We start from the raw sequence: 57,671 nt of genomic DNA, 5'->3' as shown, positions 1-57,671 counted from the left end.
ACCAATAATGCACCAGCACTCGCCACGATTAACTTGCCAACTTAGGCCTTGCGCTAAGACGCGCGCGCCGACTTGTAGAACCAAATCCTGAGTCGATAACAAGGCCGAGAAATTGACGCTAGAGGTGTTGTTCATATTAACGCCTCCGCAACTGGTGGAGTTGGAACAAAAATACTGGCACGCCTATCATCGCCGTGATGACACCAACCGGCAATTGATGCGGCGCAGCGATGGTTCTTGCCAAGGTGTCTGCGACCACTAAAAAAGCGCCGCCACCTAGGCTCGCCAGAGGTATCAACAATCGATGATCTGGCCCAAATTTGAAACGACACGCATGTGGAATGATAAGACCAACAAAACCTATGCTGCCTGCGGTACTGACTGCACTCGCGGTGAGCAAGGCAGCGCATATAAACAAAAGCCGACGGAGCTGCCCCACATTTACACCCAAGGCACGTGCGTTATCGGCATGCATTGCAGCGATATTGATCGCCCTCGCTTTCGATAACATCAAAGCCGCGACGCCTATCCAAATCGCCCAAGAAAGATAGCGCGGTTGGGTATTCGATAAGTCACCTATCATCCAGAACACCATGCCACGAAGACTATGATCAGGCGCAATCGACAACAGCAAAGTGACAATGGCACCGCAACCAGAAGCCACAATCACACCCGTAAGTAGCAACAATGGCGTGCTACCTTCCGCACTGCCCGCACCGCGAAAATCACGATAAGCCAAACCGAACAGGAGTGCAGCCACACACATGGCGCCTGCAAAAGCCGATATATCGACCAAGACACCCGCACCAACAAACAGAATGGTCGCCAAAGCGCCAACCGAGGCGCCGCCCGACAAGCCCAAAACATAAGGGTCGGCCAACGGGTTGCGCAGTAGCGCTTGCATTAAAACACCGGCTAAAGCCAAGGTTGCACCCGTCACGAAAGCGCTCAAGGCACGGAACAAGCGTAGATCCAAAACACTACTAGCAAGGCTTTCACGCTGACCATGCACGAGCTCGTTTAGTGCAGAAAACAACTCGGGAAAAGATAAACTGACTGAGCCTGTAACACAGGCGAACAGCAGACTCATGAGGGAAAGCACCGCCATTGCGATCAGCAAGACGAGTGCTCTTTGCGCTGTCATGACTTGTGGCATAGTCTGGGTGCTTTCCTAAAAATGAGCCTTCAACGGAAGCTCAGTTACTACAGGCCTAGTTAAAGCCGTGATTCAAACCAATATAGACGTTGGAGCCAGGCGTATTGTAATTACGCGCCAATTCGTATTTCTTATCAGCGACGTTATTCCAGCGCGCGAGTACGTTCCAATTTTTTGCAAACTGGTAGTTCGCCACTAAATTAAGCACGCCAAAACCACCCAAGCGATTTTTATTGGCTTGATCATCAAAACGTTCGCTGGACAACACATTTTCTAGGCTAAAGGTCCAATCTTGCCAACGATAATCGGCACCTAAAGTCGCATGTTGTTTAGAACGACGCGCTAGACGTTTACCTGTCAAATCATCTTTTGGATCTTGTATATCGAGCGTTGCACGTAAGATCAATTGATCGAATTTTGTCGAAGCACTAAATGTGAAGCCAGACAAGGTCGCTTTATTGATGTTGTAAGCACAGCCGTATTTATGTGTACTTTGCTGAACAGGGCAGGGATTGGCAGTCGCAAGCAAATCAGTGATTTTATTCTCATAGTAAACAGCACTGAACATCGTGACATTATCGTCCCACAACAAACCGATCTCTTTATTTTTGCCCAGCTCAGGACGGTTAATATCGAGACCATAGCCTGGGTAATACAGTTCATTAAAACTTGGTGCACGGAAGCTCGTGCCATAACTAATATTCGCACGCAGATTTTCTGTTAAGCGATAACCGTAAGCCAAATTGTAAGTATTATGCGAGCCGAATTGAGAACTACGATCACGACGGACACTGGCTGTTGCCAAATGCGCGTCTTGTTTTAAAGTGTAAGCTGCCGCATACGAAGTCGTGTCACGTTCACCGCCCACACCTGCCGTAGTAGTCTTCACGTCTTCTTCGCGCTTCTCGACGATCAATTGCAACACATCGCGACCGAAGGCCACATTGTTTTGCCAATTCCAGCCGCGTTGTAGCGTCTCTGCATTGCTTTTACCATAAGACGCGTCAGAAAATACACGATCATTTCCGCGAGAATATTGCAAACTCGTACTCCAATCTGCACTTACTTTTCCCTTGATGAAAGCAGCCGTGTTGTCCATTTTTTGTTGGCTGCGATCGTCATAACTCGCACCAGCATCGAAACGTACATCGAGCGTACTCTGCAAGAAATTGACACCTGCAGTCCAATTCGGATCAAGCTTCCATGCCAGATTCCCGCTGAAGCTCTTTTGCGTATATCCATCTTTATCTGGGTTGTAAGTAAAAGCACCAGACGCTGGCTTGGAAGCACTAAAACCATCACTGTTCTCACGCGCTGCATTTAAAGCATACTGAAAACCGCTCTGATCGGCTCCAAAAATTCCCGCAGATAATTTACGCAAATGATCTGTGCCGGCGCCAAAGCTAACGTTAGCACTTGTACCCTTACTCGATTTCTTCGTGAACAATTGAATCACGCCGCCCATCGCATCCGCGCCATACAAGCTAGATAATGGACCATACACAATCTCAATACGCTCGATTTGCGCCAGAGGAATCGTGCTCCAAGTTGCACCACCTGTGGTCGAAGCACCAATTCGAACGCCATCGATATACACCACGCTTTGCGCATTGCCTGCACCGCGTACGAAAATGGACGATACCGAACCTGCCCCGCCGGTACGCGAAATCTCGATACCGCGTTGTTGCTGTAAGAGGTCTACGATACTGGTCGCGCCAGATTTAGCGATGTCTTCTGCCGTAATCACGACGTTATCAGCCAGCACGTCTTTGGCGACCTGTGCTTGGCGGCCAGCGGTGATAATCACGCGTTCGGTCGTCTCGTTATCGTTGTCGTTGAAGTTAATGGAATTTGCAGAAGCAGGAAATGCGGCAGCCACCGCAGCAGCGGTTGCGAATAATTTGAAGATAGGTTTCATACACACTTTGAATAAATAAGTCACAAGCAACCGAGATCCCCGTTGGGTGCTTGAATACAAAATGCGGAAAAGGAAAAAGCAATGCAGCAGAAAACTGGCACACACTCGAACATCCCCGTTCGCGGCACTTCACTTATTTTGGCCGGTATCCGGGCTGACAAGCATCACCATCTGACCTTCCCATGCATACAGCACAGTGGTATTGAAGGATGGCTGGCAAGAAGAACTTCTTGCGCTTGTTCACCGTTGCGGGGGCAGCACACTTAAGCAAATAAATTCGCTCTATGTTTCCCGTTTAACCGCCAACATGACTATGTCGGCGAGCACCAAAACTTCGCTATTCTACCGCGATGAGAGAGTAAGAACAAGGAAAGCGTGTCAGGAAGCGGGTCACTTCGCCTACCCGGGTACGAATTAAGGGTCGAGGCGACTGGTCATCGACACCCAAGCAGCAACCAAATCGCGATGCAATTCGGAGAGCTCGATAAATTGCACGCCAATACGGAAAAAGTCACCACTCAAAATACAGTGCATCACTTTTACTTTGCACGGCACTTTATACATATTGGCGATTTGATCAATATGCGGAATCTCCAACATCATTTGGTGATCACGGTTCATCACCGCAGGTTGTGGGCATTGAAACAAGATACCGGAATCTGAAATATTGATCACTTTGATCGGCAAAATGCTGCCGTCGGCCGCTCGAAAAGCGCCGCGCCAAGTGACATTGATTCGGGGGCTACGTCTTAATTCCACACTCAGCCTATCATTTGCAAAATAGAGTTCACGCCCAGAAAATTTACCTAGGGCAATATATTGCATTAAGTTACCATGACTCTCGCACCTAGGGCAAAAAACATGGCAAAAAGATCATCGCTAAGTGCTAGAGCTTCCCAAATTACAACACTTCGGTCGTTGAATAAGACAAGGGGTGAAGCAATTCACCCCTTGTTAACTTCAGTGCATGCGCCGACAGGACTAGCTGTTCTTCCATTTGTTATAACCAATACCCACGATCAATGACGCTACCGCCAACTCGCACATTAGGATTAAGGTTGACTGTGTTGCAACATGATTAAATCCAAACAAATCTATCATTGGAATACTTTTTGCCTGACTAGCGACATACAGCCAGAACAAGAATAAAGATAGGAAAGGTCGAGCACTACGTGTGATTCTTCCTGCTGCACAAGCCATCGCAGAAGCTGCCACAAAACCTGTCAACAACATCAACACGACAAAGCCTTCTGCGCTTAACAAACGTAATATAGCGACCCCACCAAACATCATTGCTAACAGCATGCAAGCACTCAACTGGCGCAGGTAACGTCGCTCGACTCCGCCGCTGACGGCGGCTGTCATGCTTTCAATGCCTGCCTGATAATCTCGTGTGCTGATATCTACAATCAAGACTCCCCATGCCATCACGATAAAGGGCACGACTGAAAATAAACCTTTATCGTCACTGAACAAAGCAAAACCATTTAGCACGACCAGGCACAAGATAAACACTGGTGCAGAAATCAAAGTCAGCGCTGTATCGGCTACAACTTGTCCGAAAAAATTTGGCATACGATTCGCAACACTCATCAGCGGCTGAACAAAGCGCGCTAAAGGGCGACTCCATTGATTCAAAATTTCAATTGGCGTACGGCGTTTGCGAGACTGCGATTGTTTCACACGATCTGGAGAGAAGCGATGAAACAAAGGGAATGCCAGCAACAAGGGCAATAGCGCAAACAAGGCTGTCGCCACGCGTAAAACAGTCAATTTCACTGACCACAAGGATGCGGATAAAACGATAGGCGCTAAAGCCGGATCGAAATTACTGCCGCCGAGCGAGAAATTTTTCGTGCCTAATTGACCCTGCAGATTTGCAACCGTCGTCACCAGTCCGCAAAAATCAAAAATAAACCATGCCGAGCTCTCCCCTTTTCCCAACTCCATTACTTTCGAAATCAAACTCAATTGGGCTATCCACAAAATAAAGAATAAAAGATCACCAAGCTTACCCATCAAAAAGGGAACGCTATCAAACAGTAGGGCCAAACTCACGACATAAAAAGCAAGTGGAATAAACACAAGGCTATAGGTTTGTAGGTACACCCAGAAATCAATTCCTGGCTCACCACGCACCATCTGCAGAGCAATGACTGACAGCATGCCAGCAAATATCAACAACAAAAAATACAAAACCCCGCCGATCCAACGGCTAGAGAGGAATACTGCATTACTCACTGGGCTCGCTGCGATCAGACTACCGATGCCAGTACGAATATCATCTGCGACCCTGCCTCGCACCAAGAAAAAACCGACAAACAACATGATCATACTGAGCAAGCTCGAACTTCCTAGCGCTAAAGCCGAACTGGTGTACAACACGCGTGCTCGATCTATAACAATCATCGCGTAGCCTGAAGCGGGGTCAGATATGATGTTCCAGCACATAGCCGCCATCAAGAACACAGCGATTAAACTGGTCCAACGACGTGCACGTAAACGTATTTCGGTCAGGATCAAAATCTGCATCGTATTCCAATGTTGCTGCCAACCAGCAGTGGGCGTATGTCTGACTACGTCGCCGGCACCGAGACTTAGTGAAACCATCTTCGCCTTAGACATTTTCGGCCTCCTGCAAAGAATAACGTTGCGCCATCAAAGCATCTTCTAAACTAGGCTCAGTCAAACTCGCATTACTCACTGGCGCAAACGGATGAGCGACGCGCAATTGGTAGAGATCGCCTTGCCGTTGCGCTTGCAAGACCTGCGTACGGATTTTAAGTTGCTCATACTCCTCGGCGGAAACTTGCGCCGACCACACCTGTCCGCGCGCCTGAGTAATCATGTTTTCAGGTGTATCGAAACCAATTAAACGCCCCTTACGCATAATCGCCAATTCACTGGCGATGCTTTCAACATCAGAAACGATATGCGTCGACATAATCACCAGTTTCTCTTGCCCCAAATCGCCTAATAAATTACGAAAACGCAAGCGCTCTTCAGGGTCAAGACCCGCCGTCGGCTCATCAACGATGAGGATATCGGGGTCATTAAGCAAGGCCTGCGCAATACCCAAACGTCTTCGCATACCTCCGGAAAATAAAGCAGCGTTGCGTTTTGCATGCTCTGCCAAATTGACCAACTCTAGGAGATAACGAATACGTTCAGGGTCACGCACTCCTTTCAAACCAGCAAAATACTGCATCAACTCAAGTGCACTTAAATTTGGATAGACACCAAAATCTTGCGGCAGGAAACCCAAGCGAGTACGCATGGCGTCAGGGTGTTTAACGATATCGACACCTTGAAAAATGATCTGCCCACTGCTTGGTTTACTCAAAGTGGCAATCATCTGCATCAATGTCGTTTTCCCCGCCCCGTTATGTCCAATAAGGCCAACAACTCCGCGCTTCAAACTCATACTGACATCGTCAACTGCACGCATCTGCGGGCCAAATTGTTTTACAACACTCTTGATCTCTAACATCGCTCACTCCTTGAGTAGTCGCAGGACTAGGTCCTTACGCTTGAAAATAAATTCGATGATGAGAGAGTAAAGAAGTTGATGTTGATCTGCCTTCTGTTTGAGATAGAGCGCACAATTTGAGGAATGAAGCGGAATAATCGGTCATTAGTGAACAAACTGACGAACATCAATTCGACTTTCATCGCGTTTTTTTATTAGCTTTACTGCCACAAACACATCGTTATGCAACAGTTTAAAAGCATCAGATAGTCTCTAAGCGCACAGTTGTTCCAGAATGTGGTTGAATCATATTACACATCTTCGTTCGCACTATTTCATGCATAAAATGCGCCATAAAGCAGATAATGAAAGTGCAGTCATGCGCCGCCTTATCACGCCATGGCTGCCGTTGCTATTGTTAGTCGGTGTTGTGATCGCCACAGAATTGCTCTTATTCGAGGAGGTACAGCGACAAAAGAGTCTGACTAAACAAAACCTCATTAGCCATGCAGGCGAAATCCGAGCACTGCTTGAATCGGAGCTCAATTCAAGCATTCATCTCGCAACTGGGATGGTGTCTTATATTCAAGCGAAGAATGGCCACTATGAAAAGGACGAAATTCAAGTTTGGATGCACAACTTGCAGAAGTCCGAAACCAATATCCGAAACATAGCGATCGCACCAGGAAACCGCATTCATTTAGTCGCACCGCTACAAGGTAACGAATCTGTTATTGGTTTGTATTACCCTGATAACCCTGCGCAATGGCCCGCTGTTCAAAAAATTATCCAGAGTAAAACGGCTGCTTTGGCAGGTCCCTTTGAATTAAAGCAAGGTGGACTAGGCTTAGCCTATCGAGTGCCGGTCTTTATTAACAACAACGAATATTGGGGATTGGTGAGCACCGTCCTCGATGTCAAATCTGTCTTTTCGAAAGTCACGAAACGAGCATCTGAGCTAAAGATGAATATCGGGCTACAAGATCTTGAAGCAAGCACGTCTGATGCAAATTTGAGCTCGAGTAAAATAATTTGGTCGTCAGGTAAAACTGAATTTGACGACAGCGTAGCGCTCAATATCGACGTTCCAGGACGCAATCTGAAGCTATTATCCCAATACTCAGAATACGAAACCTCAGCTTGGCTCACTTGGGGTATTCGCTTGATTGGTTGGACGATAGGCGCTCTACTTTCTTTTCTTTTGGCGCGCATCATTCGCTCATACCGCCTACAATCAATCGCTGCAATTGCCCTCAATGAAAGTCGCGAGCAATTCATGCGAGCATTCACTACAGCACCACAAGGCATGGCCCTACTTTCGATCAAAGGAAGATGGCTCAATATCAACCCTACTCTGCTTGCGATTCTTGGATATACCGAAGAAGAAATGCATGACATCAGTAGTGATAGCTTAGCACCCGAATTACATGTCGAGCATCTACTCAAACACTGGAGACATCAGGACAACAATAGCCTACAGTACGAAATTGCCTTACAAAGAAAAGATGAAAGCTATGTCACCTGCCTAATTAGCATCGCACTGATTGAAGGACGAAAGCTAGAACAAGGATATTGGATTTTCCAAGTCATCGATATGAGCGCAAGGATAGCAGCAGAAACCAAACTGCAAGACAGTGCAGAATATACGCAGGCGATTCTGGACAATGTTGCCGATGGTATTGTCAGCACCAACTTACAAGGTGAGATCAAGTCAATCAACCCTGCGGCACTAGCGATCTGGAAAATACCGGAGTTCAATTTTATTCCATACAATTTCTTTAGCCGCCTTTATCGCGATGACAATCTCAAAGTGCGTGAGCAACTCGAACACTTCCTTGAAGGCTGTGAAATGCTCAGACCCGGTCAAATTCCGACCCTCAATATTGAAAGCAATATTACAGACGCGATCGGCAATCAGGTAGATATCGAGATCAGTGTCACAGCAACAGAACGCAAAGACCACGTCGAACTCATCTTTGTGGTTCGCGATATCAGTGCCCGCAAACAGCTAGAGCTAATGCAAAGCGAATTTGTTTCGATTGTCAGTCATGAACTGCGGACCCCACTCACTTCCATCATCGGCTCTTTGCGTTTGATGGAAGGTGGTGTTTTCGGAAAACTGCCCGATGCTTTAGATAAGATGATCCGCATTGCCTTACAAAACGGGCAGCAATTAGCATTGATCATCAATGACATCTTAGACATGGATAAACTGGCGGCTGGCAAAATGGAATTTACGATTCAGGAGCATCACATCCGCGAGTTACTAGCGCAAGCCATGGAGACCAATCAGAGCTATGCAAAACAATATCAAGTCAAATTCGTTCTAGAGAGTGAACATGATTACCGAATTCGTTGTGACGGCCAACGCTTCCAACAAATTATGTCAAACCTTTTGTCGAACGCAGCCAAATACTCAAAACCAGATAGCCATATCGATATACGCCTGACACCCCATGAAAACACACTAGAAATTGCCGTTTGTGATTATGGTGAAGGCATCCCAATTCAATTTCAGGACAAGATATTTAAGAAGTTTTCCCAAGTGGATGGTAGTAGCACCCGCAAGAAAGGCGGCACTGGTTTGGGACTCTCTATCTGCAAAGAAATGGTTCAGAGAATGGAGGGCGAAATTGGATTTAGCTCAGAAGAAGGCGTCGGCTCTACCTTCTACTTCCGCCTCCCTTTAATCAAAGAATCGAGTGTCGCCTAACTTAGGCAGCGTTGATGGTTTCAAGCTTGAGTGATTTTTAAGCGGGGCCAGATTTGGTCAAACCGCTTACTCACAATACGTTGGCGATAGGCATCAACACTGGCGCAGCGTAGGTTAAAGCGTACGTGCATATCAAACAGATCTGCTAAGCCTAGTGGCGAAATAATCGTCACATTTCCCGCATGGTCCAAACTGACCGCGACACAAGTTGCTGTCTCTGGCCATGAAGCAATGCCATCCTCCAAACTTGTAAATGGTGGCATCGCGAGACCATTCTGCTTCGACAGCCACCAATGCACGGTCGCTTGATTCACGACATCCCATTGAAATTCTGGACAGGACTTCTGCAAGTACTGTTTAACACTCAGTTCATCGCAGAGTTGTGAGCTTGTTGCATCATAATAAATGAAATCCCAGTCTGACACGGGAGTCGGCAATGTAAAACCGTGTAAGTGGTCCCAAACCAAAGAACGAATCGCCCCAGCGCCAATCGCCCAGGATTCTAGCCCTAATTGACTCGCTGCACGCAGTGCAAGCATCAAGGGTGCATTCCTCAAAATGAGAGAGACTAATTGCTCCCGCAATCGAGTCTCATCGTCAGCGACGCATTGCTCGACCGGCATGTGCGTATTAACTCGAATTTCAGTGCCCACAAAACCTACAGCTATAAATTGAAAGGTAGGAGGAAGGCAGCGTCGAGCTAAGGATATGACTGAGTTATCCTGACGCTGCCTCTCAGATGCTATTCACCGGCTCTGCGCTCTGATTGTTTCCAAGTGTAAGTCACACCCAGTAACAAGGAAGGTGCAGTTTTACGGCGAACCAAGGAACTTTTCTCATTTGCCGCACCAACCACGCTATCAACTCTAAAGTTGGCATATAAGCGCCAATCTTTGTCGATGGGCTTCATCACTGATGTAAATAGTGTCCAAACCAAGAGGCCAGACTTAGCGTCATAAGCAGATCGATCTGGAAGTACTTGATCCGCTCTTACACGATAAAAAGTATCTGCTAATGGCTTACTACCCCACACTGCAGACACGCCTGCTGTATAACGCCATCCACCGCTCGCGCGGCGATCAAACTGTAGTTCCGGCTCCACTGCATAACCGCGGCGTTGCAAACCATCATTCAACTCAAACACAGCGCGCCACGGCAGTTCAAAACGCCAACGCCCATTTTGCTCCGGATCAGTTAAATACCAATTCAAACGCGGACCAAACTCGATCATATGACCGAGTTTATCCATACCACGTCGTGCAGTCACCTTATCGGAACTTGAACCTAGCGCACCGGCAAATCCAATATCAAATTCAAAACGAGGCGTCTTAACCGCTCTATAGCCCGTGTTACCACGTTCCAATCGCAAATGTTCACCACGATACAAAAAGAATGGCACTACGAGCGCACGGCTAATATACGTATCCGAACCAGGATAAGCGGGCCGACTCACCGCAAATCCTGAACCACCGATCTCCCACAAAGGAGGACCTTCGGTAGACAAGGTAGGCTTGCTAGCGTCCGCAGCAGAAGTCATTTCTTGTGCTTTGGCATTCGCTGCGAGCAAAGAGGACAAAGCAAGCAATGCCATTAGGCTCTGCAAGCGCGTAGTTTTCAATGAAGTTGTAAACATAAGCATCTCCAAGGCAATCTAATGAAAAATCAAAGTATAAGGACCAGCAGAATGACTCGACCACAGAATGCTTGGCAGTGTAGCTTAGCTAATTATTTTTTGTTTTAAAGCAGCATAAAGAAGAGAATGCAAAAAAGCCATCATTCCCATACCATCGTTTGTCGATAAAACTTTGTATCGACAGACATGATCGGAAATGTTGAAGGGAGAATGCGTCGATCGATCTCTGTAAAACCGTGCTTTTCATAGAAGCGATGTGCGGCTAAAAACTGCACAGTCGTACCGAGAAAAACTTCACGCGTTTGCTTAGAAGCCGCCCAGTTCAGGCATGTTCTTAACAAAGTAGCGGCGACACCAAGATGTTGCCCTCGACACTCTGAGGCAACAAACATCTTACGTAAGGCAGCTTGTGCGTTTCCAATATCTAGTAATGCGATGGTTCCAACCACGTGGTCATTAACCAGTGCAATCCAAAAATTCCCGTTTGCCCGCTGATAGAAATCAGGGATATTCAATAAGTCAGCCTGCCCCTCCAAAGTCACGGGAAGGCCAAATTCCTCTCTTTGAATAGACAAAATGAGGCGACAAACTTCGTCGGCATATGCCACTGAAAACGATTGAATCTGAAGTTGTTCCGGCGTGAAGTTCGTCGTCATTTTCAACATAAACTGGGGCGTCAAGTTAGGCAGCGGTGGTAGCGAAATTGCCGCGATTATCACGTAGTTCGAGGATCCACCACTGATGCTGCGAACCTTCCTCGATAAACCGCATATGCGACGCCAAGCTCACCAACAATGCATTGTCCGGCTTGAGCATATACTCGACATAGGCAATGATATCCTCTGCTTCATCGACAAACTCATAGCCATCATGATCAAAGACAAACACGCGCCCTTCACTCTCGCCTCGAGTGGGCATCAATAGGTAGTTTCCAGTGCGCGGCTCTTCTCCAATGACCAAACAGGTGTCAACCCAATCTGGCAGATAGTCTTCTTTCTCTTCTTCGCTAAAATGATCTATCCAACCTCGAAACTCGGCGTCTAGCTCTGCCCAATTTTCAGGTGATGCCAAGTGTTTTCCCTCATCACCACTCAGCTCATCAACAAAAAATGTAATGCTGCCAAAGGTCGCATAGAAATCATGGAGACGCCCTATATCGGGCAAAGTTGTTTCACTCAAAATGGTAGAGATATGATGCGAAAATTGCACTTCCTTGCGTTGTTCGGGATGGCGAATGCCTTCACATAAAAAGACTCCTTGATGAGAGCTCACCTGCAACAACAAATCGTCAAGTTTCATCAGATGTTCTCCAGCCTTAGTTTCTATTTGGGGACTACTCTTTTACACCGCGCAGTTCTAAACCTACTGGGCGACAGATGCCAGCCTTACCATTGCGCTTCACGGCAGCTTTTTTCTCGATCTGGGCAAGTAATGCAGGATCATTTTCGATACGAGCAACCATTTTTGCATTTCGCACACGCCATTGCTCATACGGGACAGACATTTCATCTGCAAACATCTTGATTACCCCTGCGCACGCCTGATAGGTCGAGATAAATTCGATAGTTCGCTCAACCTCGGGACTATTCGCCGGCCCCGATGAAGTCGCTGCGGAAGAAGCTGCGCTAGGCGTTTTCAATTTAAGATCTAAGGTATTTTGCTTCGCTTGCTGCGGACACGGCGTTGCTTGATAGGTCGTTTGTCCGTTTTGCACACACTTATACATGGATTGGGCTACGGCAGAATCTGAAAAACAAACCGAGATGAAAATGCTAACAACTAAGTGCTTCAGTACAGATAAATTCATGCGTACTCCCTATTGAAATGAATTGCTGTGATTCGATGAGCGTCGCCCCCTTGGCCCCGAAAGCTTCCCATATCAAGCAAATACCGTAGCAGTCTGCCGACTAATTGCCACCAATCGCCCTGTTTGGTCCCAGCAATGCGATGAAATATGCGCGTAACCATTCTGTGCACTTTCTGTGACGGCACGATACTGCCACCAAGGGTTAGCTTCTGTCGATAACTGAGCGTCATCGATCGCGGGAAATTCCAAGGTCCAAGTCAAACTAGAAGAGGGAGTTGGTTGCGCCAGCATTTGCAAAACAGCTGGCGGCCAGGCATCGATCAACGCCACCAAATCGAGGTAACGAGCCGTTGGTGTCTTCACACCAGCTGAAGGCTTCCAGCGCATCCATCCTTCGATATGAGAAGTCGCGGCGCCACTAAAGGGGAGTTCGCCATTGATAAATCTAAAATCAATCAGCTTTGTAAACTCTGGGGCGATACCTTCCAAATTCGGAATCACGCGCCCAGCTTCAGGGGAATCGATCTGCGGCGCAGCCGCCGATGCCACAACCACCCGAGACTGCCTCGCCGCCCCAAAACTTGCCAAGGCACTGACGCAAACCTGCCCGTTCTGCTTCATGGTGCACAGCATTTGTGTCACTGATTTGCCACTGCGAAGCACTTCACTGCTGATACTCACCTGCCCCACTTCCACTGGTGCCACGAAGGAGATGGTTAAAGCGCGCAACACCAAAGAAACCTGACTGCCCGGCTCGCTTTTGCGCGCTAAAGCACCCTGCAAATGAGCGACAACTAAAGCCCCAAGCAAACCACCAAAAGTCGCCCGCCCTTGGCCCCATCCGGCGGCAATATCAACAAGCTCAGCGCGTGTCGCTTGATCTACCATGCTCTCATAATTCACAAACAAATCTCCAGTCCACATCAAACAAATTCGGTTTTTCGTAATTAACTACCTCTACGCTCGCTCTAAGCGAAGATTCGCATTCCTGTTACCTCGGCTTATTAGAACTTAGGCTTAGCATTGGCATCGACGAGCTCACATTTACCGGAGAAATCTGTCAGTCCATTATGGATAGAAATGGAACCCGTTGTCCTATCGATACGCAAGTCTGGCTGAGAAAACCCATTGATATGAACCTTCCCTGTAATTTCACGCTCATTCATAAAGAGATCATCAACGTTGAACCAACCGTCCTTCATGCTGTTAATCAAGGGCACCATATCGGGCGGTAGGCTAATACGAAGGCTATTACCAGCTATTTCAACGTGGCTAATTCCAGAGAAGGGGCGACGCACCATGGTTTGCGCCGCCATACGTTCATAGCTCTTTGTCTTTGGGTTATAGCGATTTTCAAACGCAGTTTGGGTCGCTGAAATCGAACCTGATCCTGCACACTCAAGATTGATCGAAGTGCTATTCACCTGTGCCTGCGCATTTGACTGCATAGACAAGAAAGAAGTAAAAACTGTACAGATAAACAAGGAAGCCTTTAATCTACAGTGCATGAATTTCTCCTAAAAAATATGAACAGCTATACGACTCCATAAAGCACTAAAGAGTATCAACGCTAATACCACCCAAAGCGTTATCTATTGGCCCGCAGGTGGTTCCCACAATTCGACTTTATTGCCTTCAGGGTCAATCACCCAAGCAAATTTACCGTATTCAGATTCATCGATCTTTTCCAATACCTGGCAGCCCTCTTCTTTCAACACCTTGACCAAGGCATGGAGATCAGCGACGCGATAGTTAATCATGAATGGAGACGTGCTTGGTGCGAAATGATCGCTGGTATTTGCCCCAATCGACCAAATCGTCGTACCACCAACGGGCGTACCACTATCGTCGGTCCAACTAAATGCTGCGCCGCCCCACTCTTGCACGTCAATGCCTAAATGCGTTTTATACCAAGCGCACAATGCCTTAGGATCTTTAGCGTGAAAGAAAATGCCGCCTATACCTGTTACACGTTTCATCGTTGACTCCTAGATCGATCTACAATAATTGCACCCGAGTCGCTAGGCTAACATAGGCCAGAAAAATACCCAACTAGGCCAGATACGCGCACCGCACATTCGCGGAGTAAATGATGCTGGATCGACAAACCGAACTCCAGCAAATTGACTACCTTGGCATTGGCGACGGCAAAAACACGCCGCGCTCCCATTTTGATTGCCATGGGCTCACAACAAATACCTCATGTTCAACGATGAAAGAACGCACTTCGGCAGAGGTGAGCACACTCGCACGCATAGGCGCTTTAAGCGGCCCGCGATCGAAAAAGGTGACGGGGCAAAAATAAGTGAACATATCATCGCGATACTCAAGCCAATAGACCACGTATTCTGTATCGCACACCTTGCATCGCGCCCAATAAGCCCCTTCATGTGGCTCATAAAATATCGCCTGCGTCGTTTCCAAGCTTGGTTTCTCAATCGACGCTGTGCGTTGAGCGCAGAAGTGACAAGGTGTAGATTGCACAGGCGGCAGGCTCATATTGATTTCAGAAGAACAAGCAATGATTCAGAAAATAGACTATGCAACTTCGACAATTCACTGCACTCTCTGCGCATCGATTGCGGCAGCCCAAGCGTGACGCCCAAACAAGACAAAACGATATTCTTCACCTTGTTTGTTGTAGACCGCTAACGAGTTGGGGAGCAAAGGAATTAGCCCCAAAAACTTCGTCCAACATGGTCGCAGCGACTGAACGTTCGACAACGCAATCTCGCTGGTTCCACCTTGAATATTGATACTGTGCGCTTCAAAGATTAAGCGTTGATTCGTCAAATACAATTTACCGCCGACAGTTTCAATATTCTTCTGAAGATTAGCAGCGCCTTGTTTGATGATTTTTTCGTCGGGGTTAAGTGGTGTTTTCATTGGGAAGAGTAGATTAAGCGTACGTGAATGATGTCGAATTGGTTTGGTTATGTTGATTTCGATGCTTACACTTTTTTGGCAAACGCCGAGTTCAGCGGCAAATTTTAAGTTGTGATTTTGTGGAAAGTTTTTACGCAGCAAAACCATAAAACCGCGACTCAAAAAATTCCCCTAGTAGCTCAGCGACTGTTGCTGCAACGACTTGTTGAGCATTATTCAAATTACTATTGCTTGTGAAGTATTCTCACTATACGGTTATAGATAATTTCGGAAATCATCCACGAGCTTCCTCCACTTGTATTGACGAATTGAATAACAACCGTATCAATATCTTTGTGGTATCGCGCAATACTAGAATAGCCTCCTAATAAGCCAGTATGTTCGTACACATAAATTGAAGAGTAAATCGCTTGTTCATTGGCGTTTAATAATGAGCCATCATTCAGGGCGCGCAAGAAAATTCCGACATCTTGTGCTGTTGCAAGCATTGAGCCACCCGGACTTACATAATTTTGTGTTTTCAAATCCCCGTCATATCCGATGTAATAGCCACTGACAAGCTCTTTCATATCTACTTCGTTAAGTAGACTAAACGTGTGTGTTAACTTCAGCGGCTCAAGAATTTCCTTTTTTATATAGGCGTGATGACTGTACCCCAAAGTCTTATCTAAAATAGTGCCGATCAACAGATAATTTGTATTAGAGTAGCCGTAGCTTTTGTCTGGTTTAAAATCAGCAGGCTTATCCAGTGCGAACTTGAGAAGTTCATTCGGTTCTGTTGGCAAATTCGCCCAAGGAAATTTTGGGTCATCAATGAAATTAGGAATTCCACTTCGATGCTGTAGCAGCATTCGCAAAGTAATCTTATCTGCATTTTCAACTCGACCAATAAGCTCGGGCAAGTAGTCCGCGAGGGTTTTATCCAGAGAGAGTTTTTTTCTCTCGACTAATTTCGCAGCGGCCGCAGCAATATACAACTTGCTGATACTGGCAATTTTAAATAGCGAATGTGGGTCTGCAGGAATTTTATCTTCTCTATTTTTCCATCCAGACGAATATAACTCAGGTGCTTTTCCCTTTTTTTCTACATAGACGATGATGCCATCCAATTTGTAATTGATGGCATCACTGACTTGCTCTTGTACCGAGTTCGGTAACGGCTTTAAGTAAGCAGAGCCTGCTAGCCAAGGCACGAAAACAATGAGGCAGACAATGGAAATAATCGGCAGAATAATTTTTATAATTAGCTGTGTAATTTTTCTATTTTTCAAACGCATCCTCCGTTCACATGCGTAGTCATACGCTGAGGTATCGCGGTCGCCAACACCAAAAAATGAATAAAGATAGAAACCATAACTGTCGATTCCCAGACGACCGTCTTGTTAAAGCTCATTTTCGTCCTTCGCTAACAACCTCCGAATAAACCGCGAAAACCATAAAATGGCGGCGCAAATTAAGACTATTCCAACGATACCGAATAGAAGAATTTCTCGGAGCCAGAAGAGGATGAAAGGACCAATCTCAAATGTCTGGCCACTTGGTCCAACAAAATTCCAAGACCAATACAATAGCGCACCAAAAGCCGCAAAGGCAATTGCCAATATTAAGAAATTTCCCACACCGATGCGGCCACTATTGTCCGAAGTTTCTTTTTCATTCAATGATTCCTCCATGGTTTGTGACTGAGCGTTAACGCCGAGCTGACGAGATCACCATGACGGTCACAAATTTAAGTGTAATAGTCATGGGCGATTCTCCTTCGATTGACCTGTTAAGCATTACGTTCTCTTTGTTCAAATAGATAGTTCTCAAGGAAAATTTTAAACTCTTTATCCTCGATATTAAACAAATCAAATCCTATTCTTGAGTAGGTTTTATCCACGCGTTCTTCTACTTTTCCAACATCCATATTTTTCTGAGAAACGCTCGATTGCAATGTGTAGAGTAGCTGCATGTACCTCATATCTGGGTTCTCATTCCAAATCTCTTTAATGAGATCGGAAATTTCATCGATTCGCTCTAGTGGTCTCATTTGATTTGATCCTTAACGCTGAATTGAGGTGAGCCACACAACGCCGCTCATACGAAAACAAAACAATATCACGACTTCATCCTCGAACGTAATGTCAAGTTCGGCCATCGCCTCACTCTCCTAGTATGTAACGAATAACATTGCCATCTGAATGCAAAATAACTGTAACGTGACCGCCGGGGGAAGTTAAAGGACGGCCATTTGAGTAGCCGCGGATAAATATAGCAAATACTTCAAAGCCCTCGTTCGTCCGCTTAACTCTGTAACGTGCATCGACCGACTTTTGTGTGTTCTTCTCAAGGTAGGCTTGCACGCGCAAAACAATACGTCGCTCCTCAGCGGAAAAGTGTGGATCTTCAGGCCTCAGCATGTCGTCAAAAGACTCGGATGTAGCATTTGACGGGAGAGGCGTGTTGGTAGATGCTTGTTCTGTACATCCGAGCAACGCTATAAAACTCAACACAGCGAGAAGAGTACGCATAGAACTTAACGTTGAATTGTACGGCGCACGCGCCATTTGGAAAAATGTGACTGAAGATCTCGCCGTGCGTCCGGCACGAATGTAATGTTAGCAGTCATTCGGCATTGTTCTCTTGGTTTGCGCTAAACGAAATCCATTTCCCATCTTCCAATCGCTCGAACGTGCTCCAATCAGGATGCCCTTCTTCACGTCCTTTTACTCGAACGGGCATCAACCAATCATGCTGGCATCCGGGCAATGGATCTGACACATCTTTCCAATCGACACCGTTGATACCGTACTCATCTTTGCAAAATTTTTCGGCGTCTTCAATCGACTCAAACCAATAATCCCCTGTTGCTGAACCGTCTTCATCAGTCGCACATGGAAATACATAAACACCGTCAGCACCCGAGTACAAGATACAACGGACGCACCCTAAAATTGGATTCCTGAGCGAAGCAATTTTACGCATACTTTTGACTGCTAACGTTGAATTGTGAGGCGAGCACGCCAAAATGTAAAATTTAGAAAAGCACTCATCCGCGCGTCCTGAACCAATGCCATGTTATGCCGGTTTTTCATTTTCATCGTCGTCGGGCCATTGCCATTGAACCGTCGCTACCCGTCCGATGAAATCGTGGTATGGGCTGCCTTCGTAGCCTTCAAGAAACGGTTCAATCTCGAATTCCTCTAGTGCCTTCAACGTCTCAAACACACCGCTCTCAAATGCTTGAGCGAGCATGCCTGCTATCACTTCTCTTTGCTCGTCATTGAGTATGCCCAACAACTGATTTATTTGAAATTGGTCTTCGAGAAAGTCGGCTCTTGCGTTTTCATTCCAAACTCCATTTCGAACGCGAGTTGACCCAATTGCGCCCTGCCCGTTGCGGCATACGTCAACCATCTGATCAATAAAATCCTTGTATTGCTGCGCCTTCATCGTCACTCATTCCCTAGCATAACGCTGATTTGAAAGGCGCGCGCGCCAATCAACAATTTTTAAGAAAACACATATTCGCGCGTCATTTTCAAAAGTCATGTTTTGGATGATTTTCATGTAATTTCTCTCGGGTGAGTCTTCCCTTCACTAAAATTAGCGGAGAGTCTCCCTCTGGCTCGCCCTGTTTAATTTCGTGTACTGTTTCCCAGAATAGGGCGTTTCCATTTACTGTAGCTGTTCCCATGACAATTGCTCCATTACGTCCACTCGTGACAACAAGCACTGCCGTTTTTTCAACGATCACGCCTTTAACAGTTCTGTCACCACCTTCATTTAGGCGTCCACAGCCTGCTGTTGATAAAACGTGATTTCCAGTAATTTTATTTCCTGTCTGTACAAGTGAGAATGTGGCCAACCCACATTCGACGCCACGCTTTTGTTCTTCTTTTGAACGAAGATCAATAGACCACGTACCATTAAATTTTCCTTCCCCCGCGAAAGTTGGCAGTGAAATTGCGATGCAAATCAAGGTGAGCAAGGTTGCGATGGTCGGGCGTATTAATGATCCATAACGTTCAGCTATCCGGAACTGCGCACGATGCACACAAACCGTAGAGCGAATGATTGATAAAGTGCTGAACGGTGAAACTACCAAATGCGCAGTTTCCGATTTGAGCGTAATGTTAAACATGGAGTTCATTAATGGTGTACACAGCGATAATTCTATAAGGGCCAGGCTCTGCATTTTCAAATGCACTGTTCTCTATAGCACTCTTCGCTTCTTCAAATGTATCAAAAAGACAGTGACGATTTGTTGGAATCGTTTTAGCAATGGAATTACAAGAAAGTGGGGAGCATTCAGGTGATGTGCCGGAGCAAAAATTCACGACATCAAACCCTTCCAACCTATTATTTTTCGGTGGCTGAATATTGGTTACAAATGAGGCTTCTGGAAAAAATTGTTCCCACAAATTCGTCTCATCATTATATTGGACTTCGTACGCCTCATAATAAAAAAGGCAAAGCGCACTAAGATCAATCGAATGCTCATTCGCTAGTTCCTTCATGATTGAAGGCGAATCAAACAACCAAAAACCGTTATGTCGCCAATAGTTGGTGTAATCGGCGAAGTCCTCAGACACGCAGCCACTAAGGGCGTAAATGTCATCAACTGTTTCCACATCAAGCCAGTCTGGACGTTTAGCGACGTTCTTGTAAAGGTAGCCGATAGGAAGCATGAATGTTTAACGTTTTAGTTGTGCGAAACCGCGTAGCGGTGTCCGCTACCAATGCTTTGTTGCACGGCGCGTCTACAGCTGGTTGTAAATTAGTTATGGAGATTTTAAGAGTTATCAGAAAAGGAAGCAATCTGATTTATCTTTAAAATCAGAAGGATTATGGAAACGAAGTCGAGAATATTGAGGTAGACACGCAGCCGTCGCGCTGCACATGACGATCTTCATGTAGGCGCGGTCGTGGTGGATCATGATGCGGAGCGATGTTACGGACATGGCCGATAGTCGCACCACACAAAGTACAAACATGCGCAGTGGGTTGGGTGACGTGTTTCGCGTAATGCGTTTGCCAAGTCAATGGTTCAATCTTGGTGATGGGCGCTTGACGGAACACGGTGCGTACCAAATTCAATCGTGCTGTTTTACGCGGCGCGTACAAACCGAAACTGCGCACCGTGTGTTTGCCTGGTTCGGGTACGAGTTGCAACACCAGTTTCAGAAAACGTTCCGGCGTGTGAGCCGGGCAAACCGAGCGATACGAAGTAGCGCTATCACCATGCGGTGTGTAAGTAAAATTGACATGCTGATGCGTGAGCCGAATCTGACCATCATGTAGCAGCCGACCGCGAGCATAACATGTCAAATAATGCACCAAGCCTTGACCAAGATGTTAGCGGGTTTCAATGCAGACATTGCAGGAGTGTACCCATCCACCATCAAAAACAAGCCTCAAATCATCGCTAACTCCCTGATTTTTAAAATAAAACTGCTTTTTTCCACTTTCTTCCTTGAAAAAGCCCTACCCCGCCCATATAATTAGCACTCAGCGAGAGAGAGTGCTAACAATGTTTTTTAAACACTTCTGCATTTATCTCTAGCAACAAATTTGGATGTGCTGGCGCTTATGTTAGCGGTGCTTCTTGGAAACAAGTAGCAAGGCATCACAAGCATCTCACGTCGCTTTACTTTGGTATTTTTACTTTTGTAATTTTTTTAGGAGTTAGTATGAATCTTCGTCCCCTGCACGATCGCATTATCGTTAAACGTTTGGATCAAGAAACAAAAACAGCATCCGGTATCGTTTTGCCTGACGCAGCAGCAGAGAAACCAGATCAAGGTGAAGTACTGGCTGTAGGTAACGGCAAAGTATTGGAAAACGGTTCTGTGCGCGCTTTGGAAGTTAAAGTGGGCGACCGCGTGTTGTTCGGCAAATATTCTGGCCAAGCTGTCAAAGTTGACGGCAATGAAGTATTGGTGATGCGTGAAGAAGATATTTTCGCAATCGTCCAAAAGTAAGGAATGATTAAGCTACTGCGCGGCTGAATTTTGAATCTGTGATGCTCATCGTACCTTCGTACGATTGCGCTTCTCGATCCAAACTTCAGGCGCTCGCTACGCTTACTCATACCTTACTCAAAACAAATTTTTTTGTAATCGAACGCTCTCTGTTTTGAAGACGTTCAAAAACAAATTCAGAATTTCATCCTTATTCGGAGAATATAAACATGGCAGCTAAACAAGTAGTATTTGGCGATGACGCACGTGCAAAAATCGTTAACGGTGTTAACGTTTTGGCGAATGCAGTTAAAGTAACCTTGGGCCCTAAAGGTCGTAACGTTGTATTGGAACGCTCTTACGGCGCGCCTACAGTGACTAAAGACGGTGTGTCTGTTGCTAAAGAAATCGAACTCAAAGACAAGCTCGAAAACATGGGCGCGCAGTTGGTGAAAGAAGTTGCTTCACGCACTTCTGACAACGCTGGTGACGGTACAACGACAGCAACAGTGTTGGCACAAGCTATCGTTCGCGAAGGCTTCAAATATGTAGCAGCGGGTTTCAACCCAACAGATTTGAAACGCGGTATCGACAAGGCTGTAACAGCATTGGTCGCTGAGATCAAAACGTTGTCTCGCCCAACAGCAACAAACAAAGAAATCGCTCAAGTTGGTTCTATCTCTGCAAACTCCGACCAAAACATCGGTGACATCATTGCTAAGGCGATGGACAAAGTGGGCAAAGAAGGCGTGATCACTGTTGAAGATGGCAAATCTTTGGACAACGAATTGGATATCGTAGAAGGTATGCAATTTGACCGTGGTTACTTGTCTCCATACTTCATCAACAATCCAGAAAAACAATCTGTGATTTTGGACAACCCATTCATCTTGTTGTTCGACAAGAAGATCTCCAACATCCGTGATTTGCTCCCAGTATTGGAACAAGTCGCAAAATCTGGCCGTCCATTGTTGATCATCGCTGAAGACGTTGATGGCGAAGCGTTGGCAACTTTGGTTGTCAACAACATCCGTGGCATCTTGAAAACAGCTGCTGTTAAAGCACCTGGTTTCGGTGATCGTCGTAAAGCAATGTTGGAAGATATCGCGATTTTGACAGGCGGTAACGTGATCGCTGAAGAAGTTGGTTTGACTTTGGAGAAAGCAACTTTGCAAGATTTGGGTCAAGCAAAACGCGTAGAAATCGGCAAAGAAAACACCACAGTGATCGACGGCGCAGGTCAAGCAATCAACATCGAAGCACGTGTAAAACAAATCCGTGCTCAGATCGAAGAAGCGACATCTGATTACGATCGTGAAAAATTGCAAGAACGCGTAGCGAAATTGGCTGGCGGTGTTGCTGTGATCAAAGTGGGTGCGGCAACTGAAGTTGAAATGAAAGAGAAAAAAGCACGCGTAGAAGACGCATTGCACGCAACTCGTGCAGCTGTTGAAGAAGGCGTGGTTCCTGGCGGTGGTGTTGCTCTGTTGCGCGCACGCTCTGCTGCTGGCGTCATCAAAGGCGACAATGCTGACCAAGACGCAGGTATCAAGTTGGTGTTGAAAGCGATCGAAGCGCCATTGCGTGAAATCGTTGCTAACGCCGGTGGCGAAGCAAGTGTGGTGATCAATGCAGTGGTTGGTGGTTCTGGTAACTACGGCTTCAATGCAGCGAACGACACTTACGGCGACATGATCGAAATGGGTATTCTCGATCCAGCTAAAGTAACACGCTCTGCATTGCAAAACGCAGCCTCTGTTGCTGGTTTGATTTTGACAACGGATGCTTTGGTTGCCGAATTACCAGAAGACAAACCAGCTGGCGGCGGTATGGGTGGTCACGATATGGGTGGTATGGGCGGCATGGGCGGTATGATGTAATTGCCTTGGTAGATCGAGTTTTTATAAACCGATCTACCAGCCTGCTGAACAGCTCAGCAATCGTTCAAAGAAAAGCCTCGCAATTTTATTTGCGAGGCTTTTTTATTTGCGCCAAATGTCTTGAGCTTTCAAAGTGTGTGCATGGTACTTATCGATGACGCGATTGATCGCCTACTTCCCTCGCAGTCCCGAACTGATTTCAGTCAAATCATTGCCATCAACAGCATCATTTTGATGTAGCCGCACACAAAATCGGGCTTTAAAAATATTCTTGGGCTGGCCAATTTCTGAACGTGCTGCTACCTCCACCCAACGTCCGGGCTCACGGATAATTTTTCCGTTGGCCATTCTCGCTTGGTAGATACATTCCAAGGTGCCCGCCGCTTGTGCAAATAACTCACTCTTCGTCAATTTGGGGCTATTGGATCGCACGTCGCTCGCAGCTTGTTGTGCGGGCGTTAGCGGCACTTGTGCATCGTTTCCTAGTTGTTTAGGCACACGCACACCGTAGCGGTGCTGTGCACTATCGACGCGAGAAATATCAGTCGGAACGGCGAATGGGTCGACCAGTTCTACATTCCTATTTGACGAAACCTGGCTACTATCCGCAGTACTTGTTTGCTGACCCAATTGCGTACCCTCTTGCTTCTGCGTGGTCGATTGTAAATCCAACGGTAGGACAGATCTTCCTTCACGCCGCAGCGCTTGCGAATGCCGCTGTTGGTTTGATGATGGGCGTGACTCATCCGACTGATTTGTTCGCACGGAAACCCATTGCATCAAAGGTCTGAAATCGCGCTGAGTATGCGTGAACGAACTAGATGACCCAGTCACCATTAGCGCATAGATCAAGCACAGATGCAGAAACAGTATCCACGTTCCGTGAAAGGCTTGTTGTCTAATGCGTTGGCTTCGAATTGAAAAAGATGATGAATTGAGCAAGGGGCTGGCGAGCATATAAACGTTATCAGAGTGGTTCGAGCTAAAGACCCCTCCTTGGCTCACGGCGCATTGTATTACATCACAGCCAGCCGACCACACATAAATAAACATCAATTCAACTTAGCTATAGTTTCTCACTTTATTTCCAGTTATGATGTTGTCTCTTTCTTAGAACTGAAACCAACACCCGCACGCAATTCGTTTTACATGTAAAGGTTTTTCTTGACACTTGATTTGCACCACAAGGATACTGCTTAAGACGCAGTCATGGCGGCAAACACAACAACAATCATAAGATTCAAACTAGGGGAAACTGTGGCGATTCAGCAATTGACAGATGAGCAGGTCAAGACTTGGACACGACAGCAAAAAGATCAGTGGTGGCATGATCACGTTTATCGCAAAGACATGGCGCAACTCACTTTGCGCTCAGCGGTCACCGGATTTCTTCTCGGCGGTATACTCTCTTCTACCGCTATGTATATCGGCGCTAAAACGGGCATTTCGATCGGCGTCAATCTCATCTCAGTCATACTCGCTTTTGCTTTATTCAAAAGCTTAGAGAACGCTGGTATTTGCAAGCATTTCACCATCCTCGAAAATAATTGCTCACAATCGATCGCTACTTCCGCTGGCTACATGACCATGCCCTTGGTCGCCGCTCTGCCCGCCTATATGATGATCGCTGATACGATTCCAGCTTGGTGGCAGATGCTAATCTGGATACAAATTATCGCCATCCTCGGTGTGCTATTAGCCTTTCCATTTAAACGTCGTTTCATCAATGAAGAGCAACTTCCTTTTCCGGAAGGGAATGCTTGTGGCGTTGTCCTTGATAGTCTGTATTCAGGCAATGCCGCGAGTGGCATGCTGAAAGCCAAGCTCTTAATCAAAGTCGCTGCAGCGTCTGCTTTCCTACAGCTCTTGATGAGTGATGGTTGGATGAAGTTAATTCAGTTCAAAATTTTGATGATGGATAAGTGGGCTGACCTAGCCGAACCTTGGTACTTGAAGGAGCGCCTCGATACTTATTATTATCTGGCCGCAGTGAAATACGAATTATGGATCCCGAAAATCCTTGGTATCGACTTTCGTACTTTAGGTTTACGCCTTACGCTCGATCTTGCATTGACTGGTGTCGGCGCCATGATGGGCATACGCATTGCTACGAGTTGCTTAATCGGTGCGCTATTTAATTTTGCAGTGCTTGGCCCCTTGATGATACAAGCGGGTGAGATCGCGCCGCGGGTTGGTCTTGACGGCAAACTGATCCCACTTTCCCGTATCGAAATTTTGAATCAATGGTCACTCTGGTGGTGCATCGTGATGATGGTGGTCGCCTCGATTATCAGCGTGTTTGCCAAGCCTGAGATCTTTAGACGTCTGTTGAATTTCTTCAAGGCCAAACAAGAACCCGTCGCCAAACACGACGTACTGAAAGACATCGAAGTACCCCTATGGATTTCGTATATTGGCGTACCCATTTTCAGTTTGCTGGGTGTGTGGACCACCCACGCCTTCTTTGGCGTGCCTTTACTATTGGCATTTCTCTCACTGGGTTTGGTCTATTTGTTGACCATGATCTGCATTAATTCAATCGCCCTCACCTCCTGGATTCCGACGAGTGGTTTAGCCAAAATTACGCAATTTTCCATCGGTAGCCTTGATCGCAGCAACCCTGCGAGCAACTTAATTCCCGCAGGGATGTCTGCTGAAGTAGCGTCCAGCGCTGCGGTTTTGTTATCGGATATCAAACCTGGCTATATGCTGGGAGCGCGACCACGTCATCAAGCTATTGGTCACATGATAGGAATTTTTTCTGGCACGCTCGCTTGCGTACCTGTTTTCTTCTTATTGTTTTTGCCGGCTGACAGCAATGGCGTGCGCCACACGGCCAATATTGTCAGCGATCAGTTTGCATTTCCCGCTGCCATGCAATGGAAAGGCGTAGCGGAATTAATTGCTCATGGTTTTAATAACTTATCGCATAGTGCGATTATCTCCATCGTCGTTGCGGCGATTGTGGCTATCGTGTTTGAAGTCGCAACGATTGTCAGCAAAGGTAAGTTTCCCTTGTCTGCAATCTCCATTGGCTTGGGTGTCGTGCTGCCACCAGAATCTGTTTTGGCAATGTGGATAGGTGCCTTCTTTTTCTGGACCATGGAAAGCAAGCATAGGAACAAACCCAAAGAAAGCCCTGAATATCAAACTTGGGTAGAAGGTACACAATCCATCGCTGCGGGCTTGCTCGCAGGATCAGCACTGATCGGCATCGGCAATGCTTTCATTAATGTCTTGATGTAGAAACGCAGGTGTCCTATATCTAGGAACGATGAAGACGCTGCACACCGAAATCAATCTGCAGCTGATTAAAGGCATCGAAGGCTTGTAACAAAGTTTGAAACTTCTGCTCCTCATTTTCGAGACGCATCAACGCATAGGTACAAGCTTCAAGACTAGATAACTGGTCGACTTGATGTGCTTGTCGAATGACATAACGCGAAGCCGGCATCTCGCTCAAAGCATAACGTGGTAAGGTTTCGAGCAAGGGGTTATCGCGCAGCATTTGCCGGCTTTGACGCCAACTCGCATCGATCACCACTATGCGAATTTTTTCCAAAGCGAGCGAGCCGGACTCAAGCGTACACTTAGCACCGCAAGATGGTTCAAGACTGCTGTTTTTCCCCTCTGGATAGAGTAAGTAGCTTTGTCTACCATCAGCCGACAGCCACTCTCTCAACTGCGATTGGGCAAACTGCTCACCAATTTCGATTCGACTCTGCCGCAAACAAAGGCGCAACAAACGCCCACTACTTTTGATATGTTTTGCTTCTTGTGGATGCTGCAAAATCAAGACGTCAACAGTATTGTCTGCGCTTTGTACGCAATGACAAATGCATGCTTTTTGCGCGCGCAAGCATTGCTGACACATCAATCGTTTGGATTCATTGCCTTGCACTTCGTTTGAAGTCAACCTTGCTGTTAACTCTTGTTGGCTCATCTAAATTTCAACGACATTCATTGCAAAATGTCTGCCAATGCCTGCGCTAATTCTGGAAATTGAAAATGAAAGTCATCTGCTTGCAGTGCTTTAGGTACTACATGCTGTCCACGCAAAATCAAGTCAGCACGCTCTCCCAATATCGCTCGTAGCACCCACGCTGGCGTTGTGAACAATGCCGGGCGATGTAGAGTTTTAGCTAAGGTCTGAGAAAAAAAAGCATTGCTCACCGCATTCGGCGCGACCAAATTGTATGGACCTCGACAAGAAGTGTCATCCAACAAACGCAAAACGGCGTTTAAATAATCAGCATGATGAATCCAGCTCATGGCCTGATTGCCGTCGCCTAACTTACCACCGATACCAAGCTGGAATGGCAATAGCATTTTCTTCAAAACGCCACCGCGTGGATCGAGTACCAAGCCCGTTCTTAACAATACGATTCGAGGCGTCATTTGATCTGCATGCAGACGGCGCACTTCTGCATCATAGCGCTGCGCCGCTATTTCCCAATCGCGGCACAATATCGCTGAAAAGTCTGTGCCTGCAGTTTTACTTTCATCGAGTTCGCCAGCAGCATCGTCACCGTAGAAACCAATCGCTGAGCCACTCAGAAATGCCATTGGCGGATTTGGCACCGAAGCCATTTTGGCGACTAGCAGTTGGGTAAAGCCGACACGGCTAGCTATAATTTCTTGCTTGCGTGCTGAAGTCCATGCCGCGTCGACAATCGGTGCACCTGCCAAATTAATCACAGCATCGAAGTCTTGCGTGGTCCATTCCTTGAGCGAGCCCAATGCCTGCACTTGAGAGCCGCACAGCACAGGCACTTGCTGCGGACGACGGCTCAACACACTAACGTCATCTCCACGCGCAATTAAGGCTTTGCAGAGGCGTTGGCCGATAAGACCCGTTCCACCTGTGATCAACACATGCATATCCACTCCTTATGATGTTGCCTTCGACTTGGTTCTCACTACATTAGAATTGAGGCAGATCGTCCAAGATGCGAAGCCTATCGCCAAACACCCAAAAATGTTTAAGCTCAATGACATCATACTTCGCCGCGAGCGCGGGTGGAAAGGCAGAATACGGGGCATTGGTGATTGCAATATTGCGAGCACGCTCATCCATCGCGCGGTTGCCACTCGTGCGCAGCACAGATACTTCTTCCACGCTACCATCACTTCGAATGATGATATTCAAAATGACCGTATATTCGGCACTACTTAAAGAACGCTTTTCATAAATCAAATTACCATTGCGCTCTGCCTTAGATTTGAAGCTATCAACATACATCCGCAATGGAACCTCTTTATCATATGCCCCGAGAAAACTGCGTCGACGCGCTCTTTGATTGTCGTCGACACCTTTTGTCAACGGCATTCTAGGTTTTAGCAAATCACCACCACGCGCTTGATCGCGCAATCTCGAAGTTAGGTCCCCACCACTTAAGTTTTGAACCGGATTATTTGTTCCGTTGCCGTTATTACCGGTGCCAGTTCCATTCGCATTCGATGCGTTACCAGAGGTATTGCTGCCGGTGCCGTTTGCCTGCGCGTTCTGTGATGCCAAACGATCTGCATTGGCTTTTGCTACAGCCGCTTCGGCTGCCGCTCTCTCACTTGCTGCTCTTTCTGCGGCTCGACGCTCGGCGAGCCTCTGTTCCGCTTGCCGCTGCTCGGCCAACTTCTGTTCCAAAGCACGTTGTTCCGCAAGGCGCTGCTCTTGTGCTCGCTGCTCTGCCAACTTCTGTTCCGCTAGGCGTTGTTCAACGAGTTTCTGCTCGATTGCCTTTTGCTCCTGAAGTTTCTGCTCAGCGACCTTTTGCTCTAACAGTTTTTGTTCAAGTTGCCTCTGCTCTTGCGCCTTTTTCTCCACCAACGCGAGTGCTTGCTGCTTCTCTAGGCGTTCTTGCTCGGCCAACTGCTGCTGACGCAATTGTGCCGCTGCTTGTCGTTGTTGTTCTTGTTCCAGCGCTAACTGACGTTGACGTTGCTGCTCGGCCTGACGACGTTGCTCTTCTTTCTTAGCTGTTTCCTGCGCCAACAACTCTTGACGCTTTGCTTCTTTTAAGGCTTCTTCAATTGCCTGCTCTTGTTCACGTTTCGCGAGTTCTTGTGCAGCTCTTTGTTTGGCGATTTTTTTCTGATCATCCTGCTCACGAACGGGTTCAATCGGCATAATATCCGCTGTTTTTTGCACACGTTCTTCAACTAATTTCGCGAGCTTTTTCTGCTGTTCGTCGCTGGTCTTCGCCAGCACTTGTTGAGCCTGCAATTCCTCTTGACGCTTTTGTTCGGCCAGTTGTTTTTGCTTTTCCTCAAGCTGCTTCTTCAGTTGCAACTCATCTTGCAATTTTTTCGCAGCTAATTCTGCTCGTTTTTGTTCTTCGATGAGCTGAGTCTCAGCGTTCTTATCGATCACCGCTTCAGCAGGAATCGCCTCGGCTTGACGTTTTGTTTCTCGTTTATCTTCACGATGACGTTCGCTCTCCTCCTCTGTCGTTAAAGGCACGACAAACTCATCATTGCGACTTTGATCTTGAGCGATGATACGCACAGGGGCTTCTGGAGGCGGTAAGACTTTCTTGACCACGGTCGGCGCACTTGGCTGTGATTGCACTTTCACTACGCGCGCTTGCTTCGTGCTTGGTTTATTCTTCTCCTTTACCGTTTGCACTGGCACCGGGGTCGGCAAAACAACCAATCCGCCATTACTCTTAGAAACTGGCGTTGGTAAAATGGGATCAGGTAATTTGAATAATTCTGTCACCGTTACTGCAGGTGCAGGAGGTGCTGGTTTGTTTGCCGGAGCAGGATTCGAAATTTGAATTTGCAAAGCCTCTACCGCGTTGCGTCTCTCCTTCCAGGGCATCTCTAGACTAGGCAAATCAAGGCCAGGGATGCCAAATTGAAGGGACAAAATGAGCGCGTGTAGCAATAATGAAACGGCTATACCACCAATTAATCGCCGATTTGCTTTGTCGCGTTGTTCCCCCGGCTCGAATTCTTCCGGTAGCTGATGCTGAGATGATAGGGAGTCAAAGTGCATGCAAAGCTGTTTTCATTAAGGATTCATTGCAAACATTATCCCAGATTTTTGCTGCTTCTCTGCAAGTCATTGTCGTTTAGTCGTTCTGTATCGACAAGATTTGTGCAGATGTCGCATTGAGGTGTTTCGTCAAACCACTAAACAACAATACTGGCTTCACGCTTAACAAAAAACAAACTAGCACCCACCATCATTAAAACCGTCCCAAATACCCTATTTTGAATACGTTCAGCCTTGGGGTGACGCATCCATACTTGCAAAGACGATGCTAAAAAAGCATATCCATGCATTACAGTTGTATCAACTAGCACCATGGTGATTGCAAGAATACCTAACTGAGGCACGATGGCGAATTGCGGATTAATAAAATTGGGCAACACAGCAACCATGAAAACGATCCCCTTAGGATTGCTGGCATTCGTCAAAAAGCCAGTCAAAATCTGTCTAGAAGCATGCGGCGTTAGCACGACTTGTGGCGCACTTGGAGAAGCCGTTTGAACATCTGCTTGCCCTTCTACCTGACCGCTGCCAAGTTTGCTTTTTGCGATGAATTGCTGAGCCCCCAAATAAATAAGGTAAGTTGCCCCAAGTATCTTTACGATAGAAAACGCAGACTCAGAGGCTAACAATAGCGATCCAACACCTGCGCCAGCAATGATCAGTACTAATAACAAGCCCAATTGTAGACCGAAGATAGTGACACTCGCCCGTTTCACACCATAGGCGAGGCCATGCGACATAGAAAGGATAGCTCCTGAGCCAGGCGAAACCGCAATCAAACAAGCCGCACAGAAAAATGAAAACCAAGTCGCAAAACTCATACTTTGAATCTCTATCTCAAAAAATGTAAAACTACGTGTTCTTATGCAATACCATTGGCGCCGTAACGCACATAGCCGGGACGTTGCATCAGTAAATCAAAATAACGATCCAAGGCCGGAGTTTGAGGGCGATCAATCGGTGTGCTACGCCAGCGATTCAATGCGAGTCCTAACACGATGTCAGCTAACGTAAATTGGCTTCCATTCACATACGCTTCGGTGCATGCCAATTGTCTCTCTAGGATCAACATAAACTGATTCCAACTCTGGGCGCTTTGCGCACACAGTTGAGGATCTTGATGCGAAGGGCTTTGCCGCACTTTTGATAAGAAAGCATAACGCCATGCGTTGTTGACGTCGCCTAACTGCCAATCCATCCACTTTTCGACCTGCGCACGTGGCATTGGTTCCACCGGCAAGAGATCCTGACGCTGATATTTCATCGCCAAGTAGCGACAAATGCTATTGGACTCCCACAAGCTTTGCCCTTGATCTATCAAGACCGGCACCATCGCATTAGGGTTATGGTGCAAAAAATCAGGCGTGTTAACATCGCCATTGGTTCCTGATCCATATTCAATATGTTCAAAATCAGCACCGACCTCAACGCAAGTCCAGAGCACTTTGCGAACATTGATTGAACTCGATTTTCCGAGAATTTTCACGGCACGGCCCCTTCATCATCAGCGAAAACAAGTGTCGCACTTTACACGGATTTTGAGAATTTTGTTTCGTTTCCTTAATTAAATCAGGCCACTCGAGCACAAAAAAAACCGGCTGCAAAAGCAGCCGGTTACATGTGAATGATTTCCTAATTTAGTTTTTCTCGCCGAGTAATTTATCTTTTAAAGTGCTGTCAACAGCGCGCTCACCGAGCCAGATTTTCAACACCGCGTTAAAAAACAGCGGCTCTGCAATGGTTTGGCCAATCTGTTTGCCGTTCAGGAATGATTGCATCCCAGTACCTGGCGTCCAATCGAGCGTCAACAAATCGCCCTTTTTCAAGCCTGGCACTGAAGCAAACATCTCACCGAATACAACGGTTTGATTGACCAATTTTGACTTTTCAGCTTTGTCTGAATTGTCATTCAGACCCTTCATGAATGCATCGCCGAAATCTTCAGAACTGATTTCACGTTGCATGACAATCTGCATTCTCTTTGGCCCTGTCAAAGCCAAAATATCTGCAGTGGTCGTCTTTTTCTCTGGCAAATATAAACCAGCGACGTAAAGTTTAAAGAAAGCCGCTTTCACGCGCATCCCCGCACCGTTCAACTTGAGATCTTTACCAGCAACCTTAACGGTATCTTCAAATTTAACGCCGTTCACTTCCGTAGCAGCCAAACTTTGACCACACACCAAAGCAAAACTGAGTGAAGCGAGAAAGACTTTGAAACCTGATTTGATGCTGAATGTGTGGCGCATATCAACTCCCGGTAGTTAATTAATCAATTTAAAAGCAAACTAGACTTTGCTTACATATTAGATCATATCTTCAGAACTCTTCCATATCCTCACTCCCCGCTCGAGGACTTGCTCTATTTGTATCATCACTGCCACGCAATAATCGTGGATTCGATTTCGTTGGCGCACGACGAGGTGCAGGTTTTACCGTACGTTGATTCTCCTCTTGTGCGGCTAGGGGAGCAACATAATCATTTTTGAGCTTGAACACGCTGACCACTTGCGCCAAATTGCTGGCTTGATTTTGCATTGCTTCAGCGGCGGCGGCAGCTTCTTCAACCAAGGCTGCGTTTTGTTGCGTCACATCGTCCATCTGTGCGATCGTACGATGCACACGCTCGATACCCGCACTTTGTTCTTGGCTAGCAGAAGTGATATCTGCCATGATGTCCGTCACACGTTTAACACTAGCGACAACCTCATCCATCGTGACGCCCGCCTGTTCAACCAGCTTACTACCCGCAGTTACTTCATCAACCGAAGCGCCAATTAAAGTCTTAATTTCCTTCGCCGCAGCAGCAGAACGCTGCGCTAAGCTTCGAACCTCGGAAGCCACCACTGCAAACCCTCGACCTTGTTCACCTGCGCGAGCTGCCTCTACCGCTGCATTCAATGCCAAGATATTCGTTTGGAAAGCGATGCCATCGATGACGCCGATAATATCGACAATCTTGCGGGATGAAGCATTGATCGAGCCCATGGTATCGACCACTTGTGAGACGACCGCTCCACCTTTTTCCGCAACCTCTGACGCAGACAATGCCAAGCGATTTGCCTGAGCTGCATGCTCTGCATTTTGTTTCACCGTATCGGTCAGATCGCGCATTGAGGTTGAAGTATCCTGTAACGAATGCGCCTGCTCCTCAGTACGATTAGAAAGATCTAAATTACCACTTGCGATTTCCATCGAAACCGAGGCGATGTTATCTGTCCCAGCACGCACCTCGCCAACAATTTTCAGCAAGCTTTCGTTCATATCACGCAAAGCTTGCATCATTTGACCGGTTTCATCGTTGTTCGTGACTTCAATGTCGCTACTCAAATCACCTTTGGCAACACGTTTTGCGACACGCACGGCATCGATCAACGGACGCGTAATGCTCTTCGTCGCCAAGAACGCGACCACAATACTGATACCGCCCGCCGCTAATGCTAGGAACAGAATAAAGGCACTTGTTTGTGTTGCGACTACCTCAGAATCTTTACCGGCTTGCTCCATCTGACTATTTTGGTGCGCAATAAAGTCATCTAAGGCTGCAAAATACTTACTTTGAATCGGGCGTATGGCGAACAGAAATTTAAGCATCGCTTCGTCTTTGCGGTCCTCATTGACTAGTGCCACAAACTTGGTTTGCAATGGAATGAACTTATCGCGTATCGCTGTAATAGCGGCTAACTGTTCGCGGCCCTTTGCGTCAGTGATGGTCTTGTTGAGGAGAGCGAGAGCTTCCTCATTTCCTGTATTTTCTTTCGCAATATTCGCCAGTTCTTTTTTAATCTGCTCCGGGTCAGTCATGATTAACACGTTGAGCATGTTGCGCGAGACTTCATTGAGCTGCGCTTTAATTTGATTCGCCACCACCGTTTTAGGATAACGGTCTTTGACCATAGTCGAAATTTCTTTACTAAGGCCACTGATGCGATAGTACGAAAGTCCCGCGAGCAAAGCCAACAGCGTAATGACCACACCAAAGCCCAGCGCCAGCCTTTGACCGATTCGAATATTTTGTAGATTCATTTTATGTGTTCCATGCAAATCGTTAAAACAAAGCACAACAGAACAAGAAACCGGTAACCCAATTTCATTCTTATGATACTTCCTACTGGTATTACCTTACGGACATTTTAGTTGCTTTCAAAAAACTTTGAAGCCTTTATTTCAAGATCTTTCACAAAAAAGACAGTATTTAACAATTTGCCCTAGAACATTCATTCAAAAAATTAAGAGTCTAGGGCGCTTGTGAATAAAGTTACTCAAAATTCAGCTAATTATGAACAAAATCGCTCATTTTCTGCTGCGTTGCAGCAATGGAATCTCTTTTTTTAAATACTAGTTAGAAAAGAATTGCTCGCAATGATGCAACATTTGTTCGATGTCTGTGTGGTTAATATCCAGATGAGTCACCAGTCGAATACGTTTTCCCGCTGAAATCAAAATTCCTCTTTGCTTCAAATATTCGCCCAAGCGTATCCCCATTTCTCGGCTCTCTAACTCAACATAAAGCATATTGGTGTGGGCGTTCTCTACTCGCAATTCCTGTATCTTACTCAACCCGATTTGCAAGCTTGAAGCATGATCGTGGTCTTCCTCAAGGCGTAACACATTATGGTCGAGGGCATACTCAATTCCAGCAGCCAAGATGCCAGCCTGCCGCATTCCTCCTCCCACCATTTTCCGCCACCGCTTGGCTGCTTCGATAAAATCTCGCGGTCCGCACAGCACACTGCCGATAGGTGCGCCAAGCCCTTTTGAACAACAAATTGAAACGGTGTCGAATTGCGCAGTGATCGATTCAAGGCTCAGCTTTTGGGCAACACAAGCGTTGAACACGCGCGCGCCGTCTAAGTGTGTTTTTAGGCCATGTTGTCTCGCCAACTCGATCGCACCAGCTAAATAGCCATTGCTTAATACCTTACCTAAATGCGTGTTTTCCAAGCTGAGTAAAGTTGAACATGCATAGTGGATGTCTTTAGGCTTAATGACAGCTTCAATGGCGCTCAAGCTTAAACTACCATCGCTTTCCACTGGCACTGGTTGCGGTACGATCCCGCCTAAACTAGCCGCGCCGCCCGATTCGTAGAGATAGGTGTGGTACTGCTGCCCAACGATATATTCATCTCCGCGACCACAATGAGTTAATAGCGCAATCAAATTACTTTGGGTGCCACTTGCGACCAAAAGTCCGGCCTCGTGCCCCGCCATCTCAGCCAACTTCGATTGCAGACAATTGACACTGGGATCATCACCGTAGACATCATCACCAACTTCAGCCTGCATCATTGCATGACGCATTGCTTGACTTGGTCTGGTCACTGTATCGCTACGAAAATCTATCACTTTGTTCATTTCATTTCTTTCTTCATTCGATGCCGCTTCTTTCCACTTAAGTTACTGTCGTTTGAACTTGGAGACCATTCATGGTCTTTAAGTTCCTGGTGTTTTCACCCACTACATTTGTTATCGAAATATCGTCCATTTTTAACTATGCTGATTTCTGCATATACCACCTTCAAATTCTGCAAGACAAAGCGAATCGCCCTTCGTTACACTATGTTGCACAACTAGCGAAACTTGGTAAAGGTGAAGTCCATGCAAAAAATTCATATCATTGATTCCCATACTGGCGGCGAACCAACTCGCTTAATCGTCGACGGGGGGCCAGACTTGGGTAATGGCACTCTAGCAGAACGGGTCAAAATATTTCGGGACAAATTTGATCATTACCGTAGTGCTGTCGTGTGTGAGCCACGCGGATCGGATGTTTTGGTGGGAGCCCTGCTCTGCAAACCACACGATCCGACTTGCAGCGCAGGGGTCATTTTTTTTAACAATGTTGGCTACCTTGGGATGTGCGGACACGGCACTATAGGATTAATTTCGACGCTCGCCTATCAGGGTGTACTCGCCTACGGCAAACACAAAATTGATACGCCAGTTGGTGCGGTGGAGGTCGAACTGCATGAAGATCATAGCGTCAGTGTCCACAACGTCCCGGCCTATCGAACACAGCATGCGGTAAGTGTAGAAGTTGAAGGTCATGGCACGGTAACGGGCGACGTTGCCTATGGCGGTAATTGGTTTTTCTTAGTGGCAGATCATGGGCAAGATATGCGCTTGGCGAATGTCGAAGCACTGACTAGCTTTAGTTGGCGAGTACGTGAAGCACTCAATGCTGCAGGCATCACAGGCGACGATGGTGCTGAAATCGATCATATCGAACTTTTTGCCGCACCAAGCTCCCATGATAACGACAGTCAAAATTTTGTCCTCTGTCCAGGTAAGGCCTATGATCGCTCACCTTGTGGCACAGGTACAAGTGCCAAACTCGCATGCCTCGCAGCCGATAAGAAGTTAAACGAGGGTGAAATTTGGCGACAAGAAAGCATTATTGGCAGCGTCTTCGAAGGAAGCTTCCGTCATGGTAGCGAAAATGGAAAAATTCACCCAACTATTCGCGGCACGGCTTTTGTCAACGCTGAGTCTCAATTAATTCTCGATCAAAATGATCCGTTTATTTGGGGTATCCGTACATGATGTCGACAAGCTCGTCTGATTACGATGTCGTTATCATCGGCGGCGGTATTGTCGGTTGTGCTTGCGCAGCTAGCCTAGCAAAACACGGCATCAAAGTAGCACTAATAGAATCTAATATTGTGGGCGGAGGCACGACCTCTGCTGGCATGGGGCATTTGGTCGTAATGGACGATAATCCTGCAGAACTTGCTCTGACGCGTTATAGCTTAGAGTTATGGCGCCAACTTGTGTCCCGTAATGGCGGCGATTTCAATCAGCATGAGTACAGTCAATGCGGCACAATCTGGGTCGCGGCAGATCAGGAAGAAATGGACGTAGCTGAGCTCAAATGTCGTGTGCTCAATGAGCATGGTGTGGCCAGTGAAATGCTTACTGCACAACAGTTATATGATAAAGAACCAAAACTACGTCCAGGATTAGCGGGTGGTGTTCTTGTCGCAGACGACGCTCTCGTCTACCCACCCAAAAGCGCGCAAATTTTACTCAACACCGCAATGAGCTTTGGCGCTCAATTGATTCGCGACACTGTAATTTCAATTGACGACAATGGTGTCAATTTGGCGTCGGGCTCAAACATCACCAGTAAAGAGACGATCGTGGCGAATGGTATTAGCGCCATGAATCTCGTACCAGATTTACCACTACGGCACAAAAAGGGACACCTTCTCATTACCGACCGTTATCCGCAATTCATACACCATCAGTTGGTTGAACTTGGCTACATAAAGAGCGCCCATGCTTCAGACGGTGACTCGGTCGCGTTCAACTTACAACCGCGCCCAACAGGACAGGTATTCATCGGTTCTTCTCGGCAGTTTGATGTCACCCACAAGGAAATTGATCTGCACATGCTTAGCAAAATGTTGGCGAGAGCGGCGTCTTATGTCCCCGCAATTCGTGATCTCAAGGCCATTCGAAGTTGGACGGGATTTCGAGCCGCAACGCCTGATGGACTCCCCTATATTGGGCCACATCCAAGTCGAAAAAACATTTGGATGGCGACAGGACATGAAGGGTTGGGCATTACCACATCGCTAGCGACCGCCGAGCTACTTAAGGATGCCATCTGTAGACAAACCAGTCAGATCGACATGCTTCCATATCTTCCAGCGCGGCATAGTCAATCGTGCTAACTGCTAGTGATCTCAATGAACCAAACTAAGCATCGCCATGAAATCTAAAATTAGCATTCACATTAACGGCCAGATTCACATGGTCGATCCTGGTCTGAGCGTCGCGGCAGCTCTCGCGCACTGCGGACAAATCGGCACAAGAATTTCTGTCAGTGGTGAAATACGAGCCCCCTTTTGTGGCATGGGAATCTGTCAAGAATGCAGAGTCACGGTCAATCAACAAGCGCATCAACTTGCCTGTCAGACGATGTGTAGTGACGGCATGTCTATCAACACGGGAGATATGCCATGACAGAAAAATTATTAATTATAGGAGCAGGCCCGGCCGGTTTAGCCGCGGCCCACGCAGCCGCGCCTTCAGGTATACAAATCGACATTATTGACGACAATTTTCAGTCAGGCGGACAAATTTGGCGCGGAGGATTTCAACAGCAGTCCGATGCTCGTGCCCGCTTGATCTGGCAGGAACTCAATCAAGCACAAAATGTGCATTTCCATTTCCAAACCAAGCTGGTGCATATTGAGCAGCACGATCAACTTTTCCTTGCGACCGCTGAACATGCGCCGCAATCAAGTAGCCAACAATTCATTGCCAACAAAGTCATTATCGCCACTGGCGCCCGTGAGTTATTACTGCCCTTTCCTGGTTGGACATTACCAGGAGTGACCGGTGCAGGTGGCCTGCAAGCCTTGGCAAAAAATGGTTTTCCGGTCAAAGACAAAAAAATCATTGTCGCTGGAACGGGGCCATTGCTGCTTGCAGCGGCCGCAACCTTGACGGCCCGTGGCGCGATCGTGACACACATCATCGAACAAGCACCGATGTCGGCATTACGGCAATTCGCTTATAGCTTATTGAAAACGCCAAGCAAAATCAAACAAGCAATTGGGCTAGCGTGGAAACTCAAACAGAGCCGCTACTACAGTGATAGCTTTGTGGTAGCGGCAGACATGATGCAAGAACAAAAACGGGTAAGGATATCCACTAAGGGAAAAATAGTCGAATTAAGTTGCGACTACTTGGCATGCGGATATGGCTTAACCCCTAACCTAGAGATTGCCGCTGGACTCGGCTGCGAACTGCAGCACACAAATACGAATTCGCATGTAAAAGTAAATCAATGGCAGGAAACAAGCATCAAACAGATTTATTGTGCTGGCGAGTCCACAGGCATTGGCGGTGTCGATCTCGCACTCGCCGAAGGTTACATCGCGGGTTACGCTTCTAGTCAACGAACTGAATATGCAACCCCAATGCTACAAGAACGCGCTATTTGGCGCCAATTTGCAGAAAAATTGGAGTTACATTTTGCGTTGCGCCCTGAGTTACGACACTTGTGTGAAAGTGAAACAATCATATGTCGTTGCGAGGATGTCCGCTACGGACAATTACAACAATTCAATGAATGGCGCGGAGCAAAATTACATACGCGCTGTGGGATGGGTGCTTGCCAAGGGCGCATATGCGGGAATATCAATCGTTTCTTATTTTCCTGGGAACGAGATCTTGGACGCCTGCCGCTTCAAACTACTTCCATCAAACACATCATGGCGATTCGAAGCTCAGATGAAGATCCAAACTTAAATCAGTAAAATAACGTCACCATACGCCACGCATCAATACAACTGAAAGAAATCGTTACAACTTCTTACAGCGTGGTGATATGGATTTTACTAAGATGCAGTCACAGGTAATTTAAAGCTCATCTTAGGAGATCATCATGTCTAACATGCTTATGCAAAAATTCGGAATGAGCACGGTCGTGGTTTCAGGCCTGCTACTGAGTGCTTGCACTGTTGTCACGCCAGCACCGGTATACCATCGAAGCAATGTGCAATACCCAGCACCAACAAATTATCCACCAACAAATGAAGTTCAAGTACAGGAAGTGGTGACTGAAGTAGCGCCGCCCGCTCCCATGCAGGAAGTGATTACCGTAGCACCGGCACCTGGCTATATTTGGATCAACGGCTTCTGGTACTGGCAAGGTGGGCGCCACGTTTGGCGCGCTGGTTATTGGTCAGCGCCGCGTATAGGATTCACTTGGGTGCCACATCGATGGGAGCGCGTCGGTGTCAGTTGGCATTTTCGCGCCGGCCATTGGGGCCGTCAACGCTAACTTCCAATAAGGATCATGCTCGGTAAGCGACAATGTTCGCTGCCGAGCTCAATTATCTCTTCGCTTTATCGAGTACTTCTTTACCCCAAGTTTTGGCTTGCTCAATATTTTCAAAGATATGCTCGATTTGGATTTTTTCATAGCTAAAACGCACGATGTCCCGACCAGACACGGTATCGTTAGCGACAATTGCGTGTCCCAAGCACGGTAGATTCTTGAGCGCATATTGAACCACTTGCGCGATACGTTCCAATGCATCTGGCGGACACAAAATTGATTCATGAACCGTAGTGATTGCAACATAAGGCAAGCTGCTTGAAAACGACTTTGCTAGAGGTAGGGCATGTTGAGCCCAGTAATCAACTAATTCTCGGTTCCACGGCCCGGTCACTTCCGTCAAAAGAAACTGATTTTCAATCCACACTTTAAATTTACCATGCGGCCTAAAGACAAAATTGAGTGAATTTTCCAAAAATCTTCTCTTTTCTTGAATCGTTATTATGAGAACGTCGAATTAGTTACCAACTGTGTCTCACACCTTTCTGTTTCTGATGCAAAACTGCAAGCGGATATGCTCTCACTGAGGGGTCATTAACGCTGGTAAATAATCTGGACTATTTGAAATTCCATTGTGCCAAGCCTTTTTTACCACAACCAACTTCACCTGACCATTCTTAAACTCGTTTTTCAATGCTAAGGTACCAACCAGTGGTGTAAGTTGGTCCCACTCTGCGGCCACTATCAAGGTCGGTGCTTTAACTAGGGGCGCATACCTAAACGACTCATACTTATCACGCAACAGCAGACTCACTGGCAAATAAGGATACTGGCCCCACGCAACGCTTTCCATGCTGTAATAAGGTGTAATCAATATCAAACGACTTGTGTCACGACGACTCGCTAAATAAGTCGCGACGCCTGTACCAAGACTCCGCCCCACAACCATAATGTCATGATGCTTGGTCTTAATACTATCGTAGAGGCCAAGAGCGTCTTCGAATAATCCTTGCTCACTCGCTTGCCCTGTACTTCCTCCATAACCACGATAGTGCATGAGATAAATCGCTCTATCAGGAAATGCTTTTGCCAACTGCGGCAGCGATAAACTCACATCTTCTGCATTGCCCCCAAAATAAACAATCGCACTTAATGCCTGTGTTTGATGTGTTGAAATTACGAGATTCGCATCCGGCACCGGAAGACGAATGGCATTGGCGTCGTTTGCATGAGAGACAGGCGCTGGATAATAGATCAACGAGCGTTGTGCGACAAACATTGCCGCACACAAGCCCACGTAGAGCAATATCAAGAACGCCAAGAAACGAAAAATGAAACGCCGCATAAATAAACACCAGGTAATTCGAACGTGGACAAAAACTCACAATTCAACATTTTAACGATCTGCAGTACAAAATCAGAAACTTTATCTAATTCGCAATGTCGATACCAAGGTCTGAAGGGGAAATTCCACGAACCGGTTCGCATGTATCAAGAATCGCATAGACCGCGGAAGCACAAACGAAAACATGTTGAGGTCCTAAGGTAGATGGCCGAGGATCGCGAAAAATATACAATTCTCCATCAGCTGTTCCTTTCTTATCATCAAAAATACGATCGAGTAAGGCTAAAGGAAATTTCCCCTCACTACGCGCGGCTATTTTGCGATGAACTTTTTCCGTATAACCGTAATCGACTTCACGTGTCGTATTTTGTCGAGTCGCATGTAACATCAAGTAGGTTGGCTCACCGCGCACACCCGGGAACAACGTTCTATTTTCTCCAAGCAAAAATACTGAGGCGCAGGCCGAAGCACACGCTCCTCGCGCCTCTGTTCCTAGATGATAGTTTTGGATCAACTGCTCAACTTGATCGATAATGGTCCCTGCAGACGCACTCGCGCCAGGAGAATTGCGAAACTGAATTACGTTATATTGATTAGGATGATGTTCAATGAGACTAACTAAATCGGAGAGACTGGCTCGTGTTAGCTCTCCACGCCAAATTAGGCGAGTATGATCACTGACAATTTTGCGCGGTACTAATACAAGTATCAACACCACCATCATCAGTACTAGGGGCTGACCAAATTTCGGCAGTTGCCGTAACATCTTTTTTTTAAACACTGAAATTCTCAACTGAGTGTACCAACAAATAAAACAAACGAGACATTGTGTTTTTAACACTCGCATCGAACTATCTCGATGACAACATCATTATCCTAGGGAATCGATAGTCGCCACTACGTTTTAACAAAAATTAATTCTCAATACCGAATTATTCGACTTCGATCACCAAAAAAACGACATTTTTTAATTTGGAACTTTTGCCCCAGGTCTGTGCAAATTTAATCAATTGCATTCAGAATGCAAAAAATTTTGCACAAAAAAAGTGAAAGCAATTCGAATTAAGCAAATCGATTTGCACTGAAATTATGCATGGCCCAAGATATATTTTCTCGATATAGCATGCATATGAAATCACAATTTCATTTTCAACGAAGCGCTACGTATAGTGACTCCAACGGCAAGGCATTTGACACAATCGAATGTCCCACTCTTGCGAAAACGCCGACCATAGTTTTCGTTTTTCATTTTTTCAGGAGGTTCTATGAACACGACAGCTCGCTTCTCTATCGTCCTTTCCGCTGCACTTTTTGCCGCTACAACATTCACTGCAAATGCGGCTGAGATCATCAATCCGTTCAATACAAATGCTTGTTCCGCCCCTGCCTATAATGACCAGTTGTTGCGTCAAGATGTGAGCGGCGCCGTTAAACTGCGCTTCGCGACCGATGCTAAAGGCAAAGTGGTAGACGCACGCATCGAAGAGTCAAGTGGAAACCGTGAACTCGATAGCGCATCGATTACAGCATTGAAGAATTGCCAATTCAAAAACCAAGTTGAGTCCAAAGTCATCGTATTCAATTGGAAAATCCAATAAGCCTCAAGTTAACATCCCATAAAAAAACGCGGCCGATCTGTTTATCGATGGCCGCGCTTTTTATTTGAAGAAAAAAGTTTTCACTTCATTTTTTCAATTCACTCTTCCTACTTAGCTGTGTCTTTCTTTTGCAGATATTTTTGTTGATACTTCTCTGTCAAACGAGATTGTTTTGTCGAACCATCAACCACTCTACCCTGAATGTAAATTTGTTCGATCTTAGTCATCGTTTCTAACGGATCGCCATTGCTAACAAAGAAGTTAGCAAGCTTACCAGCCTCTAATGACCCTAATTTATCGGCCACACCAAGAATCTGTGCCGGGTACAATGTAATCGCCTTTAAGGCTTCGTTTGCATCTAAACCGAAGGTGGCCGCCACCGCTGCTTCATACGGTAAATTACGTTCATTGTGTGCATCATCATCAGCACCTCCGCGGGCAATACAAAACTGCACGCCAGCTGACGCTAACTTTGCTGCCAGGCTATAGGGCGAATCGTAATCAGCACCACGTCGAACGGGCAATTTATGGATACCGGTAACAATCACAGGTATTTTTCGCTCGCGCAAAATATCGGCAAATGCAGGTGAATCCATACCGCCGACCAATACCATTTTGAGACGATAGCGTTCAGCAAAGTTAATCGCAAAACGAATTTGCGAGGCGTCTTGTGCATGAAAGAACACTGGGCGCGTACCTGCCAACACCGGCAACATTGCTTCCCAGCGTACGTCAATCTGCGTGCCATCTTTGTTGGCTCGCCCATCACGGTAGGCAATCGCCGAATCAAATGTCTCTTCTAACATCTTGAGTCGTTGCGCGCTTGATTTACGCAACTCCTCTAAACGAGAGTCCAGAGGTGCGGGGAACAATTCAGGATTAAAACGCATGAAGGGAATACTAATATGCAAACCCACTTCGGCCTGCACGGACATATCTTCCCAGGTCCAACCATCTAACTGAATCAAAGATGAGATACCATTGATCATACCAACTGGGCCTGGGGTTGGTACACTTAGTGCAGCCAACACACCATTTGTGCGCGTCGTTGGAATCAACTCGCTATCTGGATTCACCGCGACAATCGCACGGGCATTCGGATTAATTGCGCCTGCTTCCGCAAAATCAGCTGTCGCACGCACCGATTGCACTTCGGCCAAACCCATCACTGAGTTTGCTGCAATCATGCCCGGATAAATATGCTTACCACTGACATCAATCACTTTGACATCTGCTGGCGCGCTTAGCGTTGCGCCAATTGCTGTGATTTTTCCTTTTTCCACCAGCATCTGCCCGTTAACGATATTGTCACCACTGACAGTATGTATCGTCGCGCCTTTGAACAACAATGGTGTTTTTTGTGCAGGTGCAGGTACGTTGTCCGACGCCAATGCTCCCGCGGAAAAAAGTAAAGAAACCGCACAGACACTTAGGCGCTGAGTCCACTCACCCTTAAACGAGCTACTATTTATTTGTATTTGCTTCATGATTAATCCTCCGTGCACTCATGTGCTTCCGCACCAGCCCAATAGCCTGTGCGATGTTGACTCATTCGATGTAGCCACTGCTGTAGCTCTAAGTAGGCTTGATTCGCCGCAAGCATTTCTGCTGGAGTTTTAGGTACTACAGCTTTTTCTGCATCTGCAGCTTTTGCTGGCACAGCTGGTGCATTACTCTTACTAGCAATGACCTTCGCCGCAATGCGCTGACGTTCTGCTTGAGCCTCTTGACGCAAACGAGTATCACTTACCAAATCAAAATACAAACGTCCTTCGATCCAGGTTTGTTCGGCACGACTAAAAGTTGACAATGGACTGGTATTCCAGATCACAAAATCAGCGTCTTTACCCACTTCCAAAGACCCTGTGCGATGATCAATCTTCAGTTGTTTTGCTGGATTTAAGGTCACGAATTTAAATGCTTCGGTTTCAGACAAGCCACCATATTTGACCGCTTTGGCAGCTTCGGTATTTAAATGACGCGCCAACTCATCACTATCTGAATTAAAGCTAGTGACAACACCTGCGTTATGCATCAATGCACCGTTGAATGGAATCGCATCAGCCACTTCCATCTTATAGCCCCACCAGTCTGAAAAGGTCGAACCACCTGCCCCCAAACCTGCAATCACATCAGCCACTTTGTAACCTTCCATCACATGCTGGAAAGTGCCTACCATCAAATTAAATTCCTGAGCGATACGAGCGAACATCAGAATTTCATCTTGACGATAAGAGTGAATATGAATCATTCGCTTGCGTTCTAACAGTTCAACCAATGTATCGAGTTGCAAATCTCGACGAGGCTCAACACTATTAGAGGGAGATTTTTTCCATGCATCGCGCTCCTCTTTATAGGCACGTGCTGCCAAAAAGGCGCTACGCAAAATCTGTTCAACACCCATTCGTGTTTGTGGGTAGCGCCCCGTTGAATCGTTACCCCAGTTAGCCTGCTTCACGTTTTCGCCAAGAGCGAATTTAATGCCAGGAAACGCGCCATCCAACTTCAAGCCTTCGGCATCTGAACCCCAACGCAACTTAATCACTTGATTTTGGCCACCTACTGTATTGGCCGAACCGTGCAACACATTGGCGGTAGTCACACCACCCGCTAGCTGGCGATAGATATTGATACTTGAGGCGTCGATAATGTCACCGACACGCACTTCTGCAGTAATTGAACTCGTTGCCTCATTAATACCCTGCATCATTGCAGTATGTGAATGCGCATCGATAATACCCGGCGTAACATGCTTACCGTTGGCATCGATCACTTTGGCATTCGCTGGCGCTTTGAGATCTTTGCCAATCGCGCTGATCTTACCATCGACCACCAGCATGTCTGACTGTTCAAGCTTACCTGCTTTAGCGCTCGTCCAGATTGTGGCGTTTTTGATCAAGATTACAGACACGCGTTCAGGTGTCGTAATCGCAAACGGTCCGGCGGGATAAGTGTTAACCAAGGCTGCTGGCATTTTCTCTGGCTTTGCTGGCGTCGTGTCGGCAACCATCGCCTTAGTACGAATTGCTGACCAAGCCTTAGTTTGGCCTTGCGCATCTCGCTCGGTGCCTTGCAAGCTATTGTCACGACCGTCGGCGAGTATCACATGCTCCCCAGACTTATCGGAATATTTCGCCAATAATTGGGAATCTTTAAGCGTCAACTCTACGTTCACACCATCAATCGTCAACATCGGTTTCGCAGCCGTGCCAGCAATATTCCAAACTGCTGTTTTACCGGCACTAACCACGTTCCATGTTCCTCGCAACTCAAAACGATTGTAATTTTCAGTCGTGTAGGGTTTACCTTCGACGAAGGTAATTTCTACAGTCGCTTTTTCGTCACTAAATAAGTCGCCGGAAGCCACCACTAAGTTTGCCATTTGACCGGAGGCGATCGAACCTAAACGTTTTTGCTCTCCAAGTAGTTTTGCTGGAACAGTGGTGAGTCCAGCCAATGCTTGATCGATACTCAAACCGCGACGAATTGCCTGACGAAGCCGTGTCCAAAATTCTTTCTTTGCATCTTTCAAGCCTGCTGGTGTGACTGCGAATTCTATTCCTGCTTTTTCAACGTAAGCCAAATTCGATGGTGCCTGCTCCCAGTGCTGCAAGCCCTCTAAGGACGTATCGAGTGCCAAGTCTGGATTGTCAACTTCCGGTGCATTTGGAAACAACAGAGGCACAATCACCGCCATTCCACTTGTTTTCAAGTGGTTGGTGCGACGGTATTCGTAGCCATTGCCTTGCAAAATCACTTTGAGACCAAATTCATCGCGGATTTTGGCAATGCGTTGATAAGCTTGTTCATTGTCGGTCGCATAGATCACTGGTTGCCGACCATTGATCACCGCCTTTAGCGCTTCGAGCGAATCATTAATCTGTGGACGCTCGGTCTTCAATTTAGTGTCCGTGGCACGTTGGTACCACTGTGCATCGTAAAAAGTCTGACGCACTTGCGCAATTACACCCATCAGAGAATTGGGATAAGCTCCACGACCACCAGCATCCAACTCATTTGCCATATGCTGTGCAACGCGGGTGTTGATCACCATATTCTTGGCATTGTCATTTGAGTTTAAGCTCAACAAGGCACTTTGTCCGCGGAAAATACCATGAGTCGGTGTCGCGAGCACTGTAGCAAAACCAAGTTCGCGATAATTTTTGACTTCATCAGATTTCGGTTCCAACTGTTTCGCTACGTCCTGCTCAGGATGAACGCGTAAATTTTCAGCTGAAATTGCACGACCATTAATTACCCGCGGGCTAGCCGGACGTCCAGGAACCGCAGGGCCGGATGCGGCTAAGCCTGACGGCACACCTACGGGGCTTGCCATATCGATGAAACCTGAGTAAACCGTACGCCCTTCGAGTTTCCACACTTTTGCGCCGGCTGGAGCTGGGGCATTTGCGGCGACAGAGACAATCACGCCATCTTTGACAACAATCGTACCGTTTTCAATCACTTTACCCGGTGCCATCACCACCCTTGCGCCTGTCAACGCATGCCAACTTGGATTATTTTCCCGCAGCCCCTCAACGCGGGAGGTATTGGTTTGTGCCTGAGCGAATGTCGACACTAACCCTAGTGTGCCAACAAAAATCGAAGCAAGTGGCCGCAGCCTCCATCTAACTTGCATAAGTTCTCCTGTGTTGAAATATTCTTTATGGCGAATCAAGCAATTCTGATCAATCACCAATGCTTTTTAAATAAAAACTTGCGCCTTCTTTACAGCGACCTTCTAAGACTACAAAGATGATGAAAGATTCCCTCGAATCGAACAATATCAGTCAATTTAAAGAAAACTGCACTTCGACGTTGCGCTTTTGATGAATTCACGATGAAAAAAAAACCCGAGCAAAGCCCGGGCGTGAAGAAAGCATTTAACAAATTTATTCGTTGGCTGAAGATCAGTGCGCGCGAGTCGCCCTTTTAAGCAGGACTTCGCGGTATTCACTCGGCGTCACACCAACTGTCGCCTTAAACATGCGACTAAACGCGCTGTGGTCTTGGTAGCCGCATGATGCCGCAATATCGGTGATGCTACGGCTATGATCAGCGAGGAGATTGGTTGCAGCATCAAGTTTGACCTTAGTCATAAACTGACGAGGCGTCAGAGAAAATATCTTTTGAAAGTAACGTTCGATTTGCGCCACTGACAGGCCCGTAATTTTCTCTAACTCAGCCATGTGCACATTCTCTGCATAGTGCGTATGGATATGACGAACTGCTGCTGCGATACGATGATAAACAGGATGACGTTGATCTGGCATACCTAGATCACGAGAGGTGCCGCTTAGGCCGATAATCCTTTGCGCACCATCACGTAAAGCAATCTTATTGGTTAAGCACCAACCTGGATCTCTATCTGGATACAGGTGCAGTTCGAGCTGATCGCGAACTTCACTTCCACCATTTAGCACCAACTGGTCTTGCTGCTCGAATGTAGCAGCCAAACTTGGCGGAAAGACTTCGTTGACGGTGCGACCGACCAACTCGTATTTGTCCTTTAGGCCACAACGGGTGACCAAAGTTTGATTGACAACCACGTATCGCCCATCAAGGTCTTTAACAAAGAACACGACGTCAGGCATAGCATCAAACAAAGGTTCTGCAAAAAACACATTGTCGATCGCTCCGGCCAAATGTACTCGCGTCGCCCCTGCCGTGTCACTGGTCTCATTGGTCTTCGCGCTAAGAATCATGTCTAGCATCTCTAACTTATTTCTTTTGGTTAAATATTTAACAACAATCTTACCTGATTTTGCTTTTTTTTCAAATTCGACCATTAAGTTTTTTTGAATGTGTGGTTTTTCCGATCTCTATTTGGAAAATCATGTGCCAAGCGTAATTTTTACTTGGCGCAAACACGAAACTCCAAAATAATTAGGAACTTTCCCGAAAAACCATGATAAATATATTGTAAATATATTAGATTGAGTTTACACTTCTGCTCAAGCAGTTGTTCAATTTAATTTACAAAAGGAAGCGAAGATGAGTCTCCCAAAATGGCGCGGTATTTTTCCTGCAGTAACAACCAAATTCAAAGCGAACGAAGAACTTGATCATGCAGAGATGGAGAAGCACTTTGCGTTTCAAATCGATGCGGGTGTTCATGGCCTAGTCACTTGTGGCTCCCTTGGCGAAGCAAGCACATTGTCCTTCGAAGAAAAACTCGAAGTCACCGGTGTGGCAATCAAAGTAGCCAACAATCGTGTGCCAGTCTTGGCCAATGTTTCCGAGACGCGTACCGCAAATGCCCTACGCTTCGTCGAACAGGCTGCAAAGTTGGGTGTGCAAGGCTTTATGGTGATGCCATCTGTCTTGTATGCGGCGGACTCCCGTGAAGCTAAAGACAATCTGCGCGCGATTGCAGATGCTGCCCAATTACCGATCATGGTCTACAACAATCCTGTGACTTACAAAGTCGATCTGACACCAGAAGATTTTCAAGATCTGTCAGATTGCAAGTGGATAACTGCAATCAAAGAGTCAACAGATAATATTCGCCGCGTCACAGATCTACGCAACGCTGTGGGTGATCGCTATCAGATCTTTATGGGCGTAGACGATCTTTCATTCGAAGGTTTGGCAGTGGGCGCAGATGGTCTATTGGCAGGCTTGGTAGTGGCGTTTCCGAGAGAGACTGTGGCCCTTTACAATCTCATGCAAGCAAAACGCTATGACGAAGCCCTCGCCTTGTATCGCTGGTTTATGCCGTTGATGCATCTCGATGTCTCAACCAAGTTGGTACAAAATCTGAAACTGGTTGAAACCTTAGTTGGTGTCGGCAATGAATATGTACGTCGTCCACGTCAGCCGTTGGTAGGCGCGGAACGTGAACGCGTCACAGCAATCGTGCAAAAGGCTTTAGCGACACGTCCTGACGTTAGCGCCTATTTGTAACGCCTAGTTTTCTTGAGCGCTTTCTTCTGCGTTCTTAAAAACTTAGAACATGCACCACCGTTGACCGCACTCCCCTACAGCAAAGAACATAAAGTTCTAGCCTTCGGGTGCTGCGGTGGTCTACTTTGTGCCAGTACAATGTAGATAAATCGGCGGGAGCAGCAAGTGACATTTTCATCCCAAACATTTCTGCCTCCGTAAGTTCCATTTAGCTTCCAAGCAATTTCCGTTGAAGGACATCTCATGAGCATCTACCAACATTTCATCAATGGCGAATGGATCGCCTCAGATAAAACACGTTTGAATATTAATCCGTCTAATCCGGATGAGGTCGTCGGTGAATATGCAGATGCGAGTGTTCAAGATATGGAATCAGCAGTATTGGCAGCCGCACACGCCGCTAAAGGATGGAGTCGCTCGACACCACAGCAACGTTTTGATGTCTTGGACTTTATAGGCACGGAAATCCTAGCTCGCAGACAAGAGCTCGGTTTGTTATTGGCACGAGAAGAAGGGAAAGTTCTGCCAGAAGCGATCGGTGAAGTTGCGCGCGCTGGATTCATCTTTAAATTTTTTGCAGGCGAGGCACTACGCATCGGAGGTCAAGCCATCGCTTCTGTCCGCCCCAACATGGAAGTGATCACCTCGCGGGAAGCAGTGGGTGTAGTAGGACTGATCACCCCATGGAATTTCCCGATAGCGATTCCTGCATGGAAAGCAGCTCCAGCACTTGCATGTGGCAACGCCGTGGTACTCAAACCTTCCGAATTAACACCGGGCTGTGCATGGGCATTAGCCGATATTATCTCGCGTTCTGGCTTGCCAAAAGGTGCATTCAACTTAGTCATGGGCGATGGTGTCGCAGGCAAAACTTTGGTAGAACACCCAGCCGTTGATGCCATCAGCTTTACAGGATCAACACAGACCGGCAAGTTGATTGCACAACATTGCGCACTCAGCCTCAAAAAATACCAACTAGAAATGGGCGGCAAGAATCCTTTAGTGATTCTCGATGATGCCGATCTCAGCGTGGCCGTCGAATGCGCGGTCAATGGTGCCTTCTTTTCCACAGGTCAACGTTGCACAGCTTCTAGCCGCACCATCGTCACCGAGCAAATTTACGATAGCTTCCGCGACGCCATGCTCAACCGAACTAACAGCTTAAAAGTGGGCGCAGCAATTGACCCGACAACGCAGATCGGTCCGGTCGTTGATCAACGCCAACTCGACAAAAATTTGAGTTACATTCAGATCGGCAAGGACGAAGGCGGTACATTACTGACCGGCGGAGAACGACTCACAGGTGAAGGCTACTTCTTTAGCCCAGCCATCATCGAAAATCACAATCCTCAAGCAAGACTCAATCAAGAAGAAGTGTTTGGCCCCGTTAGTACCTTGGTCAGAGTTAAAAATTTTGATGAAGCTCTTGCGGTTGCCAATGCAACTCCATATGGTTTATCGGGAGGTATTTGCACGACCTCGCTCAAGCTTGCAAGCCAATTCCGCCGTGAAATGCAGGCCGGCATGGTGATGGTGAATGCGCCAACCGCAGGTGTCGATTATCACGTTCCTTTCGGTGGCACCAAAGGGTCAAGTTTCGGGCCTCGCGAACAAGGTGGCATGGCACTTGAGTTCTATACGAAAGTCAAAACGCACTACCTCGCCTAAATTTACTTTTAGTATTGGCAAGTTTCCAACTATTAAGCGACAGTACTCTAACTGTCGCTTTTTTCATGTGGCAAATCGCTCGGAATGCAAAAGAAAATTGAGTGAAATTGGCGGGATAACTTATAATCCAATGATAAATTTCACAACAATCATTGTATGCAACCGCCAAAAGTTACAACGCCCAATAAAATGCGCGCCGCTGATGTCGCCTATGATGCGATCGAAAGCATGATCGTCACCCTCCAGCTCAAACCTGGTGCACCGATCGTAGAATCAGAACTGATCGAGATTACTGGTCTTGGTAGAACGCCCTTACGCGAAGCCTTGATGCGCATGTCTTCAAATGGGCTGATTGTGCAATTACCTCGTCGCGGACTCATCGTCAAAGATATCGAAGCGGCTGAGCACGTTACCTTGATCGAAACACGTCGCGTGATCGAACGTTTAATCGCCACCAGTGCAGCACGTCGAGCGACACCGCAACTGAGACAAGATATCTACAATTGCGGTGAGCAGATGGTCGCGGCCGCGAATAACGGCAAGCTAGAAGAATTTATGACATCCGACCAAGCTTTAGACCATGTAGTGCACGAAGCTTGTCGCAATCCATCCGCGGTCGCTGCGGTGATACCGTTAATTATCAAATGCCGTCGCTTCTGGTATGCCTATCAACACGAAGGCGATATGCATGAAGCAGCACGCTGCCATATGTTATTAGCAAAAGGAATTGCGGATGGCAATGAAGAAGCTGCGGCACAAGGCGCTGACAACTTGATGAACTACCTTGAATCCTATACGCGTAAGGTTATTAACGGCTAGCCACATAATTGGTGTGCTGAAAACCAAAAGGCTCAACAAAAAAAGGCGATGATCGTTGATTTGCGATCATCGCCTTTTTCTTTTTAAATATTTGAACTTCGATGTAAGTTAACGCTTGATCTCTCCGTACGGATCGCCCTTCTTCCACTTTGGCACCTTGGCATCGTTCGCCAGCAAATATCCTAACCGCAAAGTAAATTCAGCTTGTTGCAACATGCCACTCAAATCCCAACTTGGATCATAGCGATCGCGTACAGTGTGATAATCCTGCTTAAAATGTTTCATCTTCAATTCAGCAGCGTCATGATTGTGTTCGAAATCAAAATAACCATCACCTGAAAAAACAGCGGAGCCAACATTGAATGCGGGCACTCCAGCGCGTGCAAAATTAAAGTGATCTGCGCGGTAGTATGCTCCACCAAGATCGGGGACAGATTTCGCAATCTTCAACTTCATTGCTTTCGCCGCCTTTTTCGCCGATGCATACAAGGTACTGCGTTCACTTCCAGCCACTCCAATGTCTTTAGTCTTGGCGACGAAATTCATACTATCTAAATTCAAGTCTGCGATGGTCTTAGCTAGTGGCCATGGTGGATTTTTGGTGTAAGCAAGGCTACCGATTAAGCCTTGCTCCTCGGCTGCAGGCCATAGAAAAATTTGGGTTCGCTTTGCAGGATGCTTTACAGCATATTCAGCCATTGCTAACAAAGCTGCTGCTCCCGTAGCGTTATCAACAGCGCCATTCCAAATTTGAACTGGCTTGCCAGCTTCCTCAATTTTGCCTAGATGATCCCAATGCGAAGAATAGATCACAGCCTCTTCTCTCAACTTGGGATCGGTGCCGAGAACAGCTCCTGCAACATTAAATTGCTGCACTCGCCGTACCTGGGAACGCAAATGTACTGTGACTTGAAAATTGAGATCGATTGGTGTGAAATCACGCTGCTCCGCCTTAGCTCTTAAGGCATCCAGATCTATCCCTCTCTGTTGCAAGTAAGGTTTAATACTATGTTCTGCCCACCACCCTTCAAGCGAGTTCCCACCGCCGGCCAAACTAAAGCGTTCACGTGTAAAACTCGTTTGCGGCACGTTCCATCCATAGCTAGCGGAAGCATCAGTATGTATTAACAAGACACCAGCAACACCTTGGCGCGCGGCCTCCTCAAATTTATAGGTCCAGCGTCCGTAATACGTCATCGCTGCACCACCAAATCTGTTGGGCTCCGCCGGTGTTGGTTGTGGGTCGTTGACCATCATGACCACGACTTTTCCACGCAGATCAACATTCTTGTAATCGTCCCAATTCTCCTCGAGTGACTTAATCCCATAGCCAACAAAGACGACCGGTGCAGTGAAGTCTACCGCTTCTTTACCGTTCGAACTTCCAACCAACACTTCTGGGCCGATCTGGGGTGAAAAAATACCGCCTGCTGCTTCAAATTGTATGCTCGAAGTACTTAAATTCTTAGAGCCTTGGATACTGACCTGATGTAGATACGGGAGATGAGAATTTTTTGAAAGACTCTGTAGTCCAATGATTTGTGCTTGTGTCGCTAAGTATCGAGCGGCCAAATCTCCGCCGCGTTGTCCAGTACCGCGACCTTCCAATAAGTCATCTGCAAGATAAGAAAGATGAGCACGGAGAACAGGTTCTTTTAACTGAGTCTGTTGTGCGATCGTCTTCGTCGGCAACATAAATAAAACGAAACTCAGTGCCAAAAGCCGAATAAATCGACTACAAGTCAACTTCATAATTCTCTCAAGACTTCACGTAAGGTTGATTGATGGCTGATCTTGGCACGCGCTTGACATTGATCAATGCGTCATGCAAGAGCCAGCGTTTGAAGCGAATCATTCTATAACTGGCTCTTCGATCGCCGGTCCGCGATTCCAAAAGCTGCATCAGTCCCGCCTCAGTCACCCCAGCAATGTTCGCTCCCGGAATCTTGCCAGATTCATTCACCAGGGATTCAAGCTCCCATTTAGCAACTGCTGGTTCCATGATTTTTTTGAGATCTTTAATAGGAATCCAAACGATACCGTCATCAAGAAAAAAACGAATCTGCCTGCCATCGAAGCTATAGAACTTCCCGTGCCACTGATAAACAGCTGACTTCTCGCCCCAGTGCTTAAACAGCAGAACAAACTCAATCAGTTCTCTCGAATACAAGCGTCCCCAAAAACCAAAGGAAATCAAAAAACCAATGACGCCCATACCGGGGTGAATCATGTCGAAGAAGCGATAAGCTCCGTAGGAGAACAAAAAACTAAAAAGAACTTTAACAATAAAATCGATGATGACTCTTTTGTTCATATCAGCTCCTGACGTCGACAAAGCAGAATTTAGTCGAGCTCTTGCTCGTCAATGGTATCCATGCCTGTGTCCACGTTCTTTCCTTGCCCTAATAAGACTGGTGGGACATATGTCGCCAATAAATGCTCACGGCTTTGCGGCGTCTCCAAACTAACCCGCCCCAAAGCGCCGCTGCGATAATCGAGTAACAATGTATGTGCTGCTTTCTCAAAATCCCAATCCCCCCCCTTCAGACGGTAAGCACGCTTTTTAGCGACGCCCTCGATCACGCTGACCGCATCGATGCCGTCCGTCGGCATGCCATAGCGCGTAGTCAAGAATTGTGGATAGCTCTTCAACAGCAACTCTGCAAGAAAAGTAGCAACCTCTTCTTCGATCAATGCATTGACACCGATAGCATGACTTGCCGCCAACATCAGGCCATCTGTCGGATGTTGAATTTTCGGCCAAAGCATACCTGGCGTGTCAGTTAAAATCATGTTCTTTCCTAAGTACAGGCGTTGCTGTACCTTGGTGACAGCAGGCTCATCACCAACATTCGCCACACGTTTTTTCAACAGCGCATTCATTAACGTTGATTTACCGACGTTTGGAATACCCATAATCATCATACGCAAAGGCTTCGTGGGTACGCCACGATGAGGGGCCAACTCCAGAGCGAATCCGGGAACTTTAGCGACATCCGCGGGTTTCTTACAACTCATTGCTACAGCTTTTACGCCTTTTTGCGCGTTATAAAATTCAAGCCATTGCTTCGTCGCATGCGGATCGGCCAAGTCGCTTTTATTCAAAATCTTAAGACATGGACGTTGGCGAAAGACCCGCAACTGCTCCACCATGGGATTACAGCTTGCCTGTGGGATGCGGGCATCCAAAACTTCGATCACCAGATCGGTGTTCTCCATTGTTTCCGCCGCCTTTTTGCGGGCAGCGTTCATGTGACCAGGGAACCATTGTATAGACATACTTATTCTTCTTTTTGCAATTAGATGTTCATGCAAAAAGCGCTCGAAACCAACGCAAGCGCCTTAATGTCAAAAACGGGGGAAAGATAAACCATTATTTTACGGACTTCATCGAAGGCAGTCTGAAATACTTCGCCAAAATCCAGAAAATTTCGATTTAAGGTAAGAAAACAATGAAAAATGATGACTAAAAGACACTTAAATTTAAGTAAAACAATGGCCGTAAGTAAAAGCCAGTTAGTTCCTTAGTTTATTGAGGCCAATATGCTTCAACCCACCAATGAACATATCAATCGAAACTTCGAAGGCGACTTAAGGACGAAATTGGCAACAGTAGAATATTCGGTAGGCTAATCACTTTTGAATTTGAGCGATCTTCTGGTCAACAAAAGCGAGTAAGTCAGCACCTAAACCTGGTTGCGTTTTTGCTTGACGATATGCCTCAAGCGCCTCTGCGTTAGCACCATCTGCCTGTAAAGAAATCCCCATTCCCATCCACCACACAGCATTTTGAGCATGCTTGTTAAGGGCTAAGCGGTAGGATTGAATCGCTTCCTTATGTCGCCCCAATTTTTGCTGCAAAGCTGCGAGAAATGCTAAATAATCAGGTCGATCTTGGGCAAAGGGAGCCGCTTTTTGCAAAATCTCAACTGCTTCATTCACCTTTGCCCGTTCGACCAATAATCGAGCAAGGATCATCGCAAAGTTGATTTGGTGTGAATCATTCGCAAGGCCGGCTCTTAATTCTCGAATAGCGTCATCGTAACGCTTCGTTTCCAACAGCAATGAAATCATCAGTTGCCGTGCCGGTGCGTGATTGGAGTCGAGTTTCAAGGCCTGCTCTAGGCTCAATATAGCCTCACTATTGCGCCCCTGCTGTTGGTAAATCGTTGCTTGTTTAAACTCACCCTCGGCACGCTGTTGCGGCGAAATTTCTTTAATTACTGCACTCTGCCCAAGATTCGATTTATCGGCGTTAGTACTCGTCTGTTTGTAATCTGGTTTCGCGGACGAATCTGATGCTGCTTTATTGCTGCTTAAATCGATTTGACTGCCATCTGCCCGCTTTATCTCAGCGATCACCGGCAGTGGGCGTTCGTTGCGAACAGCACTCGATATTGGTTTAGAGCTCGACTCTAATTGAACATTCTCACGATTCGACTCTTGTGGATTCTGCTTTTTCAAGGGTTCTGTGAGCATAGTTTTTTCAATGTCAACTCGAGGGGAATCATCATTCGTCACCACGTCAATCTTGGTTGACATTTTCAACAGAAGCGGAAGAGAAGCTGTTTTCAATAATTCGGCATCGGCGCTGCGAGTATCTGTCATTTGGGTGGTAGCAGCGGTCTCCACCTTGGTTTTCAATTCGTCTTTAGGGCCGAGATGATTTGCGGAAAAACGATAAACTAGAAAATAAACGAGGCATGCAAAAACTAGGCCTAAGCACGCCAAAATAAAAAACCGAATGCCGAATCTGCGTTCACTTAGCTTGCTACCATATTGTGCATATTGAGAAGCCGATTCGCTGTTGGCACCTTGCTCCTCACCTCGTTTTTCGAGGTCTTGCAGCATTTGATTGATCAAACTCATCGCGTCATATCACTTCACAACAAATAAATAGCTAAGAACAAGTGCGCCAATCGTCAACGCCAAATACGACCCCATTGTAGTTATCTTCTTAAAAAATGGTGCAGCCTGGGTATCTCTCAATGCAGAAAAAACCTGTCGTGCAGACACAGTTTTGCGCCCAGCTCCGTAGGCAAGCATCATCGCTTTATTAGCAAGTATGTTGGTCATCCGTGGTATGCCCGCACTGCCTAACCACAACAATAAAATCGCAAAGGAGCTAAACAATCTTACAT

Annotated in this window: 57 protein-coding genes, 1 pseudogene and 1 riboswitch (2 of these 59 cut by a window edge); of the genes and pseudogenes, 13 read left to right on the top strand and 45 right to left on the bottom strand. The window is 46.7% G+C overall.

The features are described 5' to 3' along the window. From H8K36_RS12355 to H8K36_RS12330, 6 genes are all read right to left on the bottom strand, one after another. Positions 1-135, bottom strand: the start of a protein-coding gene (locus H8K36_RS12355) for an ABC transporter ATP-binding protein (RefSeq protein ID WP_186916785.1). Its footprint begins 669 nt before the window's first position; the window shows 135 of its 804 coding nt (coding positions 1-135); its start codon is at positions 133-135; its stop codon lies off the left edge, out of view. Position 136: 1 nt separating this feature from the next. Then, positions 137-1,156: a FecCD family ABC transporter permease gene (locus tag H8K36_RS12350; RefSeq protein WP_186916784.1), complete on the bottom strand. Its 1,020-nt coding sequence runs from the start codon at positions 1,154-1,156 to the stop codon at positions 137-139. Positions 1,157-1,211: 55 nt separating this feature from the next. After that, positions 1,212-3,074, bottom strand: coding sequence for a TonB-dependent receptor domain-containing protein (locus H8K36_RS12345; protein ID WP_186916783.1), 1,863 nt, complete (start codon positions 3,072-3,074; stop codon positions 1,212-1,214). A 123-nt stretch (positions 3,075-3,197) separates the two neighbouring features. Then, a riboswitch (cobalamin riboswitch) is annotated at positions 3,198-3,420 on the bottom strand. A 68-nt stretch (positions 3,421-3,488) separates the two neighbouring features. Then, positions 3,489-3,899: a PilZ domain-containing protein gene (locus tag H8K36_RS12340; protein ID WP_186916782.1), complete on the bottom strand. Its 411-nt coding sequence runs from the start codon at positions 3,897-3,899 to the stop codon at positions 3,489-3,491. A gap of 156 nt (positions 3,900-4,055) precedes the next feature. Further along, positions 4,056-5,699, bottom strand: coding sequence for a hypothetical protein (locus tag H8K36_RS12335; RefSeq protein ID WP_186916781.1), 1,644 nt, complete (start codon positions 5,697-5,699; stop codon positions 4,056-4,058). Next, positions 5,692-6,564 (bottom strand): ABC transporter ATP-binding protein, encoded by an 873-nt coding sequence (locus tag H8K36_RS12330; RefSeq protein WP_186916780.1) that lies wholly within the window; start codon positions 6,562-6,564, stop codon positions 5,692-5,694. The genes H8K36_RS12335 and H8K36_RS12330 overlap by 8 nt, the downstream gene beginning before the upstream one ends. Before the next feature lie 358 nt (positions 6,565-6,922). Here H8K36_RS12330 and H8K36_RS12325 point away from each other — a divergent pair, with 358 nt between their 5' ends. Continuing rightward, positions 6,923-9,256, top strand: a complete 2,334-nt coding sequence (locus tag H8K36_RS12325) for an ATP-binding protein (protein WP_186916779.1) — start codon at positions 6,923-6,925, stop codon at positions 9,254-9,256. A 20-nt stretch (positions 9,257-9,276) separates the two neighbouring features. On the opposite strand, the gene H8K36_RS12320 is transcribed toward H8K36_RS12325, so the two are convergent. From H8K36_RS12320 to H8K36_RS12230, 19 genes and pseudogenes are all read right to left on the bottom strand, one after another. Next, the gene (locus H8K36_RS12320; protein ID WP_186916778.1) at positions 9,277-9,879 is read right to left on the bottom strand and encodes a nucleotidyltransferase family protein; all 603 of its coding nucleotides are present in this window, start codon (positions 9,877-9,879) and stop codon (positions 9,277-9,279) included. A gap of 119 nt (positions 9,880-9,998) precedes the next feature. Then, positions 9,999-10,889, bottom strand: coding sequence for a MipA/OmpV family protein (locus H8K36_RS12315; RefSeq protein WP_186916777.1), 891 nt, complete (start codon positions 10,887-10,889; stop codon positions 9,999-10,001). Between the two features lie 140 nt (positions 10,890-11,029). Next, positions 11,030-11,545, bottom strand: a complete 516-nt coding sequence (locus tag H8K36_RS12310) for a GNAT family N-acetyltransferase (RefSeq protein WP_222611213.1) — start codon at positions 11,543-11,545, stop codon at positions 11,030-11,032. Positions 11,546-11,570: 25 nt separating this feature from the next. Next, positions 11,571-12,188, bottom strand: a complete 618-nt coding sequence (locus tag H8K36_RS12305; RefSeq protein ID WP_186916775.1) for an SMI1/KNR4 family protein — start codon at positions 12,186-12,188, stop codon at positions 11,571-11,573. A gap of 34 nt (positions 12,189-12,222) precedes the next feature. Next, positions 12,223-12,696 (bottom strand): DUF4124 domain-containing protein, encoded by a 474-nt coding sequence (locus H8K36_RS12300; protein ID WP_186916774.1) that lies wholly within the window; start codon positions 12,694-12,696, stop codon positions 12,223-12,225. 72 nt (positions 12,697-12,768) lie between these two features. Further along, positions 12,769-13,599 (bottom strand): thioesterase family protein, encoded by an 831-nt coding sequence (locus H8K36_RS12295; RefSeq protein WP_222611212.1) that lies wholly within the window; start codon positions 13,597-13,599, stop codon positions 12,769-12,771. A 101-nt stretch (positions 13,600-13,700) separates the two neighbouring features. Beyond that, positions 13,701-14,204, bottom strand: a complete 504-nt coding sequence (locus H8K36_RS12290; protein ID WP_186916772.1) for a hypothetical protein — start codon at positions 14,202-14,204, stop codon at positions 13,701-13,703. 84 nt (positions 14,205-14,288) lie between these two features. Next, on the bottom strand, positions 14,289-14,675 hold the full coding sequence (locus H8K36_RS12285) for a VOC family protein (protein WP_186916771.1): 387 nt from the start codon (positions 14,673-14,675) through the stop codon (positions 14,289-14,291). Positions 14,676-14,823: 148 nt separating this feature from the next. Beyond that, the gene (locus tag H8K36_RS12280) at positions 14,824-15,195 is read right to left on the bottom strand and encodes a hypothetical protein (protein ID WP_186916770.1); all 372 of its coding nucleotides are present in this window, start codon (positions 15,193-15,195) and stop codon (positions 14,824-14,826) included. Between the two features lie 57 nt (positions 15,196-15,252). Further along, positions 15,253-15,582, bottom strand: coding sequence for a GRAM domain-containing protein (locus tag H8K36_RS12275; RefSeq protein ID WP_186916769.1), 330 nt, complete (start codon positions 15,580-15,582; stop codon positions 15,253-15,255). Between the two features lie 224 nt (positions 15,583-15,806). Continuing rightward, complete coding sequence (locus H8K36_RS12270) at positions 15,807-16,853, bottom strand: serine hydrolase domain-containing protein (RefSeq protein WP_222611211.1); 1,047 nt, start codon at positions 16,851-16,853, stop codon at positions 15,807-15,809. A 111-nt stretch (positions 16,854-16,964) separates the two neighbouring features. Beyond that, positions 16,965-17,243 carry a hypothetical protein gene (locus H8K36_RS12265; RefSeq protein WP_186916767.1) on the bottom strand — a complete coding sequence of 93 codons (279 nt, stop codon included), beginning with the start codon at positions 17,241-17,243 and terminating at the stop codon, positions 16,965-16,967. Between the two features lie 110 nt (positions 17,244-17,353). Further along, positions 17,354-17,614 carry a DUF1040 family protein gene (locus tag H8K36_RS12260; protein ID WP_186916766.1) on the bottom strand — a complete coding sequence of 87 codons (261 nt, stop codon included), beginning with the start codon at positions 17,612-17,614 and terminating at the stop codon, positions 17,354-17,356. Positions 17,615-17,726: 112 nt separating this feature from the next. Then, positions 17,727-18,095 carry a hypothetical protein gene (locus tag H8K36_RS12255; protein ID WP_186916765.1) on the bottom strand — a complete coding sequence of 123 codons (369 nt, stop codon included), beginning with the start codon at positions 18,093-18,095 and terminating at the stop codon, positions 17,727-17,729. 94 nt (positions 18,096-18,189) lie between these two features. Next, entirely contained in the window at positions 18,190-18,549 is a 360-nt protein-coding gene (locus H8K36_RS12250) for a hypothetical protein (protein WP_186916764.1), read from the bottom strand. 93 nt (positions 18,550-18,642) lie between these two features. Next, positions 18,643-19,017: a DUF6547 family protein gene (locus H8K36_RS12245; RefSeq protein WP_186916763.1), complete on the bottom strand. Its 375-nt coding sequence runs from the start codon at positions 19,015-19,017 to the stop codon at positions 18,643-18,645. Between the two features lie 88 nt (positions 19,018-19,105). Beyond that, positions 19,106-19,708: a hypothetical protein gene (locus H8K36_RS12240; protein WP_186916762.1), complete on the bottom strand. Its 603-nt coding sequence runs from the start codon at positions 19,706-19,708 to the stop codon at positions 19,106-19,108. Next, the gene (locus H8K36_RS12235; protein WP_186916761.1) at positions 19,701-20,255 is read right to left on the bottom strand and encodes a hypothetical protein; all 555 of its coding nucleotides are present in this window, start codon (positions 20,253-20,255) and stop codon (positions 19,701-19,703) included. The genes H8K36_RS12240 and H8K36_RS12235 overlap by 8 nt, the downstream gene beginning before the upstream one ends. 157 nt (positions 20,256-20,412) lie before the next feature. Next, positions 20,413-20,946: pseudogene (locus tag H8K36_RS12230) on the bottom strand (transposase); the annotation flags it as partial. 311 nt (positions 20,947-21,257) lie between these two features. On the opposite strand from H8K36_RS12230, the gene groES reads away from it, so the two are divergent. Both groES and groL read left to right on the top strand, forming a co-directional pair. Continuing rightward, positions 21,258-21,548: a co-chaperone GroES gene (gene groES / locus H8K36_RS12225; protein ID WP_186916759.1), complete on the top strand. Its 291-nt coding sequence runs from the start codon at positions 21,258-21,260 to the stop codon at positions 21,546-21,548. 209 nt (positions 21,549-21,757) lie between these two features. Continuing rightward, a complete protein-coding gene (groL, locus tag H8K36_RS12220) occupies positions 21,758-23,407 on the top strand; it encodes a chaperonin GroEL (protein WP_186916758.1) in 1,650 nt (549 codons plus the stop codon). Between the two features lie 171 nt (positions 23,408-23,578). Here the strand turns inward: groL and H8K36_RS12215 are convergent, their stop codons facing one another. Next, positions 23,579-24,079 (bottom strand): hypothetical protein, encoded by a 501-nt coding sequence (locus H8K36_RS12215; protein WP_186916757.1) that lies wholly within the window; start codon positions 24,077-24,079, stop codon positions 23,579-23,581. A gap of 585 nt (positions 24,080-24,664) precedes the next feature. On the opposite strand from H8K36_RS12215, the gene H8K36_RS12210 reads away from it, so the two are divergent. Next, positions 24,665-26,653, top strand: a complete 1,989-nt coding sequence (locus tag H8K36_RS12210; RefSeq protein ID WP_186916756.1) for an OPT family oligopeptide transporter — start codon at positions 24,665-24,667, stop codon at positions 26,651-26,653. Positions 26,654-26,672: 19 nt separating this feature from the next. Here H8K36_RS12210 and H8K36_RS12205 read toward each other — a convergent pair whose 3' ends face one another. The 8 genes from H8K36_RS12205 to ltaE all read right to left on the bottom strand — a co-directional run bounded on the left by H8K36_RS12205 (position 26,673) and on the right by ltaE (position 35,747). Then, positions 26,673-27,350 carry a tRNA-uridine aminocarboxypropyltransferase gene (locus tag H8K36_RS12205; RefSeq protein WP_186916755.1) on the bottom strand — a complete coding sequence of 226 codons (678 nt, stop codon included), beginning with the start codon at positions 27,348-27,350 and terminating at the stop codon, positions 26,673-26,675. 17 nt (positions 27,351-27,367) lie between these two features. Then, positions 27,368-28,288, bottom strand: a complete 921-nt coding sequence (locus H8K36_RS12200; protein WP_186916754.1) for a TIGR01777 family oxidoreductase — start codon at positions 28,286-28,288, stop codon at positions 27,368-27,370. A gap of 43 nt (positions 28,289-28,331) precedes the next feature. Then, positions 28,332-30,404, bottom strand: coding sequence for a hypothetical protein (locus H8K36_RS12195; RefSeq protein WP_186916753.1), 2,073 nt, complete (start codon positions 30,402-30,404; stop codon positions 28,332-28,334). Positions 30,405-30,541: 137 nt separating this feature from the next. Next, positions 30,542-31,225 carry a LysE family transporter gene (locus H8K36_RS12190; RefSeq protein WP_186916752.1) on the bottom strand — a complete coding sequence of 228 codons (684 nt, stop codon included), beginning with the start codon at positions 31,223-31,225 and terminating at the stop codon, positions 30,542-30,544. A gap of 41 nt (positions 31,226-31,266) precedes the next feature. After that, positions 31,267-31,890, bottom strand: coding sequence for a glutathione S-transferase family protein (locus H8K36_RS12185; protein WP_186916751.1), 624 nt, complete (start codon positions 31,888-31,890; stop codon positions 31,267-31,269). A gap of 151 nt (positions 31,891-32,041) precedes the next feature. Next, complete coding sequence (locus H8K36_RS12180) at positions 32,042-32,650, bottom strand: chalcone isomerase family protein (RefSeq protein ID WP_186916750.1); 609 nt, start codon at positions 32,648-32,650, stop codon at positions 32,042-32,044. A gap of 70 nt (positions 32,651-32,720) precedes the next feature. Next, positions 32,721-34,427 carry a methyl-accepting chemotaxis protein gene (locus H8K36_RS12175; protein WP_186916749.1) on the bottom strand — a complete coding sequence of 569 codons (1,707 nt, stop codon included), beginning with the start codon at positions 34,425-34,427 and terminating at the stop codon, positions 32,721-32,723. A 312-nt stretch (positions 34,428-34,739) separates the two neighbouring features. Further along, positions 34,740-35,747, bottom strand: a complete 1,008-nt coding sequence (gene ltaE, locus H8K36_RS12170; RefSeq protein WP_329604229.1) for a low-specificity L-threonine aldolase — start codon at positions 35,745-35,747, stop codon at positions 34,740-34,742. 252 nt (positions 35,748-35,999) lie between these two features. On the opposite strand from ltaE, the gene H8K36_RS12165 reads away from it, so the two are divergent. From H8K36_RS12165 to H8K36_RS12145, 5 genes are all read left to right on the top strand, one after another. Next, positions 36,000-36,944 (top strand): 4-hydroxyproline epimerase, encoded by a 945-nt coding sequence (locus H8K36_RS12165; protein WP_222611210.1) that lies wholly within the window; start codon positions 36,000-36,002, stop codon positions 36,942-36,944. Next, positions 36,941-38,077, top strand: a complete 1,137-nt coding sequence (locus H8K36_RS12160) for an NAD(P)/FAD-dependent oxidoreductase (RefSeq protein WP_304941538.1) — start codon at positions 36,941-36,943, stop codon at positions 38,075-38,077. Before H8K36_RS12165 ends, H8K36_RS12160 begins: the two co-directional genes overlap by 4 nt. 37 nt (positions 38,078-38,114) lie before the next feature. After that, a complete protein-coding gene (locus tag H8K36_RS12155) occupies positions 38,115-38,369 on the top strand; it encodes a 2Fe-2S iron-sulfur cluster-binding protein (protein ID WP_186916747.1) in 255 nt (84 codons plus the stop codon). Then, entirely contained in the window at positions 38,366-39,670 is a 1,305-nt protein-coding gene (locus H8K36_RS12150) for an FAD-dependent oxidoreductase (protein ID WP_186916746.1), read from the top strand. The genes H8K36_RS12155 and H8K36_RS12150 overlap by 4 nt, the downstream gene beginning before the upstream one ends. Positions 39,671-39,798: 128 nt before the next feature. Further along, positions 39,799-40,197, top strand: a complete 399-nt coding sequence (locus H8K36_RS12145) for a YXWGXW repeat-containing protein (RefSeq protein WP_230404594.1) — start codon at positions 39,799-39,801, stop codon at positions 40,195-40,197. A gap of 52 nt (positions 40,198-40,249) precedes the next feature. Here H8K36_RS12145 and H8K36_RS12140 read toward each other — a convergent pair whose 3' ends face one another. The 3 genes from H8K36_RS12140 to H8K36_RS12130 form a co-directional block, all read right to left on the bottom strand. After that, a complete protein-coding gene (locus tag H8K36_RS12140; protein ID WP_186916745.1) occupies positions 40,250-40,669 on the bottom strand; it encodes a hypothetical protein in 420 nt (139 codons plus the stop codon). 105 nt (positions 40,670-40,774) lie between these two features. Continuing rightward, positions 40,775-41,539 (bottom strand): alpha/beta hydrolase, encoded by a 765-nt coding sequence (locus tag H8K36_RS12135; protein ID WP_186916744.1) that lies wholly within the window; start codon positions 41,537-41,539, stop codon positions 40,775-40,777. 85 nt (positions 41,540-41,624) lie between these two features. Then, positions 41,625-42,320: a hypothetical protein gene (locus H8K36_RS12130; RefSeq protein ID WP_186916743.1), complete on the bottom strand. Its 696-nt coding sequence runs from the start codon at positions 42,318-42,320 to the stop codon at positions 41,625-41,627. Between the two features lie 484 nt (positions 42,321-42,804). On the opposite strand from H8K36_RS12130, the gene H8K36_RS12125 reads away from it, so the two are divergent. After that, positions 42,805-43,137 carry an energy transducer TonB gene (locus tag H8K36_RS12125; RefSeq protein ID WP_186916742.1) on the top strand — a complete coding sequence of 111 codons (333 nt, stop codon included), beginning with the start codon at positions 42,805-42,807 and terminating at the stop codon, positions 43,135-43,137. Between the two features lie 107 nt (positions 43,138-43,244). Here the strand turns inward: H8K36_RS12125 and H8K36_RS12120 are convergent, their stop codons facing one another. The 3 genes from H8K36_RS12120 to H8K36_RS12110 form a co-directional block, all read right to left on the bottom strand. Further along, positions 43,245-44,624 (bottom strand): amidohydrolase family protein, encoded by a 1,380-nt coding sequence (locus H8K36_RS12120; protein WP_186916741.1) that lies wholly within the window; start codon positions 44,622-44,624, stop codon positions 43,245-43,247. 2 nt (positions 44,625-44,626) lie between these two features. Next, positions 44,627-47,776, bottom strand: a complete 3,150-nt coding sequence (locus H8K36_RS12115; protein WP_186916740.1) for an amidohydrolase family protein — start codon at positions 47,774-47,776, stop codon at positions 44,627-44,629. 271 nt (positions 47,777-48,047) lie between these two features. Further along, entirely contained in the window at positions 48,048-48,851 is an 804-nt protein-coding gene (locus H8K36_RS12110) for an AraC family transcriptional regulator (protein ID WP_230404593.1), read from the bottom strand. A 280-nt stretch (positions 48,852-49,131) separates the two neighbouring features. Between H8K36_RS12110 and H8K36_RS12105 the strand changes: the two genes are divergently transcribed. From H8K36_RS12105 to H8K36_RS12095, 3 genes are all read left to right on the top strand, one after another. Beyond that, positions 49,132-50,043, top strand: a complete 912-nt coding sequence (locus H8K36_RS12105) for a dihydrodipicolinate synthase family protein (protein ID WP_186916739.1) — start codon at positions 49,132-49,134, stop codon at positions 50,041-50,043. A gap of 243 nt (positions 50,044-50,286) precedes the next feature. After that, positions 50,287-51,711, top strand: a complete 1,425-nt coding sequence (locus H8K36_RS12100; RefSeq protein ID WP_186916738.1) for an aldehyde dehydrogenase family protein — start codon at positions 50,287-50,289, stop codon at positions 51,709-51,711. 156 nt (positions 51,712-51,867) lie between these two features. Continuing rightward, positions 51,868-52,530, top strand: a complete 663-nt coding sequence (locus H8K36_RS12095) for a GntR family transcriptional regulator (RefSeq protein WP_186916737.1) — start codon at positions 51,868-51,870, stop codon at positions 52,528-52,530. Between the two features lie 108 nt (positions 52,531-52,638). Here H8K36_RS12095 and H8K36_RS12090 read toward each other — a convergent pair whose 3' ends face one another. The 5 genes from H8K36_RS12090 to H8K36_RS12070 form a co-directional block, all read right to left on the bottom strand. After that, a complete protein-coding gene (locus H8K36_RS12090; RefSeq protein WP_230404592.1) occupies positions 52,639-54,282 on the bottom strand; it encodes a M28 family peptidase in 1,644 nt (547 codons plus the stop codon). 7 nt (positions 54,283-54,289) lie between these two features. Beyond that, positions 54,290-54,844, bottom strand: coding sequence for a BRO-N domain-containing protein (locus H8K36_RS12085; protein WP_186916736.1), 555 nt, complete (start codon positions 54,842-54,844; stop codon positions 54,290-54,292). A 29-nt stretch (positions 54,845-54,873) separates the two neighbouring features. Then, the gene (gene ylqF / locus H8K36_RS12080; RefSeq protein WP_186916735.1) at positions 54,874-55,809 is read right to left on the bottom strand and encodes a ribosome biogenesis GTPase YlqF; all 936 of its coding nucleotides are present in this window, start codon (positions 55,807-55,809) and stop codon (positions 54,874-54,876) included. A 354-nt stretch (positions 55,810-56,163) separates the two neighbouring features. Next, positions 56,164-57,399, bottom strand: coding sequence for a tetratricopeptide repeat protein (locus H8K36_RS12075; protein ID WP_186916734.1), 1,236 nt, complete (start codon positions 57,397-57,399; stop codon positions 56,164-56,166). 9 nt (positions 57,400-57,408) lie between these two features. Further along, on the bottom strand, positions 57,409-57,671 hold the 3' end of the coding sequence (locus H8K36_RS12070; RefSeq protein WP_186916733.1) for an ExeA family protein. Its footprint extends 634 nt past the window's final position; only the last 263 of its 897 coding nucleotides appear in the window; its start codon lies beyond the right edge, outside the window — the gene reads right to left on this strand; its stop codon occupies positions 57,409-57,411.

This window comes from Affinundibacterium nitidum (assembly GCF_014284155.1).
Classification (GTDB): Bacteria; Pseudomonadota; Gammaproteobacteria; order Burkholderiales; family Burkholderiaceae_D; genus Undibacterium; species Undibacterium nitidum.
This window is presented reverse-complemented; position numbering and strand designations above follow the sequence as displayed.

Coding starts and splice junctions, on each gene's coding strand:
- H8K36_RS12350 (WP_186916784.1), bottom strand. CDS start 1,156: ATGCCACAAGTCATGACAGCGCAAAGAGCACTCGTCTTGCTGATCGCA.
- H8K36_RS12345 (WP_186916783.1), bottom strand. CDS start 3,074: ATGAAACCTATCTTCAAATTATTCGCAACCGCTGCTGCGGTGGCTGCC.
- H8K36_RS12340 (WP_186916782.1), bottom strand. CDS start 3,899: ATGCAATATATTGCCCTAGGTAAATTTTCTGGGCGTGAACTCTATTTT.
- H8K36_RS12335 (WP_186916781.1), bottom strand. CDS start 5,699: ATGTCTAAGGCGAAGATGGTTTCACTAAGTCTCGGTGCCGGCGACGTA.
- H8K36_RS12330 (WP_186916780.1), bottom strand. CDS start 6,564: ATGTTAGAGATCAAGAGTGTTGTAAAACAATTTGGCCCGCAGATGCGT.
- H8K36_RS12325 (WP_186916779.1), top strand. CDS start 6,923: ATGCGCCGCCTTATCACGCCATGGCTGCCGTTGCTATTGTTAGTCGGT.
- H8K36_RS12320 (WP_186916778.1), bottom strand. CDS start 9,879: ATGCCGGTCGAGCAATGCGTCGCTGACGATGAGACTCGATTGCGGGAG.
- H8K36_RS12315 (WP_186916777.1), bottom strand. CDS start 10,889: ATGTTTACAACTTCATTGAAAACTACGCGCTTGCAGAGCCTAATGGCA.
- H8K36_RS12310 (WP_222611213.1), bottom strand. CDS start 11,545: ATGACGACGAACTTCACGCCGGAACAACTTCAGATTCAATCGTTTTCA.
- H8K36_RS12305 (WP_186916775.1), bottom strand. CDS start 12,188: ATGAAACTTGACGATTTGTTGTTGCAGGTGAGCTCTCATCAAGGAGTC.
- H8K36_RS12300 (WP_186916774.1), bottom strand. CDS start 12,696: ATGAATTTATCTGTACTGAAGCACTTAGTTGTTAGCATTTTCATCTCG.
- H8K36_RS12290 (WP_186916772.1), bottom strand. CDS start 14,204: ATGCACTGTAGATTAAAGGCTTCCTTGTTTATCTGTACAGTTTTTACT.
- H8K36_RS12285 (WP_186916771.1), bottom strand. CDS start 14,675: ATGAAACGTGTAACAGGTATAGGCGGCATTTTCTTTCACGCTAAAGAT.
- H8K36_RS12280 (WP_186916770.1), bottom strand. CDS start 15,195: ATGAGCCTGCCGCCTGTGCAATCTACACCTTGTCACTTCTGCGCTCAA.
- H8K36_RS12275 (WP_186916769.1), bottom strand. CDS start 15,582: ATGAAAACACCACTTAACCCCGACGAAAAAATCATCAAACAAGGCGCT.
- H8K36_RS12260 (WP_186916766.1), bottom strand. CDS start 17,614: ATGAGACCACTAGAGCGAATCGATGAAATTTCCGATCTCATTAAAGAG.
- H8K36_RS12255 (WP_186916765.1), bottom strand. CDS start 18,095: ATGCGTACTCTTCTCGCTGTGTTGAGTTTTATAGCGTTGCTCGGATGT.
- H8K36_RS12250 (WP_186916764.1), bottom strand. CDS start 18,549: ATGCGTAAAATTGCTTCGCTCAGGAATCCAATTTTAGGGTGCGTCCGT.
- H8K36_RS12245 (WP_186916763.1), bottom strand. CDS start 19,017: ATGAAGGCGCAGCAATACAAGGATTTTATTGATCAGATGGTTGACGTA.
- H8K36_RS12240 (WP_186916762.1), bottom strand. CDS start 19,708: ATGTTTAACATTACGCTCAAATCGGAAACTGCGCATTTGGTAGTTTCA.
- H8K36_RS12235 (WP_186916761.1), bottom strand. CDS start 20,255: ATGCTTCCTATCGGCTACCTTTACAAGAACGTCGCTAAACGTCCAGAC.
- groES (WP_186916759.1), top strand. CDS start 21,258: ATGAATCTTCGTCCCCTGCACGATCGCATTATCGTTAAACGTTTGGAT.
- groL (WP_186916758.1), top strand. CDS start 21,758: ATGGCAGCTAAACAAGTAGTATTTGGCGATGACGCACGTGCAAAAATC.
- H8K36_RS12205 (WP_186916755.1), bottom strand. CDS start 27,350: ATGAGCCAACAAGAGTTAACAGCAAGGTTGACTTCAAACGAAGTGCAA.
- H8K36_RS12200 (WP_186916754.1), bottom strand. CDS start 28,288: ATGCATGTGTTGATCACAGGTGGAACGGGTCTTATCGGCCAACGCCTC.
- H8K36_RS12195 (WP_186916753.1), bottom strand. CDS start 30,404: ATGCACTTTGACTCCCTATCATCTCAGCATCAGCTACCGGAAGAATTC.
- H8K36_RS12190 (WP_186916752.1), bottom strand. CDS start 31,225: ATGAGTTTTGCGACTTGGTTTTCATTTTTCTGTGCGGCTTGTTTGATT.
- H8K36_RS12180 (WP_186916750.1), bottom strand. CDS start 32,650: ATGCGCCACACATTCAGCATCAAATCAGGTTTCAAAGTCTTTCTCGCT.
- H8K36_RS12175 (WP_186916749.1), bottom strand. CDS start 34,427: ATGAATCTACAAAATATTCGAATCGGTCAAAGGCTGGCGCTGGGCTTT.
- H8K36_RS12165 (WP_222611210.1), top strand. CDS start 36,000: ATGCAAAAAATTCATATCATTGATTCCCATACTGGCGGCGAACCAACT.
- H8K36_RS12160 (WP_304941538.1), top strand. CDS start 36,941: ATGATGTCGACAAGCTCGTCTGATTACGATGTCGTTATCATCGGCGGC.
- H8K36_RS12155 (WP_186916747.1), top strand. CDS start 38,115: ATGAAATCTAAAATTAGCATTCACATTAACGGCCAGATTCACATGGTC.
- H8K36_RS12150 (WP_186916746.1), top strand. CDS start 38,366: ATGACAGAAAAATTATTAATTATAGGAGCAGGCCCGGCCGGTTTAGCC.
- H8K36_RS12145 (WP_230404594.1), top strand. CDS start 39,799: ATGTCTAACATGCTTATGCAAAAATTCGGAATGAGCACGGTCGTGGTT.
- H8K36_RS12135 (WP_186916744.1), bottom strand. CDS start 41,539: ATGCGGCGTTTCATTTTTCGTTTCTTGGCGTTCTTGATATTGCTCTAC.
- H8K36_RS12125 (WP_186916742.1), top strand. CDS start 42,805: ATGAACACGACAGCTCGCTTCTCTATCGTCCTTTCCGCTGCACTTTTT.
- H8K36_RS12120 (WP_186916741.1), bottom strand. CDS start 44,624: ATGAAGCAAATACAAATAAATAGTAGCTCGTTTAAGGGTGAGTGGACT.
- H8K36_RS12115 (WP_186916740.1), bottom strand. CDS start 47,776: ATGCAAGTTAGATGGAGGCTGCGGCCACTTGCTTCGATTTTTGTTGGC.
- H8K36_RS12110 (WP_230404593.1), bottom strand. CDS start 48,851: ATGCTAGACATGATTCTTAGCGCGAAGACCAATGAGACCAGTGACACG.
- H8K36_RS12105 (WP_186916739.1), top strand. CDS start 49,132: ATGAGTCTCCCAAAATGGCGCGGTATTTTTCCTGCAGTAACAACCAAA.
- H8K36_RS12100 (WP_186916738.1), top strand. CDS start 50,287: ATGAGCATCTACCAACATTTCATCAATGGCGAATGGATCGCCTCAGAT.
- H8K36_RS12095 (WP_186916737.1), top strand. CDS start 51,868: ATGCAACCGCCAAAAGTTACAACGCCCAATAAAATGCGCGCCGCTGAT.
- H8K36_RS12090 (WP_230404592.1), bottom strand. CDS start 54,282: ATGAAGTTGACTTGTAGTCGATTTATTCGGCTTTTGGCACTGAGTTTC.
- H8K36_RS12085 (WP_186916736.1), bottom strand. CDS start 54,844: ATGAACAAAAGAGTCATCATCGATTTTATTGTTAAAGTTCTTTTTAGT.
- ylqF (WP_186916735.1), bottom strand. CDS start 55,809: ATGTCTATACAATGGTTCCCTGGTCACATGAACGCTGCCCGCAAAAAG.
- H8K36_RS12075 (WP_186916734.1), bottom strand. CDS start 57,399: ATGAGTTTGATCAATCAAATGCTGCAAGACCTCGAAAAACGAGGTGAG.